The organism is Aliirhizobium smilacinae, assembly GCF_006335145.1.
Classification (GTDB): Bacteria; Pseudomonadota; Alphaproteobacteria; order Rhizobiales; family Rhizobiaceae; genus Neorhizobium; species Neorhizobium smilacinae.
Window position 1 is genome coordinate 397696 of record NZ_VDMN01000001.1, and the last position, 56512, is coordinate 454207.

Consider the following 56512-nt stretch of genomic DNA (forward strand, 5'->3'; position numbering starts at 1 on the left):
GAGGCTGCGATCTCGCAAGTCTCGAAAAAAAGCAGCTAGGGAGCTAGTCAATGGCTACCCTGAGTTTATCGCTAAGCCAGAGTTTGTTTTCTGCCGCCTCAGAACAGGTATTCCCGATGGACGAGAGGGGGAATTCGACGAGTATGATTCTCCTCCCGACCGTTTTTTGGGCTCTGGCCGTTTAGATGAAGAGAACTTCCCGGTCTTATACGGCTCTCAAAATCTTGAAATTTGTTTCCATGAGTGCAGGATCACATTGCCTGAAGAGTGTTTTGTAGCGCATCTACAACCCGTTCGAACATTACGCTTGCTGGATATGCGTGCGGAAATCCAGAACGACGGCCCAACAGAATTCGAAAGCATGAATCTCGCAATCCATTATTTATTTAGTGCTGACCGAATTTCTTACGAGATCACTCGATCTATTGCGCAAGCTGCCGCTGATAAAGGATATGAGGGAATCATCTATCCATCATATTTCAGCAGTTGGAAACCTGAAAAAATCTACAATGTAGCTGTCTTCGGGCGACCAATAAAAGATGGTCGACTTGCAGTTAAAAGTGTCAACCGAGCATCTCTGCGCCAAGTTTCATATGAGTATAATTTAGGTCCAATATTCAACTAGATAGTCGCTATATGCTGCGTTGAACGACATGAATAGTACGATGACAACGGAGAAGGAGAGCAGAACCGACTGGTCCAGCCTCGACGCGATGACCGACGAGGAAGCGGAAGCCAATGCGCTTTCCGATCCCGACAATCCGCCGATGACGGCCGAGCAGTTTCGCACCGCTCCGCGTATGCCGCAGGTGAAGGTCATCCGCCGGGCGCTGCGTCTTACCCAGGAAGAATTCTCCACCCTCTACAGAATTCCGCTTGGCACTTTGCGCGACTGGGAACAGGGGCGCTCCGAGCCGGACCAGCCAGCTCGCGCCTATCTCAAGGTCATCGCTGCCGATCCACAGAGGACCGCGGCGGCGCTTGGGAAAGGTGCGGCCTGAAGGGCTGCAACGCTTGCCCGCAAGGTCAGCCTCATCGCATCAGGCTTTCGCAGCCCGGCCCTACTTCCCGCCGCGAACCATCTTCCATACCGGCGCCCCGACCGAGCCCATCAGCACGACAACGATGCCACCCACGACAATGGCCAGCACGGCCTGCAGCGCCGACGTCACCAGCCAGCAGATCAGGGCCGGGGCGATGGTGATGGTGATGGTGGAGACGACGGTTTCGGTTGCGTTGTGGATGATATGTTCGGGTGCGGCATAACCAAGCTCTGCCAGACCGTGGACGAGGATGCTGCCGCCGACCCAGAGCATGGCGGCGGTGCCGACCGTCGAGAGGATTTTCAAAAAGACCGGCATGCCGACGACGAGGCCGCGGCCGATGACCTTAAGCGCCGGTGACGAGGTTTTCGCCATCGCAACGCCGGCATCGTCGGCTTTGACGATCAGTGCCACAACGCCATAAACGGCAAAGGTGATCAGGATGCCGACGGCGGCGAGTACGAAACCCTGTGTCGAGATGCTGCTTTTCGACACGTCGGCGAGCGTCAGCGCCATGATTTCCGCAGACAGGATAAGGTCGGTGCGCACCGCGCCGCTGACCTTCTGGTTTTCCAGCGCCTTCGGATCGGTCTTTTCGCCCGGCACGTCCTTCTCATCGCCGTAGCCGGCATGGGGAAAGAAGACCTCGTAAAGTTTTTCAGCACCTTCGTAGCAGAGATAGATGCCGCCGAGCATCAGCAGCGGGGTGATCACCCAGGGGGCGAAATAACCAAGTAGAAGCGCTGCCGGCAGAAGAATGATCAGCTTGTTCTTCAGCGAGCCGAGTGCGATGCGGCCGATGATCGGCAATTCGCGGGACGGATCGAGGCCAACGACATATTTCGGCGTGACAGCCGCATCGTCAATCACCACGCCGGCGGCCTTGGTGGTTGCCTTGGCGGTCTGCGTCGCGAGATCGTCGAGCGAGGCTGCCGCCAGTTTGGCGATCGCCGCCACGTCGTCGAGAAGTGCAATGAGGCCAGTTGCCATGGAAGAATAAAGCCTTTCGGATGATCAAAACGGCGTCCGCCGACGGACAGAAGTGTAATCCGGATCAAGGCTCGCAAAGGCGAATATTGCAGCGCAACATAAAAGGTCAATGCCGCCCAGGGCCGTGATTGCGTAATAACGCATTTACAGCGCTGATCGGGCGGCATTTTGTTGCCGTCGCGGACGGCAACGGACGGTTCAGCCGCGCACCTCGTCCGGCACGCGGCATTGTCATCGGGTGATCAGACGACCCTTGCCAGCGCATCCACGGCAAAGATGGCATCGGCCACTTCTTCGGCAGTGAAATCCGTGCGCAGGTTTTTCAGCGTGTCCTGATCGCTGTTGGCGAGTTCGCCGACCTTGATCAGGTCCTCGCGGGAGACGCCTTCCAGATGCAGTTCCTTCAGCGTCACCGGCATCTTGATCGAGCGGTAGAACTCGATATAGCCGGCGATCTCGTCGTCGGGGCGCTGTTCGAGGATCATGTGGGCAAGCGTGCCGTAGGCCACCTTCTCACCATGGGTCAGGTGGTGGATATCGCCATGCAGCGCGGTAAAGCCGTTATGGATGGCGTGTGCGCCGGCCAGACCGCCGTTTTCGAAACCGAGGCCGGAGAGAAGCGTGGCCGCCTCGACGACCGCTTCGACGGCCGGCGTCACCAGTTTCTGTTCGACCGCCTGATAGGCGCTGAGTCCGTAGGTGAGCAGCGTCTTCTCGCAGGCTTCGGCAATCGCCATGCCGGCGATGGTGGCGGCACCGCCGACCATGGTTTTCGAATTGGATCGCTGAACGGCGAGCGCCTCGACGTAAGTTGCGAGGCCATCGGCGATACCCGAGGCAAACAGGCGGACCGGCGCCTGGGCGCAGACCCAGGTATCGACCAGAACCAGATCCGGGTTCTTGGCGTAGAAGCGGTATTTCTCGAAGACGCCATCATCGGAATAGATGACCGAAAGCGCGCTGCAGGGGGCATCGGTCGAGGCGATGGTCGGAACGATGATGACCGGCTGCTTCAGCTCGTCTGCCACTGCCTTGACCGTATCGAGCGTCTTGCCGCCACCGATGCCGACGACGAGGTTGGTGCCGGCCTTCTTCGCAACATCGACAAGGCGGTTGATTTCGTTGACGGATGCCTCGCCGCTGAATTTTTCGCGGGCGAATTCGACCTTGCCGGAGAGTGCCTTCTCGACTTTCGAGCCGATCAGGCCCCAGACGATATCGTCGGACACAGCCAAGGCATTCGTGCCCATTTCAGAAAGAAAATCGCCCAGTTCGGCAATGACGCCGCTTCCCTGAACATAGCGGCCCGGGGATGCAAAAATTCGCTTGGTCATGTCTGTCACTTCCAGTTCAACAATGGAAAAACTACGGGGCGGATATCGGCCTGTTGACGATGCAAGGCAAGGGTTGGAGACGCCGTCAACGGAACCGTTACCGGTTAACATGAAGATTTTAGCAGATACTTCATTGAGGCAGATCATTGCGGGGCTTAAAGCTAAACCGAGCAAAAACAATGAACTGCGGCTTTGCTCTGCCTTGAGCATAACACCCGCGATCAACAAAACAGTGACATGGTGGACGCTGTGTTTCCAATCGGAAGCACATTGCGCGGCGCGTTCCGACGTCTGAAAAACTCAGTAGGCGATCGACCGGAAATGTTGTTTGAGGCGGATGACGTCGTCAGGCGACACGGCCGGGTCCGTCAGCGGGATCCACGCGTCGATATAATGCTCGGGGGCGTAAACGTGGCCATGGCCGATCGGCGAGCTTGTGGCGATCGCCATGTCGACGGCGAGCTGCAGGCCCGTCACGACCGGGATCCAGGTGAAGCTCGCAGAGACATCCGGTCCGCGGGGGCTTTTAAGCCACGCAGGCTCGCGGAAAAACGAGGACGGCTCGAAAAAGACGACGGGGTCGCTTGCATATTGCAGATAGATCATGCGGATCGGACCCCAAGGCGCAAAGCCGTCAGCGGCCGTCTGCTTCTGGTTGGCAAAGCGCACGATCGATCCGTCCCGGAATTTCGGCAGCCAGGCTGGAGAACCCGGCGCGCGCATCGCGGTGATCGCATTCCACCGGGCGCTGCGGAATGGCGGTCCGCTCCAGAGAGCCCCCTGGAAAGGATCGGCCACCACATCGTAAATGTCGGTGGAGAGCTGCGAATTCAACGCACCGAGGCTGAGGCCATGCAGATAGAGCCGCGGGCGTGTGTCCTTCGGCAATGTCTTCCAGTGATCGTAGATGGCCTGAAACAGTGCTCTCGCCGCATCCTGTCCGTTTTCCGGTTCAACGAGAAGGGAAAGCCAGCTCGACAGATAGGAATATTGCAGGGCGACGCTCGCGACATCGCCGTCATGCAGGTATTCGAGCGTGTCCATGGCGGCCGGATCGACCCAGCCGGTGCCGGTCGGCACGATGACAACCAGCAGCGAACGCTCGAAACCGCCCTGCCGCTCAAGCTCCCTGAGAGCCAGCGCGGCACGCTGCTCCACGGTTTCGGCGCTGTTCAGCCCGACATAGACGCGCAGCGGGTCAAGCGCCGGCTTGCGATGAAACTCACCGATGGCCGCAGCTTTCGGGCCGGTCGATACGAAGGCCCTGCCCTGCCGCCCGAGCGTATCCCAGCCGACCAACGATCCCGGCCCGCCAGTCATGTTGGGGTTGGCAGGCGGCGTTTCGTCCGTTTCGATAAGCGAATCGGCCTTCTGGAATGAGGCATCGGTCGCATCAAGCGCCCATCTCACCAAAAATCCCTGCCCGATCGTCCAAAACAGGATGATTGCCAGCGCCAGCCCGACCACATTGGAAACCCGGCGCGGCATGACCGCGTCGAGCCAGTGGGAAAACCGGCTCGCGGCCAGCTGGAATAGCCAGCCGAGTGCCAGCAGCACGGCAAAGGTGATGGCGGCAATGGCTGCGAGACGAAAGGGATCGCTGCTTTCCTGCGGCGGCATCTGCCAGAGCGTGCGGATCGAATTCTGCCATCCGACCGCGTGCCAGAGAAAAACACCGGAAACGACGATGGCAAACAGCAAGGTGGTTGCCCGCAAGGGTGCCGCGTGTTTCGAGAACCACGGAAGTTCAAGATATCGCCACAGCCAGCCGATGAAGACACCGATGGCATAACCTGCCGCAGCACAGGCGCCGGAAAGCACGCCCTGAATAAGCCAGGACCGCGGCATGAGGCTCGGCGTCAGCGACGCGGCAAAAAACAGCAGCGCGAGCAGAACGCCGGTTGCGCAGAGTGTCCCCAGAAATCGTAAAATCAATCCGAACCCTCACCGTCTAAATGCCTGGGATACCCTGCTAGCCGTCCGATCGCGCAGATAGCGCGCGGAGCGACCTGTTCCAGCGCGCTGCAGCATATCACGGGCGAACGTGCACGACTTCAGCGGGAAAATCCATGAAACCGTATCAGCTTTTCAGCCGCGATACCGCTGCGGGAACAGCTCGTATAAAATCAAGGGATACCGGCCAAAGCTTCACGAAAGCGTGTCAAATCGGCACGCTCATCTTTCGTCAATCTTCTATTAGCATTTCATTGACCATAATCGCGGCTTGGTTGCCGGGTTTGTTTCGTTCGTCCCGGCTTTGGTGATCTTGGCGTAAAGCGAGTTCTGTCGTGTTCCAGCCCCTGACGAATGTTCCTGTGCCGGGCGCCATGCGCACCCTTATAGGCTTCGCCGCAGATGCGGCATGTACCATGGCCAAGGCTTCCTGTGCCGTCGTGCTGGCACTTTCCGCGCTCGCAGGATCCGCCGCGATGGCTTTTGCCGAAGACCGGACGCTGAAGCTGCATTTTACCCATACCGGCGAGCGGGCCGCCATCACCTACAAGCGTGACGGCAGGTTCGACCAGAAGGGGCTGGCCCAGGTGAACCGCCTACTGCGCGACTGGCGCAAGAACCAGTCGACGCGCATGGACCCGCGCCTGCTCGATCTCGTCTGGGAAGTTTACCAGCGCAGCGGCGCCAATGACTATATCCACGTCGTTTCCGCCTATCGCTCGCCCGCCACCAACAGCATGCTGCGCGGCCGCTCGCGCTCCTCGGGCGTAGCGCAGAAAAGCCAGCACACGCTTGGCAAGGCGATGGATTTCTACATTCCGGGCGTAAAAATCTCGACGCTGCGGCAGCTTGCCATGCAGATGCAGGTCGGCGGCGTCGGTTTCTATCCGACTTCCGGTTCGCCCTTCGTGCATCTCGATGTCGGTAACGTGCGCGCATGGCCGCGCATGTCGCGCAAGGAACTGGCCCGCATCTTCCCCAATGGCAAGACGATGCATCTTCCCGCTGACGGCCGGGCACTCCCCGGTTACGATCAGGCTGTCGCTGATTACAAGCGCCGCGTGGGCTCACAATCGATCCAGATCGCCAGCACCGCGGCCGATGACGAAGATGATAGCGGCAGCGCGAAACGCGGCGGCAGCGGCTTGTTGACCGCCATGCTGCCGACGCCGAAGAGCCGCGCGGCGGAAGCGCTTGCCGAACAGACGAGCCCCAAGGTCATAACGAGCGCGGCCGGCCGCAAGATCGATCCCGAATTCGCCGACCTTGCCGCTCTTTCCGCACCACTGCCGATCCTGCGGCCTGCCAAGGCGGTCGACGTTGATCCCGTGCAGACGGCATCGCTGGCGCCGACGCAAATCCTTGCGCCCGTGCTCGCGGCAAGACCGATGCCGGCTGCCGCGCCAGCGGGTACGCGTGCCTTCAGCGCCCTCGCCTCACTCTCCGCTCCGGATGGCATGAAACTGCTGCGAACGCCGGAAGGCTCAATCGCTACCTTGCCGATCACCGGGCCGGATCTCGACGTCGAAGACGAGTTCGACGGCGAGGATACACTCCTTTCATGGGCACTGGCTGCACCCGGCAGCGATGTCGGCATGGCTGCACCCGTCATCGTCGGGCGAACGCTGACGGATTTGACTGCCGAGGCCTCGCGTGCCACGCCGCTGCCGCTCTCGATCGCCGAAGAATTCGATCACGATCGCTTCTGGTCGGGCGGCTGAGTTTTGGCAGCGGTCAAGAACGGCACAACCATGCCTTCGAAACTTCACAACCATTGACTGCACCCACTTCGTGGAGCGGCTTTGCAGAATCGCCTAGCGTCTTCCTCGCAACAAACCGGAGGACAAGATGCCAAGTTGCAAGAAACGCAATGGGGATAGCTGGGAAATCTATCAGAGCAGCAGTCAATGACGCTGGCGCCGCACGGCGTCGAATGGCGACATCGTGGGTGCTTCGACAGAATCCGATGTAAACAAAAGCGACTGCATCGCCAACGCCCGGCGTAATGGGATGACGTGCAATCCGGTTTAAGACAGCCGAGCCGTTAAACTGCCACGGGCCTTCCGTCGAAAAAGACGGAAGGCCCGTGAAGAGTGTTGGAACCCTTCAGGGTTCAAGTCGCTACGCGCTTAGAATTCAGTCCATTCCGCATTTTTTACTGCAGCAGATGCCGAAACGCCGCCGAATGCAGAAACCAGCTTGCGGCCCAGCGCACGTGCGGGAGACGAACGTGGACGCTCATTCTGTTCGGCGACATGGACCGGAGCCGTGGGACGAGACACATACCGGTCGATAGGCCGCACAGAACTAGAACCTTCGCCGCCGACCCGGAACTGGCCAAGCAGGGACATCAGCGCCTCGGCATCCTTTGCAAGACTATGGCTGGCGGCTGTGGATTGCTCCACCATTGCCGCATTCTGCTGTGTGCCCTGATCGATCGTATTGACGGCGGTGCTGATTTCCTGAAGGCCAAGCGACTGTTCGCGCGAGGATTCCGCAATCGCCTGAACGTGCCGGTTTATCTCACGCACTTCGGATACGATCGCATCCAGCGCCTTTCCGGTTTCGCCGACCAGATTGACGCCCTGTTCGACATGACTGCCGGAGGTGGTGATAAGCGCCTTGATCTCCTTGGCGGCAGCGGCTGAGCGCTGGGCCAGTTCGCGCACTTCCTGTGCCACGACGGCAAAGCCCTTGCCCGCGTCACCGGCTCGCGCCGCCTCGACGCCGGCATTCAGAGCGAGAAGATTGGTCTGGAAGGCGATATCGTCGATGACACCGATGATATTGCCGATTTCCGAGGACGACCGCTCGATCTGGTGCATCGCATCCACGGTATTGCGAACGATCTCGCCGGATTTCTCTGCACCCGCACGGGTGCGGGCGACCAGTTGACTTGCCTCTTCGGCACGGCTTGCCGCATCTTTGACGGTGGTGGTGATTTCCTCGAGCGCTGCGGCCGTCTCTTCGACCGAAGCGGCCTGCTGCTCCGTGCGGCTGGACATATCGTCGGCCGATGCGAGGAGTTCATTGGCACTCGCAGTGATAGCGCGAGCGTTGAGGCCAACGGATTGCATCGCTTCGCGGACCTTGTCCAGCGAGTCGTTGAAATCCTCGCGGACCGAGTCGAGATCGGCAACGAAGGGTGTATCGATCGTCGTCAACAGGTCGCCGGCTGCCAGACGCTTCAGGCCATTGCCAAGCGACTGGAGTGCAAACTGCACATTCCGGGCTTCGGACGCCTTTTCGATTTCCTGGCGCTCCCTTTCGCTCTCGACAAGATTTCTGCTGGCTTGCGTCTGCTCTTCCAGATGGGTGCGCTCAATGGCATTTTCCCTGAACACAGCGACCGTGGCCGCCATATCGCCAATCTCGTCGCGCCGATCGATGCCAACGATATCACCCGATGTATCTCCCTGCGCCAAAAGCTGCATGCGTTCGCGCAGACGATGCATCGGGGTGGTGATCCCCTTCTGAACGAAATAGGCGGCAAGCAAGAGAGCGGCGACGATGCCGACCACCATGGCGACCATGTTGGTGACGACCGTCTCATGCACCAGCGTGGCCAATCGATCCGTACCTGCGGTCTGTACTGCCTGCAAAGCGCTGTTGCTGTCATTGAACTGCTTGGAGATCCGCGTCGTGAACCCTTCGAGCGCAGCCATCCGTGTAACCGCGGCCTGGTCCTGCCCGCTCTTTCGCAGCTTCACGATGTCATCAAGCAGCGTCCGAACGCCGTTGATATCGACCATGAGGTTATCCATCGCCTGTTTGGTGCTCGGGACAAGCGTCGAGAGCTCCTGCATGCGGCCAACGGCGATACCAAGAAGGGAATCGAATTCCTTCTGTGCCGTTTCGAATTGCGGTGCGTCAGCCGGAAAGACAAGGAGACGCCCCAGACGAACCGCTGCCCCGTTGACACCGGAACTTGCCCTTGCAGACAACAGCGCCGCCTTCGCTTCCCTGTTGAGGAACTCGTTATAGGCGACACTCGCCTCATCGAACTTGTACGTGAGATATGACGCTCCACAGAGAGAAATAAGCGCCAATATACCAATAGACAGAAGGATCTTGGTTCTGATGCGTAAATGCTTCAACATCGTATTATTACCTATGAAATCGACCGGATCGAAAATGCCATAACCACAGCTCGACTTACGTCGGCTTCCGAGAGATGACGAAGGATAGGGTGCGGCTCGCATCATGCGACGGATCAAGTGCAGGTTCACCTGCAACGCCACCACAAAACCCCGCATGGATTAATGCATCTACAATGAACCGATGCGAATACTTGCGCATGGCTATCAACCGTCAATTACAGAGCCAAATCATCAACAAAAAATCGGTGAAATGATAAAATAAAAGTCGCGCCCACATGAATCAATGATTCTATACTTAAATTCGATTTCTATAATCAGAAAAGCTGATTACTGCAAATGCTCTGATTATCGATGCCACCAGCACCATATCATCAACTCATCGCGCTTATCCCGCAGCCAGAAACCTTCATCGAGACAAACGAAAATGGCGCCGCACACCCGAAGGTATGCAACGCCATCATCATCTCATTCGCGAGCCCTGAGGCCCGGCGATTTTAAAACTTGTAGTTCACGCCGGCCTTGATCGTGTGATCGCCGATATCCCGCTCGGAGGTCGTGCCTGCGCGGAAGCTGCGGACATCGTTGGTCTGGGTGTAGTTATACTCAACGCGACCCGAGAGATTGCCGGTGATCTTCTGCTCGACACCTGCACCGACCAGCCAGCCGGGCTTCCAGCCGTCCGGACCTTCGGTAGCGCCGTTATCCCGCAGGCTTGTCATGGCCACACCGGCCGTACCGTAAACCAGCGTATTGCCGAGCGGCGCGCCGACCTTGCCCTTGGCTGCGACGCGATAACGTTCCTTCAGCTTGCCGCCGCGAACACCCACTTCGGCATCACCAAGATGAGAAAGCTCGGCTTCGCCGCCAACAACAACGCCGTTGATTTCAGTGTTGTAGCCGCCATGGATGCCACCGGTGAATTCGGAGCCGCCCGAGAACGGGTTCAGCTTGTCGGAAGCGGTACCGGCGTTCAGACCGACGTAAGGTCCGCTCCAATCGGAGGACGGGCCAGCAGGCTCATTGTAAGCCGGGGGCTCATAAGAACTTGTGAGGTCAGCAGCGGATACAGAAAAAGCGGAACCGGAAACGAAAACGGCGGCGAGCGCTAGCGCGAAGGGCTTCTTGGTCATGATACAATTACTCCATACACAGCCTGCGTTTGGCGGATGGGCAGGCGATACATCCCGGCTCTTAAGCCTCGAGTCGTTCACGCGGATTTGCCCTACCCCTGGCCGCATGTACGATCCCGCACCGATTACCTTCTACTTTCATGAATTTATAAACACTCCATTAACTGCGACCGACCCGCAGCAAAAAGACGTGCGCCAGATAGTCACGACATCGCGAGGAGTGCGCAGACATCCGAGAACGCTCCCACATATTGCCTCAGGGCCTGACGAATTCCGTCGCCGGGAACAGCGTTCGATCTGGCCGAGATGGCGATCGGTGCTATCTTCCCGGTGAATATACTCAGTCCGTAAACACCCAGCCCGAGGCATCATGGAAATTGCGAAAATTCCGACCAGAGACCGCTTCGTGCTACTCGACGGGCTCAGAGGCATTGCGGCAATCTTCATTATTCAGCGCCACGCAGAGGATCTGCTGGGTAAGGCCCTGCACTCCAGCTATCTCGGGGTCGATCTGTTTTTCGCGTTGAGCGGCTTTGTGCTTGCGCACGCCTATGGTGCTTCGCTTTCGGATGGTCGCATCTCGTCGTTTCAATTCATGAAGGCGCGACTGCTGAGGCTTTACCCGCTCTATGCGATCGCGCTCTTGCTGGTCACAGCCTATTACATCCGAATGTATTTCGCGGGCCTTCCCGTCATGGCAGACGAATATGTCATCCCGAACGAATTGCTGCTTGCCTTCTTCACCGGCCTTCTCTTTCTACCCTCGCCGATCACCATCTCGTTCAACGCGGCACTTTTTCTCGTGCATCCGGCCTGGTCGCTGTTCAACGAACTCGTGGCGAACCTCGCCTATGCATTGCGAGGAGCGCGGGCGACACCACGCCAGATCGGGATATTGATTGCAGTCAGCGCAGTGCTGCTGGTGATTGCCGCCCTGCAGTTCGATCGCCTGCATGCGGGCTTTCGCCGGCATGAAATGTATGCTGGCATGGCACGTGTCTTCTTTTCGTTTTCAATGGGGATGCTGATCTATCGCTACCGACGCAAGACACCTGTGATCCGCCCGGGGCAGGCTCTGATCTGCCTTGCTCTACTGATTGCCGTCCTTGCTTTTCCGACGCCGCGCGACTGGCGTTGGATCTTCGACCTCTTTGTCGTCTTCCTGGTCTGGCCGGTGCTGCTCTACTGGGCGAGCGCGATCATACCCGGTCGGAGAACGGCATCCGTCGCGATTTTCCTCGGAACGGCCTCCTACGCCGTCTATGTCCTGCACGCACCGCTGCTGGACTGGGCACATGTCATTGCTCCCGGCATCACCGGGCCGCAATTTGCGCCGTTTGCAGGCATCATGCTTGTCGCACTTGTCGTCATCATTTCATGGAGCTTGACCGTCTGGCTTGATCAACCGCTGCAGAAGCGTTTCAAAAGGCGAATTTTTCTTCGCGATCCGCTCGTACAAAAATAAAATGTGGTTTCGAGGGAACTTTTTCGTCTCTCAGGAAATTGAAAAAGGATTCGCGCCAAAAATAAAGAGGAGAGCTGCATCCATGTCGAACGACGCACGTCAACCCGTTGCCTCGCCCAAAGACCATGTTCTCACCGTGCAGGAGGCTCTGGAACCGCTCTTTCTGGCCCTCGAGCAGGAGGCCGAACTGAAAATGCTTTCAGCTGCACTCAATGCAGGCTGGCCGCTCGATGAAGCAGTGGCCGCAATCGACGAATTGCGGCGCAACGAACTGCTGCCGATCACCCGACCGCACTAATCCGCGCCGCCTGCTGCCAAGCGATCGAACCACTACAAGAATCGTTTGCTTGGCATTTCCCCGGCAACCGGATGCCGAGAACCGGCGTTGCATCACATCATAAAAAGAACCTCGCCGAGGGGACGCGGCGAGGTTCAAATTGGAGATCACATTTATTGTTGTCGGGCGACACAGGGGACGGGCACCGCCGGCTTTATTCCTGTGACATCAGCGTCGATTGCTCTCGGCTTTGTCATTCGCCAATATAACCCGTCAGAAAGGGTAAGGTTCCACCAATCCTTAACCCGATAACGATTAAGGTTGCGCAACTCTGGACGGGGTATCAAAGAGACTGACATGACGGGGCCGAATTTCCGTTTCACCTATTACGATCTCAAATCACAGCGCGCGGGAACCGCGATCGAAGTGACGTTGAGCGCTGTCAACAATATCCGCCTGATGAACGCTGTGAATTATCAGCGATTCACAGAACGACTCGATTTCAAGTATGTCGGTGGGGTGGCGCGTAAATCACCGGTTCGGCTGGTCATGCCCGAAAGCGGGCACTGGCACCTGATCGTCGATATGGAGGGCCACCACGGACTGGCCGAATCTTCGGTCAAACTGATTCCCGCTCCGGCCATGCAGAGCCCGCAAAAGCAGGATTCCTGATCAATTTCATGCAGACGCCAAGACGTGCAGGCGCATCATGCGTCAAGATGCTTGGCCTCATCATCTTGATCGTGCTGCGTTCTGTGAACACCATGTGCGTCTCTTCACCAGGACGTGATGAGGATGCTGCGGGGAGGACACAGCTTTGGCGTATGTACAATATCGTGAGACCAGCGTGGAGGGAGACGTCATTCCCCTTTCGGATGGTGTTCCCAACCAGCTAAGCGGTTCATGGCCGGATCGGAGCTATGAGACCGTCCGGCGGCTGGAACTGCATGCCTATCGTGTCGCAGAGCCGAAAGCACAGGCACTGATCTATCCCGGCGGTGGCTACCTGAAGCTGATGCACGACAAGGAAGGCGTCGAAGTTGCACTTTGGCTGAACTCGCTGTCGATCGATGCCTATGTCGTGACCCATCGTTTGCCAGGCTCATCAGCCGCGGATGGCGTTCATCCCAAAGATATCGCGCTGACCGACTCGCTCGCCTGCCTCGATTATCTGCATCGCAGCTGTTCGCACCTGCCGCTTTTCCATGTCGGTTTGTCTTCTGGGGGGCATCTGGCGGGCGTGATGGCTTGTCAGGATCATCCACTGGCCGCAAAGGGTGCAGTCATCGCCTATGCACCGCTGAATGCCAATCACAGGGATTACAAGGCGCCTGCGGGAAAACCCGACTATCCGCCAGCCGAGAAACAGGCTTTTTACAACGACTGGCCAATCGGCATTGCGGCACTTCCTCACGGGATGCCAAAAATCCCGTTATTCCTGGCCTATGCGCTGCATGACCAGTCCGTGCCGGTGGATCATGTGCTTAACCTGATCAGATCGGCCCAGCAGCCCGAACGCGAGGTCGATGCCCATATATTCGGGACGGCTCCTCATGGCTTTGCCCTCAGAGATAAATCCGGCACGCATGCGGTTTGGACAAAACTCGCAGAAGAGTGGATGGCGCAACATCTCTAACCGCGCGCGTCAAGGTTCGCCGCGCTCCCGGCGCAGCTTGGACCACCAGTCCAGCCGTTTCTTGATGTCCCGCTCGAAACCACGCTCGACAGGTTCGTAAAATGTCTGGCGCCCCATTTTTTCGGGAAAGTAGTTCTGGCCGGAAAAGGCGTCCGGCTCGTCATGGTCGTAGCGGTAACCCTCGTTATAGCCCTCCTGCTTCATCAGCTTGGTCGGGGCATTGAGGATGTGCTTGGGCGGCAGAAGCGAGCCGTTTTCCTTGGCAGCTCGCATGGCGGACTTGAAGGCGGTGTAGACGGCGTTGGATTTCGGCGCGGTGGCGAGATAGACGCAGGCATTGGCAAGCGCGAGCTCGCCTTCCGGTGAGCCGAGATAATCGTAGGCATCCTTGGCGGCATTGCAGACGACAAGCGCCTGCGGGTCGGCAAGGCCGATATCCTCGATTGCCATACGCACCAGCCGCCGGCCGAGATAAAGCGGGTCCTCGCCGGCATCGAACATGCGGGCGAGATAATACAGCGCCGCATCGGGATCCGATCCCCTGACCGACTTATGCAGGGCAGAGATGAGATTGTAGTGACCGTCCTGGCCCTTGTCATAGACTGGCGCGCGGCGCTGGACGATCTCGGTCAGGCCGGCGGTATCGAAGACTTCCCCTGCCCGTGCGGCACGCCACACCTCTTCCGCCAGCGTCAGCACCGCACGGCCGTCACCGTCGGCCATGCGAAGAAGCGTTGCCCTTGCATCCTCGTCAAGCGGCAGCGGCTTTGCTTCTGCCTGTTCGGCGCGGTTCAGAAGTTCGCCGAGGCTTTCTTCGTCATGCGAACGGAAGGTCAGCACGCGGGCGCGAGAGAGAAGAGCGGCGTTGAGTTCGAAGCTTGGATTTTCCGTCGTCGCACCAACGAGGATGACGGTGCCGTCCTCCATGACGGGCAGGAAACTATCCTGCTGGGCACGGTTGAAACGATGGATCTCATCGACGAAAAGCAGTGTCTGTCGCCCGTCCATGCGACGCAGGCGGGCCGTCTCGAAAACCTTTTTCAGATCGGCGACGCCGGAAAAAATCGCGGAAATCTGCTCGAAGGCAAGGCCCGTCTCACCGGAGAGGAGACGGGCGACGGTGGTTTTGCCCGTGCCTGGAGGTCCCCAGAAGATCATCGAACCGAGCGTGCCGGAGGCGATCATCCGGCGCAGTGCGCCATCCTCCCCCGTCAGATGTGACTGGCCGGTGACCTCGCCAAGCGAAGTCGGGCGCAACCGGTCGGCCAAAGGTCTCCGCTTGGCGACATCATCCGGAATACGGGGGGAGAAAAGATCGCTGCTCATCTGAAAAATTGCCGAATGCGCTGGCCGCCCCGTTCGATTTCCACACGCCAGAAGCTCGGGTCTTCGCCCAGCATGGTTTCGAGCGTCTTGGTGGTGTTGACCGTGCTGCCGTTGATCGACACAATGATATCGTTCGGCTGGAAGCCGAGGCGTGCCGAAGGCGAGCCACGAGTCACATCAGTAACGACGACGCCGGTCTTGTCGGTGGCCAAATGCAGTTCCGTTGCGAGCTTGGGCGACAGGTTCGCGACATGCAGGCCGGCAAACGGGCTACGTCCTTCCATCAGGCGTTCGTCACGCGGTGTCGTTTCCGGTGCCGTGTTAAGCAGGAGCTTCATCTGTCGCTGGCCGTCGCTGGTCTGGACGGTGAGATCCGCCTGCTTGCCGAGACCGGCCGTGGTCAACCGGTAGCCGAGGGCATCGGGATGCTCCACCGCCACGCCGTTGACGGCGGTGATCACTTCACCGGGCTTCAGGCCCGCCTTGTCAGCCGGACCACCTTCGACGGTTCGCACGACCAATGCGCCGCGCGCCGCCTTGAGACCAAGAGCTTCTGCGACGTCGGAGGTCACGGCATCGAAGGTCGCACCGACATAGGGTCGCTCGAACGTCGTCTTGCCTTCTTCGGCAGCCACCAGGAAGGCCTTCACGAGATTGGCGGGAATGGCGAACCCAACGCCGTTGGAGCCGCCGCCGCGGGAAAAGATCGCCGTGTTGATGCCGATCAGTTCGCCGTTCATATTCGTCAGCGCGCCGCCTGAATTGCCAGGATTGATGGAGGCGTCGGTCTGGATGAAGAAGCCGAAATCTCCGCTCGATACCTGATTGCGGGCCAGTGCAGACACGATACCGCTGGTGACGGTCTGGCCTACACCGAAGGGATTGCCGATCGCCAGAACCAGATCACCGACTTCGGTGCGATCGGAATCACCAATGGCAAGAACCGGAAAATTCTCCTTGCTCTTGATGCGCAGCACCGCGAGATCGACGCTCTCGTCCTTCAACACCAGTTCGCAGGGAAACTCGCGGCCATCGGCAAGCGCGATCTTGATGTCGTCCGCGCCCTGGATGACGTGGTTGTTGGTCACGACCAGACCATTATGCGACAGGATCACGCCGGAACCGAGCGAGGACTGCTTTTCCGAACGATTGGGCATGCGCTGGCCGAAAAACTGATCGAAAAAGGGGTCGCCCGTCAACGTGCTCGGCCGCTGAACGAGCCGCTCGGCATAAACATTGACCACGGCACCGGCCGTCTGCTTGACGAGCGGAGCGAAGGACAGCTGCATTTCCTGGCGGCTCTGGGGAAGCGTCTTGCCATCCTGCGCATAAGAGACAGCGGGACAAATCACGGCCAGAGCGAAAAGACCGACCGATATATGCTTGAGCAGGCTTGGCATTTGATTCCTCTTTGCGAATTTCAAGATCGAGTTTTAGCGCCGGGGGCTGGAAAAGAAAGGTGGCTGAACCCTGACAAAATGAACATCATCTCGTCTATATGGGGCGCGGCCACATATCCGAGATAAGAAGATGCTGAAAAAGGCAAAAGCATGGGCAAAGGCCCTCAAGCGCGACATCATCGCGTTGTGGCTTGCCGCCCGCGATTCGCGCGTGCCGTTGACCGCCAAGCTGGTGGCCGGCGCCGTGGCGGCCTATGCGCTTTCTCCGGTCGATCTCATTCCCGATTTCATTCCTGTTCTCGGTTATCTTGACGACCTGATCCTCGTGCCGCTCGGCATCCTTCTCGCCATCCGGCTGGTACCGCCCGAGTTGATGTCCGAATTCCGGCTGATGGCAGAGCAACGCTCGGGACGACCCGTCAGCCGGATGGGCTTCGCGGTCATCCTTGCAATATGGCTCGCCTGCATCATCTTCGTCCTCTGGAGCCTCAAGGATCGCTTCTGAGCGGCATCCAGTGAAAGATCAGGAGTATGGACTATGAAATCGCGACTGGCCGTTTTGGGCGTCATCGGCGTCATTCTCGCCCCCACCCTTCCCCTGCCCGCGGCAGCAGCGAGTTTCGACTGCGAAAGGACCGACCTTGCAGCTGATGAAAAGGTGATCTGCGAGACGCGTGCGCTCAACGATGCCGATGTGAAGATGGTCACGACCTTCGACATTCTCACCAGCCTGCTCGCCATGGGCAATCGCGACGTGCTTCGCGAAGAACAGAGCGCATGGCTGAAGAAGCGCCAGGCCTGCGGTGGCGATGCGGCGTGCCTGACGACCGCTTATGCCGAACGCATGAAACAGCTCAATGAAGCTTACGAGGGGCTCAGCCGTCCGCTGTAATTCGGCGCAATGATCTGACGCAAACGATTAGGACCAAAACATGCGGCTTTCCGCCGCATATTCGATCTTGATCCGTGCAGCTTTACCGACAATCGGTTAGATTTACTGCGTCGTCCTGTCGCGGACGAGATTCCCAAAGGAGCTGACGGGAGCGCGGGTATCTCAAAGCGGCTGATGACCGGGTCCGGCCGCGTCCGGAAACACCCCTCTCGTCATCGACAAGTCAAGTTGGCCAATTCGGCATTTCCATTATGATCATTCGTGAACGCCCCACTCTCGGGCAGCTTTTTTTTATTCTGCGCGGTTCCGTCCTGCCGCGCATTTTCCCGCAAATCCTCGTGGTGATGGCGATGTCCGCCCTCATCGTGTGGGGACATCGCGAAGCACCGCAATTCGTCCCTTCCGTCGCCGGCGCGCCTTTCGCATTGATCGGCATTGCGCTTTCGATCTTCCTCAGCTTCCGCAACAGTGCCTGCTACGAACGCTGGTGGGAGGCACGCAAGCTGTGGGGCGAATTGCTCGCCGTCAGCCGCCACCTCGCCCGCCAGAGCGAATTGTTCGAGCAGCGCAGCGAATCAGCCGGAGCCGCCCGGCGCACGATCTTGTTGCTGACCGCCGCACTCGCCGACGAGACGGTGAAATTCCTGCGAGGCGGCGAATGTCCGAACAACAGCACGGCACGGCTGCTGGCACCCGATGTGGCCGCCGCAGTGCGTGCCGCGCGCAATCCTCCCTCCGAGATCATCAACCGGATGAGCCGTGAACTGATCGCGCTCGTGAACGGCAAGATCATCAGCGATATTGAGTTCACGCTCCTCGAGCGGACCGTGACGCGGCTATCCGATGCCATTGCCGCCTGCGAGCGCCTGAGAAATACACCGGTCCCGTTCGGATATACACTTCTCATCCATCGCACCGCACACTTGTTTTGCTTCATGGTGCCGTTCGGCTTTGCCGATGTGCTGGGACTGGTCACGCCGCTGGCAGCAGGCCTCGTCGCCTATACATTCTTCGGCCTCGACGCGCTGGGCGACGAATTGGAGGAGCCGTTCGGATCAATGCCGAATGACCTCCCGATCGCCGCAATCGCCACCGTCATAGAGATCGAAACGCGCAGCATGCTGGGCGATACCGACCTGCCTGCCATGCCGGAACCAGTGGACTACATCCTGATGTGACGGGCAGCCAAAGGCCCAGACGCAAACAAGGCCGACGCATGCGCCGGCCTTTCAAGTTTTGAACTCCCGATAGTGGCTATTCCGGCAGGATCCGGACGGCGCCCTTGTCGGCGGAGGCGGCGAAGGCGGCATAGGCCTTCAGCGCCGTCGTGACATTGCGCTTGCGGGGTGCGGCCGGCTTCCAGCCGAGCGTATCCTGCTCATGGCGGCGGGCCGACAGTTCGGCATCCGAAACCTTGAGGTTGATCGTCCGGTTGGGGATATCGATCTCGATCAGATCACCCGGCTGGACGAGGCCGATGGCACCGCCCTGGGCTGCTTCCGGCGAGGCATGGCCGATGGACAGGCCCGACGTGCCGCCGGAGAAACGGCCATCGGTGATCAGCGCGCAGGCTTTACCGAGGCCCTTCGACTTCAGATAGCTGGTCGGATAAAGCATTTCCTGCATGCCCGGACCGCCCTTCGGGCCTTCGTAACGGATGACGACAACGTCGCCGGCCTTCACGTCATTGCTGAGAATGCCCTTCACGGCGGCGTCCTGGCTTTCGAAAACGACGGCTGGGCCGGTGAACTTCAGGATCGATTCGTCGACGCCGGCGGTCTTCACGATGCAGCCATCGAGGGCGATGTTGCCGTAGAGGACGGCCAGACCGCCGTCCTTGGAGAACGGATGTTCGACAGACCGGATGACGCCCTTTTCGCCGTCGGCATCAAGATCATCCCAACGCGAAGACTGCGAGAAGGCGACCTGGGTCGGCACGCCACCGGGAGCCGCCTTGAAGAATTCTCGGACGGTCTCGGAATTGGTGCGGGTGATATCCCAACGATCGATGGCATCGCCGAGCGTCGCCTCGTGAACGGTATAGCAATCGCGGTTGATCAGGCCACCGCGATCGAGTTCACCCAAAATACGCATGATGCCGCCGGCGCGGTGGACGTCTTCCATATGGACGTCCTGCTTGGCGGGCGCGACCTTGGACAGGCACGGCACCTTGCGCGACAGCTTGTCGATGTCTTCCATGCCGAAATCGATGCCGCCTTCATAGGCTGCGGCCAGAATATGGAGAACGGTGTTGGTCGAACCGCCCATGGCGATATCGAGCGACATGGCGTTTTCGAAGGCCTGTTTGGTGGCGACATTGCGCGGCAAGACGGTTTCGTCGTCCTGTTCGTAATAACGGCGGGTAATATCGACGATCAGGTGACCGGCCTCGACGAACAGGCGCTTGCGATCCGAATGGGTGGCGAGCGTCGAGCCGTTGCCCGGCAGAGACAGGCCGAGCGCTTCGGTCAGGCAGTTCATCGAATTGGCCGTAAACATGCCGGAGCACGAGCCGCAGGTGGGACAGGCCGAACGTTCGATGACGGCGACGTCCTCGTCGGAAATCTTGTCGTCAGCGGCTGCGACCATGGCATCGACGAGGTCGAGGGCAACGGTCTTGCCGTGCATGACGACCTTGCCGGCTTCCATCGGGCCTCCGGAGACGAAGACCGCCGGGATATTGAGGCGCATTGCTGCGTTGAGCATGCCGGGAGTGATCTTGTCGCAGTTGGAAATGCATACCATGGCATCGGCGCAATGGGCATTGACCATATATTCGACCGAGTCGGCGATGATTTCGCGCGACGGCAGCGAATACAGCATGCCGTCATGGCCCATGGCGATGCCGTCATCGACCGCGATCGTGTTGAACTCCTTGGCGACACCGCCGGCGGCCTCGATCTCGCGGGCAACCAGCTGGCCAAGGTCCTTCAGATGCACATGGCCGGGGACGAACTGCGTGAAAGAGTTGACGACGGCAATGATCGGCTTGCCGAAATCGCCATCCTTCATGCCGGTGGCGCGCCATAGGCCGCGCGCGCCAGCCATGTTGCGGCCGTGGGTGGTGGTTCTGGAACGATAAACTGGCATGGATCTTTCCTCACTCGATCGGACTTCTCAGTCTATCCGCTCCTCGGCGGAGACACAAAAGGCCTCATTTTTGAAAACGTCCTAACCCAACTGTCGATCGCTGTCACTGCCGGTTACCGGCAAATCAGTACGGTACGGTACGGTTCTCTTTACGCTGTATTCTGCATCCCACCTTGCCTGAAGGCGACCGAATTAGCGTTGCAAGTCTTCGCGCCGCATACCGAAGTGATCGAGAATGAGGTCGAAGTTGCGACGGTGGGACTTGAAAAACAGGTCGAACAGATCGCCGGCCACCGGCACACTGCCCACGACAGCGTCCATTCCGAGATTGCCGAGCATCTGGACCAATTTATTCGTCGGCACGCCCATGCGGCGCGCTTCATTGACGATGTAAAGGCCCACCAAAGCTCCACCCGCATCGCCGATCACGGGGACGAGACCAAAGACGGAATCGGCTCCGAACCGGATACCGGTGCCCGGAATGCGGATCGCCGTATCCATAAGCCGCGCGATGCCGTGAAGCCGACGCAGACGCTTCAGCTTTTCGATGTGATCCAGATCGTCTTTGACAAACCGCTCGCTGGCGGCATCCCAGGTCTTCGTCGCCATGCGTAACACTCCATCTCAATTTCCTTATACAAATGAGAATGTCTCATGTCGGTTCCAAGATGGCCGAGCTGCGAAGATGTGGTTTTTCTCACGTAAACGTGGTTTCCGAGAGAATTCCGGCGTCTGTGAAACCGAACGCTTTGGGATTACGTATAAGGGCAAGAACGGCATAGCGTCCGAGGAGATATCCCATGCCCGCCTATCATCCGCCGCATATCCCGTCTTCGGACATCACGCCGAAGCATATCTATCTTTCCCGCCGCAACTTCATCGGTGCCGCCGCAGCTGCCGGCTTCGGCTTCGCTACGGCTGGCGACGCCCTTGCGGCTCCTTTGAACGCAGTCCCTGGCCCTTACAAGCTCAATGAAAAGCTGACGCCGAAAGAGGCGGTGACAACCTATAACAACTTCTACGAATTCGGCGTCAACAAGGAAGACCCGGCGCAGAATTCCGGGGCCTTCAAGCCAACGCCGTGGTCGGTGAAGGTCGAGGGCATGGTCGGCAAGCCGAAGGAATTCGGCCTTGACGAGATCCTGAAGATGAAGCTCGAGGACCGGACCTACCGGATGCGCTGCGTCGAGGGCTGGTCGATGGTGATCCCCTGGATCGGTTTTCCGCTGTCAGCCTTGCTCGATCAGGTCGATCCGCTCGGCAGCGCGAAATATGTGGCCTTCGAGACCGTCGTGAGGCCGGAGGAAATGCCGGGACAAAGCGGCCTCTTCCAAGCTCTGACCTGGCCTTATGTCGAAGGCCTCAGGATGGATGAGGCGCGCCATCCGCTGACCATTCTGGCGGTCGGGCTTTATGGAGAGACATTGCCGAACCAGAACGGCGCGCCGATCCGGCTGGTCGTGCCGTGGAAATATGGGTTCAAGGGCATCAAGTCGATCGTCAAGATCAAGCTTGTCGAAGAACAGCCGCAGACGACGTGGAAAAATTCCAACGCGCGGGAATACGGCTTCTATTCCAACGTAAATCCGGCGGTCGATCATCCGCGCTGGAGCCAGGCGACGGAACAGCGGATCGGCGAAGGCGGATTTTTCGGCACAAAACGGGTCGATACGCTGCCGTTCAATGGTTATGCGGACCAGGTTGCAAGTCTTTACACAGGCATGGACCTGAGGGCGAACTACTGAGTATGGCTCCCCTGTCTGCCGCAATCCCTGCCCTGCCCAGGCGTTATCACGCTCTCAGCATCTGGGTGCTTTATATCGTCGGCCTCTGTCCGGCCGCCTGGTATTTCTATCAGGCGGCAACGGGCGGGCTTGGCTTCAATCCGGTCAAGACGTTCGAGCATCTTCTTGGCATCTGGGCCTTACGCCTGATCATCGCGACGCTTGCCATCACACCTCTACGTGATCTCTTCGGCATCAACTGGATGCGTTACCGAAGGGCGCTCGGCCTGCTCGCTTTCTATTATGTGCTGATGCATTTTTCGGTCTATCTACTGCTCGACCTGCAACTCAATTTCGCAGCGGTTGGCGGAGATATCGCGAAACGGCCCTACATCACAATCGGGTTCGCAGCCCTGCTATTTCTTATTCCCTTGGCGGTGACATCGAACAACTGGTCGATCCGGAAGATGGGACAAGGCTGGATCCGGCTACACAAGCTGATCTACCTGATCGCCCTCGGCGGCGCGATCCACTATGTGCTTGCGGTCAAATCGGTCACAGCGGGGCCATTCGTCCATATCGCGCTGATCGGACTTCTGCTCTTCTACCGCGCCATCCGGCGGCCTCTGCTTAACTGGAAGCGTGGTCGACGTCAGCCGGCACGGGCAGCGCGCTGACGTCACCACTCACAGACATAGTCACACCGAGCGCGTCAGTCCGCCATCGACCTTGAGATTCTGGCCGGTGATATAACCCGCACCGTCGGAAGCCAGGAAGGCGACGGTCGCGGCGATCTCTTCGCTGGTGCCGTAACGTTTCATCGGCACGCCGTCGCGCCGCTCCTCAGTTGCCGGCAGACTGTCGATCCAGCCCGGCAGAACGTTGTTGATCCGCACATTATCGGCGGCGTAGGTGTCGGCGAAGATCTTTGTGTAGGACGCAAGGCCAGCACGGAAAACGGCCGATGTCGGGAACATGGCCGAGGGTTCGAATGCCCAGGCGGTAGAGATGTTGACGATGCTGCCGGATTTCTGGGCCTGCATGATCGGCGCAACGAGACGCACCGGCCGGATGACATTCATCAGGTAAACGTCGAGACCCGTATGCCACTGCTCGTCCGTAATCTCGGTGATCTGTGCGCGCGGACCGTGGCCGGCGCTGTTGACCAGGACATCGATGCGGCCCCAGGCGTCCATGACAGTATCGACCAACCGCCGGATGTCATCATTCGACTGGTTGGAACCGGTGAGCCCGATGCCGCCAAGTTCGGCGGCCAATGCCTCACCCTTCCCGGAAGACGAAAGGATCGCGACCCTGAACCCATCCGCCGCAAGCTTCTTTGCGGAGGCCGCACCCATGCCGCTGCCACCTGCCGTCACGATCGCCACTTTTGCTTCCGACATATCTCAAGCCTCCCGATGTTATTGGATCGACAATGGGTAACGCGGCGATGCTCAGAATGCCAGCGTAACAGATACATGATCGGGAGCGATTTTTCGGTTTCAGTTTCGTCCTATTCAGCGCTGCTGCTTTCTGGATAAGTCCGGTGCTGCCAATAAAAAATGGCCGGCGCTCGCGGCCGGCCATTTTTACTCTGATGAAAATTGGAAACCGACTGCTCAGAACTGCTTCTTGAACAGGAGCCTGTCCAGCGACAGGTAGCCGCCACCAAAGGCAGCGAAGAGGAATGCCCCACCCGTCCAGAACAGCGAATCCTGCTCGGCCTTTTCCTGAACCTGATGCAGGAACTTGACACCGCCATCGGCCAGACGCGCCACGCCATTCGGAGTGAAATATTCGCTGCCAGCCTTCAGAGCATCAATGCCCACCTGTGCAAGCATCGCATCCCCGTAAGGGTGGGCGAAATGATACCAGAGAGTGATGGCGAGCATGACGCCACCGGCCAGTGCAGCCGGACGCGTGAATAGCCCAACCGCGATCAGGATGCCGCCGACAACCTGAATAAGCGCGAGTACCGGTGACCAGAGCCAGCCAGGATAAAAGCCGAGATTTTCGACGAAACCGACCTGGGCCAAGGGGGCCATCAACTTTGGCCAACCTTCCAAAACCAGCATGCCGCCGACCGCCAGTCGAAAGACACTCCAGGCCAGCGGCTGTGCGATCTTCTCGTAAAAGCCGCCGAGAGCGGGAATGATCATGTCTTTACGTTCATTTTCAAATATGGGTGTGTATGCCATTGTCGTCCCTCACAACCCCACTGGTTGATATGTGCCGACACTACTTCACCCTTGTATTCCGTCATTGACTCCGATCAAGAACGCGCAGCCGTGCCTTTATGGCCATGCCCATTCCGATGCCCACGGCATAGGCTAGGATATTCCACAGAGAAAAGACCCGACCAAGCAAAAGCCGTCCTGCAAGTGTCAGGCGAAACTCATCGAGTACCGGGGTTTGGTAAAGCCGGGAGAACTCGACCGCGGCCGCGATCATCAATGCAATCGTGGCTGAGACGATCATACGGCGGGAGCCCATGGCTACTGCGACCAGCAGAAACACCATGGCGCCCCAGAGAATCGAACCGCCATATTTTACAACCGTGAACGGCAAACCCAGTTCATATCCGAACCCACGCAGCGCGAGCCCGGCGGCAATGACGGCTATGGCAGCCAGCATGTTTCGCCAGCGCATGGTTGATTTCCGTTCTTCGATCGCCATGGCTTCATCCTTTCAAAAGAAAAAGCCGGGCGTTTCCACCCGGCTTTTTCAAACTGAACGATCAAGGATCGAAATTAAGCGGCTTCAGCAGCTTCTGCTTCAGCAGCAACGCGTGCCTTGTCGGCTGCGCCCTTGGCAGTGACGTCGCGTTCAACGAACTCGATGACGGCCATAGGAGCGTTGTCGCCCTGACGGTAGCCAGCCTTCATGATACGCAGGTAGCCGCCGTTGCGGGTTGCGTAACGCGAAGCGATGACGTCGAACAGCTTGCGAACGGCGTCCTGGTCCTGAACCTGCGAGACTGCCTGACGACGAGCGTGCAGATCGCCGCGCTTGCCGAGGGTGACGAGCTTTTCGACGATCGGGCGAATTTCCTTCGCCTTCGGCAGGGTGGTCATGATCTGCTCATGGGTGATGAGCGATGCGGCCATGTTGGTGAACATAGCCTTACGGTGGCTTGCGGTGCGGTTAAGCTTGCGGCCGGATTTTCCGTGGCGCATGTCTGGTCTCCTTCACTTGCAGGCATCCGCCTGCAGTCTGATTTGTTAGTATTGGTCTTCGTAACGCTTAGCGAGATCTTCGATGTTTTCCGGCGGCCAGGCAGGAACTTCCATACCAAGATGGAGGCCCATGGATGCCAGAACTTCCTTGATCTCGTTCAGCGACTTACGACCAAAGTTCGGAGTACGGAGCATTTCCGCCTCGGTCTTCTGGATGAGGTCGCCGATATAAACGATGTTGTCGTTCTTCAGGCAGTTGGCAGAACGAACGGAAAGTTCCAGTTCGTCGACCTTCTTGAGGAGTGCCGGGTTGAACGCGAGTTCAGTGACGGACTCTTCTTCCTGTTCCTTCTGCGGCTCGTCGAAGTTGACGAAGACCGACAGCTGGTCCTGAAGAATGCGGGCGGCGAAGGCTACGGCGTCTTCACCCGTGACCGAGCCATCGGTTTCGATGGTCATGGTCAGCTTGTCGTAGTCGAGAACCTGGCCTTCGCGGGTGTTTTCCACCTTGTAGGACACTTTCTTGACCGGCGAGTAGAGGCTGTCGACCGGGATCAAGCCGATCGGGGCATCCTCTGCACGGTTGCGCTCGGCCGGGACGTAACCCTTGCCGTTGTTGACCGTGAATTCCATACGGATCTCTGCGCCTTCGTCCAGCGTGCAGATCACGTGGTCGGGGTTCAGGATCTCAATGTCGCCAACGGTCTGGATGTCTCCGGCGGTGACAGAGCCTGGACCCTGCTTGCGCACGACCATGCGCTTCGGATCATCGCCGTCCATCTTGATGGCGATTTCCTTGATGTTGAGCACGATGTCCGTCACATCTTCCCGGACGCCCGGGATGGAGGAGAACTCGTGCAGGACGCCGTCGATCTGCACTGCTGTGACAGCAGCACCACGAAGCGACGACAGAAGTACGCGGCGAAGCGCGTTACCGAGCGTCAGGCCGAAGCCGCGCTCAAGAGGTTCGGCAATAAGAGTTGCCTTAGTACGACCGGACGAGGCGAATTCCACCTTGTTCGGCTTAATCAGTTCCTGCCAGTTCTTCTGGATCATGACCTACTACCTTCCGTTCGTTACCACCATCCAATCGTGGTAACCGAGCACGAGGACACCAGAAAAGTTACCCTTCCGGCGATACGGTGAAAGCCGCCTCGACTCTTTCAGGAGGCGAAGCGGCTATTCCCGAGTTCAGATGAGGATCGCTTGAAAAAAGCGAACCTCAATACGTCCATTAGACGCGGCGCTTCTTGCGCGGACGGCAGCCGTTGTGCGGGATCGGCGTGACGTCGCGGATCGATGTGATCATGAAGCCAGCAGCCTGCAGAGCGCGAAGTGCGGATTCGCGGCCGGAACCTGGACCGCAAACTTCGACTTCAAGCGACTTCATGCCGTGCTCCTGAGCCTTCTTGGCGCAGTCTTCAGCAGCGATCTGGGCGGCAAACGGTGTCGACTTACGCGAACCCTTGAAGCCCTTTGCACCGGCAGACGACCAAGCAATAGCATTGCCCTGCGCGTCCGTAATGGTGATCATGGTGTTGTTGAATGTAGAATTCACGTGAGCTACGCCCGACGTGATGTTCTTGCGTTCGCGACGACGAACGCGGGTGGCTTCCTTGGCCATAGTATCCCTTTCGTTGATCTCTGCACCGCCGTAATGCCAGCGGCTCCACCTTGGAACGAAACGTCACAGAAAAGCGGCCAGACCCTGCCCGCTCACGACGTTCATCCAAAATTATTTCTTCTTACCGGCGATCGCCTTAGCCGGACCCTTGCGGGTACGAGCATTGGTATGCGTGCGCTGACCGCGGACCGGAAGGCCACGACGATGACGCAGACCACGGTAGCAACCGAGATCCATAAGACGCTTGATGTTCATCGATGTTTCACGACGAAGATCGCCTTCGACCTGATAGTCACGGTCGATGGTTTCGCGGATCTGAAGAACTTCAGAGTCCGTCAACTGATGGACGCGCTTTTCAGCCGGAAGACCGACCTTGTCCATAATTTCTTGCGCAAACTTCGGGCCGATCCCGTGAATATAGGTCAGCGCGATTACAACGCGCTTCGCAGTCGGGATGTTGACGCCAGCGATACGTGCCACGCCTATTCTCCTTCGTTCCGGTTGCCATCCGGCAAGCGGTACTTCTTCCATGATAGCGATCCCGAAGGATCACCAGTTCAACAACACCATACGAGACAACTCAAAAAGATCAGCCCCGGATGTCCTGCTCGGAAATCCGCGCCAATCGCTTAAGTCTGTCGCGAGTTGGCGCGGTGTTTAACGGAATCAGCGCTGGAATGCAACCGCCGCCCCCGAGATTCTTTAACAGGCCTATGACAGCTCAGAGAGCCGATAAGGTCTTTTCGATTTCGGCAGTCACAGCTTTAACGTCAGCCATGCCGTCAATCGTCTTCAATTGCCCGGTCGATTCGTAATGAGCCGAGAGCGGAGCAGTCTTTTCGCGGTATTCGACCAGACGCTTCTTGAAAGCTTCCGGCATATCGTCAGCACGAACCTTGCCACCTGCGGCGATGGTTTCGGCCACGCGGTTTTCGATTCGGCCCATCAGAGCCCCCTCGTCCACCTTCAGCTCGATGACTGCATCCAGAGGGCAGCCCTTGTCCTGCAGCATCTTTTCCAAGGCGATTGCCTGGGGCACGGTGCGCGGATAGCCGTCCAGAATGAAACCATTCGAACAGTCGTCCAGATCTATACGCTCAGCGACGATAGCATTGACGATATCGTCCGAAACCAGCTGGCCCGCGTCCATCACGGCCTTCGCCTTGAGGCCGATCTCGGTTCCTGCTTCCTTGGCAGCACGCAACATGTCACCGGTGGAAAGCTGCGGAATACCGTATTTTTCAGTCAGCAGCTTAGCCTGCGTCCCCTTGCCGGCGCCTGGTGGTCCCAAGAATATAAGTCTCATCGTCCCCTCTTTCCTCCGCGCAGTTTCGACTTTTTGATCAGACCCTCATACTGCTGCGCAATGAGATGTCCTTGAATCTGCGCAACCGTATCGAGGGTTACACTGACAACAATCAAAAGCGAAGTACCACCAAGGGCTAATGGCACGCCTGTGCGGGCGATCAGAAACTCTGGCAGGATGCAGACGAAGACGAGGTAGATCGCACCGATAACCGTGATGCGGGTCAATACGTAGTCAATATACTCGGCGGTACGCTCGCCCGGACGGATGCCCGGAATGAAACCACCGTGTTTCTTCAGGTTGTCGGCCGTGTCTTTCGGATTGAAGACGATGGCCGTGTAGAAGAAGGCGAAGAAAGCGATTAGCAGGCCGTAGAGCAGCATGAAGAGCGGCTGCCCATGGCCAAGCGAGGCAATAGCGGCCGTCGCCCAGGCTGGAAGATCCGAGTTTCCAGCAAAACCGGCGGCAGTTGCCGGCAGCAGCAGCAGCGACGAAGCAAAGATCGCCGGGATGACACCCGAAGTATTCAGCTTCAGCGGTAGATGCGAGGTATCGCCCTGGAACATGCGGTTACCGACCTGGCGCTTCGGATATTGGATCAGAAGCCGGCGCTGGGCGCGTTCAACGAATACGATCAGGGCGATGACGCCGATAGCGACGAGAATCACCAGAAGAATCAGTCCGGTCGACAGGGCGCCGGTGCGGCCGAGTTCGAGCGTGCCGGCAAGAGCGGTCGGCAGGCCTGCAGCAATACCGGCGAAAATGATCAGCGAGATGCCATTGCCGATGCCACGCGAGGTGATCTGCTCACCAAGCCACATCAGGAACATAGTGCCGCCGAGCAGCGTCACGACGGTCGAAACGCGGAAGAACCAGCCCGGATCGTTGACGATACCCTGGCCGCTCTCAAGACCGGCAGCAATGCCGTAGGCCTGGAGCGCACCGAGAATCACCGTACCGTAACGGGTGTACTGGTTGATGATCTTGCGGCCAGCCTCGCCTTCCTTCTTGAGATTCTCAAGCGAAGGGACGACCGAGGTCATCAGCTGCACGATGATCGACGCGGAAATATATGGCATGATGCCGAGCGCGAAGATCGCCATACGCTCGACAGCGCCGCCGGAAAACATGTTGAAAAGACCGAGAATACCGCCTGCCTGGCCACGGAAGGCCTGCGCATAGGCCTCAGGATTGAGGCCCGGAAGCGGAATATGGGTACCCAGGCGGTAAACGAGGAGAGCAGCGAGGGTGAACCACAGCCGCTTCTTGAGATCCTCTGCCTTGGAGAAGGTCGAAAAATTGAGATTAGAGGCAAGTTGTTCCGCTGCAGACGCCATGCGTTTCTCCGCCCGATCACTTTCCGACGGCTGAAATTGCCTGATCAGGAAAGCGGTCGCAAATTCTGGTTCAAAAAACCGGGCGCGGAGATTGCCGGAGCAATCGGGTGCCTCACCCTGTTTTCATGTGATCGGCGCCCATCGGGGCCGCCAAATCGTGAGGCTCACATATGGACATAAAATCGCCCGGTGTGAAGCACACGCCGGGCGATTTTAAACGTTTTACTCTGCGGCAGTTTCTGCAACTACGAGCAGCTTGATCGAACCGCCGGACTTTTCGATCTTTTCGACGGCAGCCTTGGAGGCGCCGGCGACTTCGATCGAAACCTTGGTGGTCAGTTCACCGCCGGACAGGACGCGAACGCCGTCCTTGAGGCGACGGATAACGCCGGCAGCCTTGAGGGCAGCGGCATCAACGGTAGCCTTGGGGTCGAGCTTCTTGGCGTCGATCGCAGTCTGGATACGGCCGAGCGAAACGGTAACGTATTCAGAAGCGAAGATGTTGTTGAAGCCGCGCTTCGGCAGGCGACGGTAGATTGGCATCTGACCGCCTTCAAAGCCGTTGACTGCAACGCCGGAACGGGCCTTCTGACCCTTGACGCCGCGACCACCGGTCTTACCCTTGCCCGAACCGATACCACGACCTACGCGGATACGGTCCTTGGACGAACCTTCGTTGTCCTTGATCTCATTCAGTTTCATGATCAAACCCTCACTTCTCGTCGACGACGCGGACGAGATGCTGGACGGCCCGGATCATGCCGCGAACGGAAGGCGTATCTTCCAGCGTGCTTACCCGGTGCATCTTGTTGAGGCCCAGACCGATCAGCGTTGCGCGCTGAACGGCAGGACGGCGAATAGGCGATCCGATCTGTTCGACCGTGACCGTCTTTGCTTCAGTCTTCTTCGTAGCCTTAGCCATGTGTCAGACTCCTCTTATTCTTCAGCAGCATTGCCGGAGGCAGCGCGGCGAGCCTGCAGAGTGGCATACTTAAGGCCACGCTGAGCTGCCACATCCTTCGGATGCACCTGGTGCTTGAGGGCATCAAACGTCGCACGGATCATGTTGTACGGGTTCGACGAACCGGTCGACTTTGCAACGACGTCGTGCATGCCGAGGGTTTCGAATACTGCACGCATCGGGCCACCGGCGATGATGCCGGTACCAGCCTTGGCGGAGCGCAGCAGAACCTTGCCGGCGCCGTGACGGCCGTTGACGTCATGATGCAGCGTACGACCGTCGCGCAGCGGTACGAAAATCAATTCGCGCTTTGCAGCTTCGGTTGCCTTGCGGATTGCTTCCGGCACTTCGCGTGCCTTGCCATGACCGAAGCCAACGCGGCCCTTCTGGTCGCCGACGACGACGAGAGCAGCGAAACCGAAGCGACGGCCGCCCTTGACGACCTTGGCAACGCGGTTGATCGCGACCAACTTATCGACGAATTCGCTATCGCGCTCTTCGCGGTTCTGGCGGTCGTTGCCCGAACCTCTTCTTTCCTGTGCCATTGTCCTTGTCCTTTTTCTTTTACGGGTGGAACGGCAGGTTCACATTATTTCCGGCAAGCCAGTTCAACTGACCGGAGGGGATGCGGCAGAACCGCAATTCGCCCGGCCTCCCCTTTTGAGGAAGACCGGGCGAAATTTCTTAGAAGCTCAGGCCGCCTTCGCGGGCAGCTTCAGCAAGTGCCTTGATACGGCCGTGGTAGATGAAGGCGCCGCGGTCGAACACGACTTCCGTCACGCCAGCCTTGGAGGCCCGCTCTGCAACCAGCTTGCCGACGGCAGCAGCTGCTGCAACGTCCGCACCGGTCTTCAGCGACTTGCGCAGGTCGACGTCGAGCGTGGAAGCGGCTGCAAGCGTGCGGCCGGCCACATCGTCGATGACCTGTACGTAGATATTCTTCGAGGAGCGGTGAACCGACAGACGCGGACGGCCATTTGCGACCTTCTTGATCTGACGGCGAACACGGCTCGCACGCTTTGTGAGTGCTTCTTTTCTGGTAGCCATGATCGCGCGTCCTTACTTCTTCTTGCCTTCCTTGCGGACGATCCGTTCCCCAGCGTACTTGACGCCTTTGCCCTTGTAGGGCTCGGGACCACGGTATTCGCGGATTTCCGCGGCAACCTGACCGACCTGCTGCTTGTTGATGCCGGTGACGACGATTTCCGTCGGCTTCGGCACGGCAATGGTGATGCCCTCAGGGGCTTCATAGACTACGTCGTGGGAGAAACCGAGCTGGAGCTGCAGGTTCTTGCCCTGCAGCGCTGCGCGGTAACCAACGCCGTTGATTTCAAGCTTGCGCTCGAAACCGTCCTTAACGCCCTTGAAGATGTTCTCGACCATCGTGCGGGACATGCCCCACTTGGAACGAGCATCTTTGGAATCGTTGACCGGGGTCACCGAAACGGCATTGTCATTCAGCTCAACCTTGACTTCGTCGTTAGCAACGAAGTGAAGTTCGCCCTTCGGGCCCTTCGCGGTGATCTTCTGGCCGTCGACCGAAGCCGTTACGCCTGCAGGAACCGGAACGGGCTTTTTACCGATACGAGACATTTTGTTATCCTGTCTGTCCGTTATGGAGATCTCTGCTCAGCCTTAGAAGACCGAGCAAAGAACCTCGCCGCCTACGTTCTGGTCACGAGCCTGGTGATCGGCCATCACGCCCTTCGGGGTCGAAAGGATGGTGATGCCGAGGCCGTTCGCGACCTGCGGAATGGACTTGACCGAGACATAAACTCGGCGGCCCGGCTTGGAAACGCGGCCGATCTTGCGGATCACGGATGCGCCTTCATAATACTTCAGTTCGATTTCGATCTCGGACTTGCCGTTACCGTAATCGGTCTGTGAGTAACCGCGAATGTAGCCTTCAGCCTGAAGAACATCCAGAACACGAGCGCGAAGGCGCGAAGCCGGCGTCGTAACAGAGTTCTTGCGGCGGGAAGCGCCGTTGCGGATACGTGTGAGCATATCGCCCAAGGGATCAGTCATGGTCATCGAACGATCTCCTTACCAGCTCGACTTAACAATACCCGGCACCTTGCCGAGGTTGCCGAGCTCACGAAGCGCGATACGCGACATCTTGAGCTTGCGATAGAAAGCGCGCGGGCGACCGGTGACTTCACAACGGTTGCGGATACGCGTCTTCGAGCCATCGCGCGGCAGGGAAGCGAGCTTGATAGTTGCCTTGAACCGTTCTTCGATCGGAAGTTCCTGGTTCATGATGGTTGCCTTCAACACTGCACGCTTGGCGGCATGGTCGGCAACTGTCTTGCGGCGGCGCTTGTTCTTTTCAACTGCGCTGGTCTTCGCCATATCGTAGTTCCTTTTTAACGCTCGTCGTTACGGTTACGCACGGAACGGGAAGTTGAACTCTTTCAGAAGAGCCCGAGCTTCGTCGTCGTTCGTCGCCGTCGTGCAAACGATGATGTCCATGCCCCACATCTGATCAACCTTGTCGTAGTTGATTTCCGGGAACACAATGTGCTCCTTGAGGCCCATGGCGAAGTTGCCACGACCATCGAAGGACTTCGGATTCAGGCCGCGAAAGTCGCGAACGCGCGGAAGCGCGATGTTGACCAGGCGATCCATGAATTCATACATGCGGGCGCCGCGGAGAGTGACCTTCGCGCCGATCGGCATATCTTCGCGAACCTTGAAGCCAGCGATCGAGTTGCGAGCGCGCGTGATGACCGGCTTCTGGCCGGCAATCGCTGCGAGGTCGGCTGCGGCAACCGTGGGCTTCTTGGAATCGGCAGTTGCCTCGCCCACGCCCATGTTGATGACGATCTTGTCCATCTTGGGGATCATCATCTCGTTGGCGAACGAGAACTGCTCCTGCAGAGCTGCGCGAATGCGGGTGACGTATTCCGTCTTGAGCCGCGGCTCATACTTTGCCTCAGCCATCGATGACATCTCCCGTACGCTTGGCTACACGCACCTTCTTACCGTCGATGACAGAGAAACCAACGCGGGTCGGCTTACCGTCTTTCGCAGCAACTGCGAGGTTCGACAGATGGATGGATGCTTCCTTGTTGATGATGCCAGCTTCCTGCGTCTGTGTCTGACGCTGATGGCGCTTCACCATGTTGATGCCACGGACGACCGCACGGTCTTCCTTCGGCATGACCTGGAGAACTTCACCGGTACGGCCCTTGTCCTTGCCGGCGAGGATGACGACGTTGTCGCCCTTCTTGATCTTCTGCATGGGTCCCGCTCCTTACAGTACTTCTGGAGCCAGCGAGATGATCTTCATGTGGTTCTTGGCGCGAAGTTCGCGCGGAACCGGTCCGAAGATACGGGTGCCGATCGGCTCTTTCTTGTTGTCGATGAGAACCGCTGCGTTGTTGTCGAAGCGGATGACGCTGCCGTCGGCGCGACGGATGTCTTTAGCGGTACGCACAACAACCGCCTTCATCACGTCGCCCTTCTTCACGCGGCCGCGCGGAATAGCTTCCTTGATCGAAACGACGATAATGTCGCCGACCGAAGCGTACTTGCGCTTGGAGCCGCCCAGCACCTTGATGCACATGACACGACGTGCGCCGGAATTATCCGCCACGTCGAGGTTTGTTTGCATCTGAATCATGTCAGGTCGCCTTTTTCTAATGACCGGAGCACCAAGCACAGAAGCGCGAGGTGTCGGCTATGAACATATTTTCAGTGTGCGCGGGATGGGTCTTGCCAAGGTGGTTTCCCTGAAAGGGACCTTCCGTGCGCTCAAAGCAAAAGAACGCTCGTTTCCGAGCGTTCTACGCCAGTGGCGTGCTTCATACAGGATTCTCCGCCAGACGCAAGGGCCAAGCCCAGCATCGGGCGGAAATTCCTGGTCGTTCAAGCCTGGGCAGCGATTACTGTCCAGGTCTTGTCCTTGGAGATCGGTGCGCATTCCTCGATGGAAACGATATCACCTACCTTGTACTGGTTGTTTTCGTCATGCGCCTTGTACTTCTTGGACCGGCGAACGGTCTTCTGAAGCAGCGGGTGAGCGAAACGGCGCTCGACGCGGACAACAACGGTCTTTTCGTTCTTGTCGGAAACGACAACGCCCTGCAGAATGCGTTTTGGCATATTATTGTTCCTTAGGCCTTGGCTTCTGCCGCCTTCTGGCGGGCAATGGTTTTCACGCGAGCGATGTCCTTGCGAACTTCGGTGATGCGCGAGGACTTCTCGAGCTGGCCGGTAGCCTTCTGAAAGCGCAGGTTGAACTGCTCCTTCTTAAGATCCGCAAGCTTGTCCTTGAGCTGATCGGCGCTGAGGCCGCGTACGTCTTCGGCTTTCATCGTGCCTTCTCCTTACTCTGCGATGCGCTGAACGAAGCGCGTCGTGACCGAGAGCTTGGCAGAACCGAGGCGAAGTGCCTCGCGCGCGATTTCTTCCGAAACGCCGTCGATCTCGAACATGATACGACCAGGCTTGACCTTGCAAGCCCAGTATTCAACCGATCCCTTACCCTTACCCATACGAACTTCGGTGGGCTTTGCAGTAACCGGGACGTCAGGGAAGACGCGGATCCATACACGGCCCGCGCGCTTCATATAACGGGTGATCGCGCGGCGAGCCGCTTCGATCTCGCGAGCGTTCACGCGGTTCGGTTCCTGAGCCTTCAGGCCGAACTCGCCGAATGCCAGGTCAAAGCCGCCTTTTGCGACGCCCTTGATGCGGCCCTTGAACTGCTTGCGATACTTGGTACGCTTTGGCTGCAACATTTTCTTACTTCTCCGAGCTTATCTTTCGCCAGCGATAATCAAGCGTTTTCGCGTTCGCGGCGACGATCGCCACGGTCGCCACGTTCGCGGCTTGCCGGACCCTGCGCATCGCCTTCCAGCGCGCGACGTTCGGAAGCCATCGGATCGTGCTCAAGGATTTCGCCCTTGAAGATCCAGACCTTGATGCCGCAAATACCGAATGCGGTTTCGGCTTCAGCCGTACCGTAATCGATGTCTGCACGCAGCGTGTGCAACGGAACGCGGCCTTCGCGGTACCATTCGGTACGAGCGATTTCCGCGCCGCCAAGACGGCCGGCGCAAGTGATCTTGATGCCTTCGGCGCCAAGACGCATGGCCGACTGAACAGCACGCTTCATCGCACGGCGGAAAGCCACGCGGCGCTCGAGCTGCTGAGCGATCGACTGGGCAACCAGCGTCGCGTCGACTTCCGGCTTGCGCACTTCAACGATGTTGAGGTGCGTTTCGGAGTTGGTCATCGTAGCAATCTTCTTGCGAAGCTTCTCGATGTCCGCACCCTTCTTGCCGATGATCAGGCCCGGGCGAGCCGAGTGGATCGTGACGCGGCACTTCTTGTGCGGACGTTCGATGACCACTTTGGCGATACCGGCCTGCTTCAGTTCCTGCATGAGATATGCACGGATCTTCAGGTCTTCGTGGAGCAGCTGACCGTATTCGGCGTTGTCGGCGAACCAGCGGCTGTCCCAAGTGCGGTTAATGCCGAGGCGGAAACCGATAGGATTAATTTTCTGGCCCATTATGCGGCCTCCCCTTTTTCCTCGACTTCGCGGACAACGATCGTCAGGTGAGCGAACGGCTTTTCGATGCGCGATGCACGGCCGCGGCCGCGAGCGTGGAAACGCTTCATCGTGATCGACTTACCAACGTACGCTTCCGCAACGATCAGGCTGTCAACGTCGAGGTCATGGTTATTTTCAGCGTTGGCGATAGCAGACTCGAGGGTCTTCTTCACCGTGCCGGAGATGCGCTTGCGAGAGAACTCGAGTTCTGCGAGCGCACGTTCAACCTTCTTGCCGCGGATCATGGCGGCAACCAGGTTCAGCTTCTGCGGGCTGACGCGAAGCGTACGGGCGATTGCCTGTGCTTCGTTGTCCTTCAGCCGGCGTTCGGTCTTTGCCTTGGCCATGATTACTTCCTCTTCGCTTTCTTGTCCGCGCCGTGACCGTAATAGGTCCGGGTGGGAGCGAATTCACCGAACTTGTGACCGACCATGTCTTCGTTGACATTAACCGGGATGTGCTTCGAGCCATTGTAGACGCCGAAGGTCAGACCGACGAACTGCGGCAGGATGGTGGAGCGACGGCTCCACATCTTGATCACTTCGCTACGACCGCCTTCACGTACCTTCTCAGCCTTCGCGAGAAGATAGCCGTCAACAAACGGACCTTTCCATACTGAACGAGCCATTGAACGACTTCCTCTCTTACTTCTTCACGTGGCGCGAGCGCATGATGAACTTGTCCGTGGACTTGTTCGAACGTGTGCGCTTGCCCTTGGTGGGCTTGCCCCAAGGCGAAACCGGGTGACGGCCACCTGAGGTACGGCCTTCACCACCGCCGTGCGGGTGGTCGACCGGGTTCATGACAACGCCGCGGTTATGCGGACGCTTGCCACGCCATACGGTACGACCAGCCTTACCGTCGTTTGTGTTGCCGTGGTCCGGGTTGGATACGGCGCCAATCGACGCAAGGCAGGAACCCGGGACGAGACGCTGCTCGCCAGAGTTCAGACGAAGGATCGCCATGCCGGCGTCACGACCGACGAGCTGTACGTAGGTGCCAGCCGAACGAGCGATCTGGCCACCCTTGCCCGGCTTCATCTCGACGTTATGAACGATCGAGCCAACCGGAATGTACTGCAGAGGCATGGTGTTGCCCGGCTTTACGTCGACAGCCTTCGAGGAAGCGATGACCTTGTCGCCGGCAGCGAGACGCTGCGGAGCGATGATGTAGGCCTGTTCGCCGTCCGTGTAGGTTACGAGCGCGATGAATGCCGAACGGTTCGGGTCGTATTCCAGACGCTCGACCGTGCCTTCAACGTCGAACTTGCGACGCTTGAAGTCGACCAGGCGGTAGGTACGCTTGTGACCGCCGCCGATGAAGCGGGCGGTGATGCGGCCGTTGTTGTTACGGCCGCCGCTCTTGGAGAGACCCTCGGTGAGCGCCTTGACCGGCTTGCCCTTCCACAGGCCCGAGCGGTCGACGATGACCAGCTGACGCTGGCTCGGGGTCGTCGGATTATAGCTTTTCAATGCCATTTTTCTTTACCTCAGAGACCGGTGGAGATGTCGATCGTCTGACCTTCGGCCAGGGTGACAACAGCCTTCTTGACGTCCTTCTGCTTACCGATGAAGCCCTTGAAGCGCTTCGTCTTGCCCAAACGGACCAGCGTATTGACGGCAGTGACCTTCACACCGAAGAGAGCTTCTACGGCCGCCTTGATTTCAGGCTTCGAAGCAGTCTTGGCAACGTTGAAGACGACCTGGTTCTGCTCGGACAGCAGGGTCGACTTTTCGGTGATCGAGGGAGATACGATCACATCATAGTGGCGAATGTCGGTCACTTGAAACGCTCCTCGAGGGCTTCAACCGCAGCCTTGGAAAGCACGAGCTTGCCGCGACGCAGGATGTCGTAAACGTTGATGCCCTGAACCGGCAGAACATCGATGTTCGGGATGTTCTGGGCTGCGAGCTTGAAGTTGCTGTCGAGCTCGGCACCACCGATAACCAGAGCATTGGTCAGGCCGAGCGACGCGAACGTGCCGACGAGAGCCTTGGTCTTTGCTTCGGTCGCAACCAGATCGTCGATAACGATAAGATCTTCAGACTTCAGCTTGGCAGAAAGAGCGTGACGCAGAGCGAGAGCGCGAACCTTCTTCGGCAGATCGAAGGCATGGCTACGGGAAACCGGGCCGTGAGCCTTACCACCACCGCGGAACTGCGGAGCGCGAGCCGAATGGTGACGAGCGCGGCCCGTACCCTTCTGCTTGAACATCTTGGCGCCGGTGCGCGAAACTTCTGCGCGCGTCAGCGTCTGGTGCGAACCCTGCTGCTTCTTGGCAAGCTGGTAACGAACCATACGGGCGAGGATATCCTCGCGCGGGTCGAGGCCGAAAATCGCGTCGGACAGGGAAACCTTGCCGGCGTCTTTTCCCTCGAGGGTCTTGACGTTGAATTCCATGATACTTGGCTCCCTTACTTCGCAGCCGACTTGACGGCGTCGCGAACAACGATCCAAGCGCCCTTGGAGCCGGGGACGGCACCCTTGACGAGGATCAGGCCGCGGCCTTCATCGGTGGACACGACTTCGAGGTTCTGGGTGGTGATACGCGTGCTGCCCATGTGACCAGCCATACGCTTGCCCTTCCAGACCTTGCCCGGATCCTGGTTGTTACCAGTCGAACCGTGCGAACGGTGCGACACGGAAACACCGTGGGTCGCACGCAGGCCGCCGAAGTTGTGGCGCTTCATGGCGCCGGCAAAGCCCTTACCGATCGAAGTACCAGTCACGTCGACCAGCTGACCGGCCGTAAAGTGATCTGCCTTCAGCTCGGTGCCGACTTCGATCAAGTTTTCTTCAGAAACGCGAAACTCAACGAGCTTCGACTTCGGCTCGACATTTGCGATGGCAAAGTTGCCGCGCATTGCCTTGGAGGTGTTCTTCACCTTGGCAACGCCTGCACCGAGCTGAAGAGCGACATAGCCGTTCTTCTCTTCTGTGCGGTGAGCAACGACCTGGCAGCTGTCGAGACGCAATACGGTTACCGGGATATGCTCGCCGGCGTCGTTGTAGACGCGGGTCATCCCAATCTTTTGTGCAATTACACCTGAACGCATCGGTTCAATCCTTCCAACTCAGCTCTGATTGCTCAGAGCTTGATCTCAACATCGACGCCAGCGGCGAGGTCGAGCTTCATCAGCGCGTCCACCGTCTGTGGTGTCGGGTCAACGATATCGAGGAGGCGCTTATGCGTGCGCATCTCGAACTGCTCGCGGCTCTTCTTGTCGATGTGGGGGGACCGGTTAACCGTAAACTTCTCGATGCGGGTCGGAAGCGGAACGGGGCCCCGGACACTTGCTCCGGTGCGCTTCGCCGTCGACACGATCTCGCGCGTAGAAGCGTCGAGAATACGGTGATCGAATGCCTTAAGGCGAATGCGGATATTTTGGCCGTTCATTCGACGTTATCCTTGTTGTCTGTTCTCCACGTGCCAAACGTAATGACACGGGTTGTTCTTCTACCTAAGGCGGATCACCGGTTTCAAAGATCGAAGAGAACACCGCTTCCAGCAGATGCCCTATTCCAGTCTTCAGGCCCGAAGGCCCACCTTAAATTCTTATGCAACTTGCTGCGTCGCCATAGCGAAGCAGGCGCAAATCACGCTTGCGCGCCATTTGCTATGTTTTTGTGTCATAAGCAAGCCGCAATCAGGCCACTTGCTTAAAAAAAATTAAAGCGGGCGGCATCCGAGGATACCGCCCTGCCCTTATTTATTACTCGACGATCGAGGCGACGATGCCGGCGCCGACGGTACGGCCGCCTTCGCGGATAGCGAAGCGCAGCTTTTCTTCCATCGCGATCGGAACGATCAGCTCGACTTCAACCGTGACGTTATCGCCAGGCATAACCATTTCCGTGCCTTCCGGCAGCGAAACGATGCCCGTCACGTCCGTCGTGCGGAAGTAGAACTGCGGACGGTAGTTGGTGAAGAACGGCGTATGACGGCCGCCTTCTTCCTTCGTCAGGATGTAGGCTTCAGCCATGAACTTCTTGTGCGGCTTGACCGAACCCGGCTTGCACAGGATCTGACCACGCTCGACGCCGTCGCGCTGAACGCCACGAACCAGTGCACCGATGTTGTCGCCGGCCTGGCCCTGATCGAGCAGCTTGCGGAACATTTCAACGCCGGTAACCGTCGTCTTCGAAGTGGCCTTGATGCCGACGATTTCGACTTCTTCGCCAACCTTGACGATGCCGCGCTCGACGCGACCGGTCACAACCGTACCGCGACCCGAGATCGAGAACACGTCTTCGATCGGCATCAGGAACGGCTGGTCGATCGGACGCTCAGGCGTCGGGATGTAGGCATCGACCTGAGCCATAAGCTCGCGGATCGCGTCCTCACCGATCGTCTTGTCGCTGTCGTTGAGAGCGGCCAGAGCCGAACCCTTGACGACAGGAACATCGTCGCCCGGGAAGTCGTAGGACGACAGAAGTTCGCGAACTTCCATTTCGACGAGCTCGAGAAGCTCTTCGTCGTCAACCTGGTCGACCTTGTTGAGGAACACGACCAGTGCCGGAACGCCAACCTGACGGGCGAGCAGGATGTGCTCGCGGGTCTGCGGCATCGGGCCGTCGGCAGCCGAGCAAACCAGGATCGCGCCGTCCATCTGGGCAGCACCGGTGATCATGTTCTTGACGTAGTCGGCGTGGCCGGGGCAGTCAACGTGCGCGTAGTGACGGGCAGGCGTTTCGTATTCGACGTGAGCCGTCGAAATCGTGATGCCGCGGGCCTTTTCTTCCGGCGCTGCGTCGATCTGGTCATACGCCTTGAATTCACCGAAGTACTTCGTGATCGCTGCCGTCAACGACGTCTTGCCGTGGTCAACGTGACCGATCGTGCCAATGTTGACGTGAGGCTTGTTGCGCTCAAACTTGCTCTTTGCCATTGCAGGCTCTCCATCTTGTGTAAGCCTTTAAAGGCTCAAATTCTTGTTGTCGCCCCGGTGCGAGACCGGGGCGTATTCTTGGTTTCGTATTCCGATTACTTCTGACCGGAATACTTAGCCTGGATTTCGGTCGCGACGTTCGACGGAACCGGCGCGTAGTGATCGAAGGTCATCGAGTACTGCGCGCGGCCCTGGGACATGGAGCGCAGGTTGTCGACGTACTTGAACATGTTCGCCAGCGGAACGTGAGCGTTGATAACGATCGCGATGCCGCGCTGTTCCTGGCCCTGGATCTGGCCACGACGCGAATTCAGGTCGCCGATCACGTCACCGACGTAATCTTCCGGCGTTACGACTTCGACCTTCATCATCGGCTCGAGCAGCTGAGCGCCGGCCTTCTTGGCTGCTTCACGGAAGCAGGCACGCGATGCGATTTCGAAGGCGAGGACCGAGGAGTCGACGTCATGGAAGGCACCATCGATGAGGGTGGCCTTGACGCCGAGCATCGGGAAGCCAGCGAGCGGACCGGAAGACAGAACGCTTTCGATACCCTTCTGAACGCCCGGGATGTATTCCTTCGGAACAGAACCACCGACGATCTTGGATTCGAACTTGAAGTCTTCGCCTTCAGGATTCGGTTCGAAGATGATCTTGACGCGCGCGAACTGACCGGTGCCACCGGACTGCTTCTTGTGCGTGTAGTCTTCTTCGTGCGTCTTGGTGATGGTTTCGCGGTAGGCAACCTGCGGAGCACCGACGTTGGCTTCAACCTTAAACTCGCGACGCATACGGTCAACGAGAATGTCGAGGTGAAGTTCGCCCATGCCGGCAATGATCGTCTGACCGGATTCCTGGTCAGTCTTGACGCGGAACGACGGATCTTCAGCAGCCAGGCGGTTGAGCGCGAGGCCCATCTTTTCCTGGTCGCCCTTGGACTTCGGCTCGATCGCGATCTGGATGACCGGCTCGGGGAATTCCATGCGCTCGAGGATAACCGGCTTCAGCGGATCGCAGAGCGTATCGCCAGTGGTGGTTTCCTTGAGGCCAGCCAGAGCAACGATGTCGCCGGAGAAGGCTTCTTCGATGTCTTCGCGGCTGTTCGAGTGCATCTGCAACATACGGCCGACACGCTCGCGCTTGTCCTTGACCGTGTTCAGAACCGACGTGCCCTTTTCGAGCTTGCCCGAATAGATACGTGCGAAGGTGAGCGAACCGACGAAGGGGTCGTTCATGATCTTGAACGCCAGCATCGAAAGCGGCTCGGCATCGTCAGCGTGACGCTCGATTTCGGCTTCGGTCTTGAAGTCGATACCCTTGATCGCCGGAATATCCAGCGGCGAAGGCAGGTAATCGCAAACGGCGTCGAGAAGCGGCTGGACACCCTTGTTCTTGAAGGCAGTGCCGCAGAACATCGGGTGGAACTTGACATCGATGGTGCCGCGGCGAACCAGGGCACGGATCTTGTCGTTGTCCGGCATCTCGCCGTTCAGATAGGCTTCAAGCGCTTCTTCGTCGACCTCGACAACCGTCTCGATCAGCTTTTCGCGATACTCGACAGCCTTTTCCTTCAGGTCTTCCGGGATTTCAACGACATCCCAAGCAGCACCGAGGGATTCGTCGCGCCATACGAGAGCATTCATCTCGATCAGGTCGACAACACCCTTGAATTCGGTTTCTGCACCGATCGGGAGCTGCATGACAACAGCGGTGGCGCCAAGACGGGTCTTGATCATCTCAACCGAGCGGTAGAAGTCCGCGCCGGTCTTGTCCATCTTGTTGCAGAAGATCATCCGCGGGACGTTGTACTTCTCGGCCTGACGCCAGACGGTTTCCGTCTGCGGCTCTACGCCGGCGTTGGCATCGAGAAGAGCGATCGCACCGTCAAGCACGCGCAGCGAACGTTCGACTTCGATGGTGAAGTCAACGTGGCCGGGGGTGTCGATGATGTTGAACCGACGCTTCGTACCGTCACGGCCGGTCCAGTAGGTCGTGGTTGCAGCGGAAGTGATCGTGATGCCACGCTCCTGCTCCTGCTCCATCCAGTCCATGGTGGCAGCGCCGTCATGAACTTCGCCGATCTTGTGCGACTTGCCGGTGTAATAAAGAATACGCTCGGTGGTCGTGGTCTTGCCGGCGTCGATATGCGCCATGATACCGAAGTTGCGGTAGTCTTCGATTTTATATTCGCGAGCCATAATGACTGCCTTTCGAAATTCGATCGGTTAAGATTACCAGCGGTAGTGCGAGAATGCGCGGTTCGCGTCAGCCATCTTATGCGTGTCTTCACGCTTCTTGACGGCCGAACCACGGTTGTTTGCGGCATCCATGAGCTCGCCGGACAGGCGATCGATCATGGTGGTCTCGTTGCGCTTGCGGGCAGCGGTGATCAGCCAACGAATGGCGAGCGCCTGGCGGCGTTCCGGACGCACGTCAACCGGAACCTGATAGGTCGCACCACCAACACGACGCGAGCGAACTTCAACATGCGGCGCGACATTGTCGAGCGCCGAATGGAAGATACCCAGCGGGTCGGCCTTGGCCTTGCCCTGCACGGAATCGAACGCACCGTAAACGATGCTTTCAGCAACGGACTTTTTGCCATGAAGCATGATGGCATTCATGAACTTGGTGACGATCAGATCGCCGAACTTCGGGTCCGGGTTGATCTCACGCTTCTCTGCACGATGGCGTCTGGACATACTAATCTCGTCTCTAAACGTTACGGGCGCTTTATCACGCGGAGAACCTCGCGCAGCGCCGGATTGATTAATTCAAAGTCCGAAGGATTACTTCGGACGCTTTGCACCGTACTTCGAACGGCGCTGCTTACGGTTCTTGACACCCTGGGTATCGAGAACGCCGCGGATGATGTGGTAACGAACGCCCGGCAAGTCCTTTACGCGGCCGCCACGGATCATGACGACAGAGTGTTCCTGCAGGTTGTGACCTTCACCCGGAATGTAGCCGATGACTTCGAAGCCATTGGTGAGGCGAATCTTGGCGACCTTACGCAGAGCCGAGTTCGGCTTCTTCGGGGTCGTGGTGTAGACGCGTGTGCAAACGCCGCGCTTCTGCGGGTTTTCCTGCAGAGCAGGAACCTTATTGCGCTTTACGTTGGCCTGACGCGGCTTACGGATCAGCTGGTTTACGGTAGGCATATACCCATCCCTTGCAAAATCTTATTCAAAGCCCCTTGCGGGACCATCGATGTGCCGTTTCCGGCGGCGACACGCACATTCCTCATGCGCAAAACGTGGCCCAATCCCATTCCGGATGGACCACGGAAGACAGAGGACGCATTATTCATGCGTCGTGCGTGCAGCATTCATATAGTCTACGTGCGTTTTAGGAGCCTGTTTGAGACTAGTCCCGGAATAGATTCATTCCGGACGCACGTGTCTCACATGGCTTCCGATGCCGGGCGTTTACTGTCTTAACCCTTCTGCGTCAAGGGTCGGCCCCAAAATAATGGCCCAAGTGCCGGTTTGGCGGGCTTTTCGCTAGCCAAGCGACGACCACTTGGTCGATCATTATGACGATTAACGATTGTGTTTGGGAATCACAGTCGAGACGTCTAATGAAACCGGGAACTTTTCAGACCGGACGATCTTCCGTTATGAAGGACCCATTCAGGAGAATATCATGATTTCACCCGCCGACAATGACAACACCGACGAGCCGATGATCTTCATCATCATCGGCAAGGCCTACGAGACGAAGGGGGGCGAAGGTATCGAACTTCACATCATGCTGCGCGCACCCGACGACGATACTGCTGTAAGGGATGCGCTGAACGCGCTCTCCGAAGAGGGCTTTCTGGAAGCGGATCTCGACCAGATCGGCATGCTTCAGGAAGAGCCGCCGGAAGAGCCGCATGCATCGGCCTACCAGGGCGCACTGGAAGGCGAAGTCGCCATCATCCGTTTCGACTGAAAGGTGACGCGATTCTTCGGATCGGTTCACCACGCCTCAGGTCTCTGTTTTGTTGCATGTCTTAGCCACGAAGCGCGATTTATGCTTTCAGGATGGGCCGCGTCTATTCCGACGCGGCCTTGCGCTTAACAGCTTCCAGTCTCTTCCGGCTATTTGACCGGAATTATCTGGCTTACCGGTTGCGGGGTGTTTCCGGTTTCGGCAGGGAGCACCGGATAGGTGACTTCGGGAGCCTTGCCCGTCAGAGAGCTCAGGAAGGCGACGATCAGATCGACGTCTTCATTGTTCAGCGTCTCTCCCAACTGCGCCGTGCCCATGATGGCGACCGCCTGCTTCAGATCCCATACCTTGCCCGAGTGAAAGTAAGGTGCCGTGAGCGCTATATTGCGCAGCGGCGCTGCCCGGAACACGTAGGAATCATCTGCAGTATTGGTCACGGCAAACCGGCCCTTATCCTTTTCCGGCAAAACGTCCGCACCCGGCTTTTCGATCAGGCCGAAAGGATAATACCCCTCCCCGCCAACATTGATCCCGCTATGGCAGGAAGAGCAACCCTTGTCGATGAAGAGCTGAAGTCCCTGTCTCGCCTCCGCTGTCAGCGCTTCATCGTCACCGTTGAGGAAGGCATCGAAGGGCGCCGGTGTGACCAACGTGGCTTCGAAAGCCTCGATCGCCATGGCAAAATTGTCGAAAGTGACGGGATCAGCTTCGCTCGGGAAGGCCGCCTTGAACCATTCCACATATCGCGGCATCGATTTCAGTGTGGCGACAACCTGCCCCGGCGTATTGGCCATTTCGACACCGGCCTGAACCGGTCCCTTGGCCTGCGCCTTCAGGTCCTCGGCGCGACCATCCCAGAACTGCGCGATGTTGAAGACGGCATTGAAGACCGTCGGTGAATTGCGCGGTCCCTTCTGCCAGCCGTGGCCGATCGACGTTTCGAGGTTGTCATCACCGCCGGTTGCCAGGTTGTGACAGGAATTGCAGGAAAACACGCCGGAAGCGGACATCCGCGGATCGAAGAAGAGCGCCTTGCCGAGAGCAATCTTTTCCGCGGTAATCTTGTTGCCCTTCACCGCCGGAACCGTCGAAGGCAGCGGTTTGAAAATTTCCTGTGCCTGCTGTCTCAGGTCGGCGGGATTCGGGTCTGCGGCATAGGCCGCCGTTGCGAGCAAAAGACAGGCAGCAACGGACGAGAGTAAGCGTTTCATTCGAGCCTCCATTCATCATCGAATGCCGGAAGCTTAGAACTGCTCCAATATAACGCCTTGTCCTCGGTCAACACTTTAGAATTAGTCAAAATAAAAAAAGCGCCCGGATTACTCCGGGCGCCTTTGATCATGTTTTCGGAAACGAAGGGAACTTCCCTCGCCTGCCTTATTCGGCAGGCGTATTTTCCGGGTTCATGTTCTGCAACATCGGGGTCGCGGTATCGGAACCGGTGCCCTTCTTGCGTTCGTCCAGGATCAGATCGTCGCGCGTCGTAGCGATGCGGCGGATCTGCGTCATGGTGCCGCCGGTACCGGCCGGGATAAGGCGGCCGACGATGACGTTTTCCTTCAGCCCCTGCAGCGTGTCGATCTTGCCGGCAATTGCAGCTTCCGTGAGAACCTTGGTGGTTTCCTGGAAGGATGCGGCCGAGATGAAAGACGGCGTCTGCAGCGATGCCTTGGTGATGCCGAGCAGAACCGGGTCGCCGAAAGCAGGCTTCTTGCCTTCTTCGATCAAGAGATCGTTGGCATCGTCCAGCTCGATCCGGTCGACATTGTCACCGACGATATACTGGCTGTCGCCGGCATCGGTGATCTCGACCTTCTGGAGCATCTGGCGAACGATGACTTCGATGTGCTTGTCGTTGATGACAACGCCCTGCAGACGATAGACTTCCTGGATTTCGTTCACGAGGTAGGACGCGAGTGCTTCCACGCCCTTGATCGCCAGAATGTCGTGCGGCGCAGGATTGCCGTCGAGGATGTAGTCGCCCTTTTCGATGTAGTCGCCATCCTGAAGATGGAAGGGCTTGCCCTTCGGGATCAGGTATTCGACCGGTTCGACACCGTCTTCAGCCGGCTCGATCATGACGCGACGCTTGTTCTTGTAGTCGCGGCCGAGGCGGATCGTACCATCGATCTCAGCGATGATGGCGTGGTCCTTCGGACGACGTGCTTCGAACAGTTCTGCGACGCGCGGCAGACCACCGGTGATGTCCTTGGTCTTGGCGCTTTCCATCGGGATACGTGCAAGCACGTCGCCCTGAGCAATCTTCTGGCCCGGTTCGACGGAGAGGATTGCTTCAACCGACAGGTTGAAACGTGCCTCGCTACCACGTGCAAGCTTCAAGATCTGACCGGAAGCGTCCTTGATGACGATTGCCGGCTTCAGATCCGCACCACGCGGGGTCGAACGCCAGTCGATGACCTGACGCTTGGTGATGCCGGTGGATTCGTCGGTCGATTCCAGAACCGAGATGCCGTCGACGACATCTTCGAACTGAACCGTACCGGCGACTTCCGTCAGCATCGGGCGTGTGTAGGGGTCCCATTCTGCCAGACGCTGACCACGACGAACCTTGTCGCCATCATCGACATGGATTTTCGAACCGTAAGCTACGCGCTGCGAAGACCGCTCGACGCCACGTTCGTCGAGAATGGTGATCGCCATGTTGCGGCCCATTGCAACGAGAACGTTCTCCGAGTTGCGCAGCATGTTGCGGTTCTTGATCTGGATCGTGCCTTCGTAAGACGCTTCCAGGAACGACGAGTCGACCACGTTTGCGGTACCGCCCAAGTGGAAGGTACGCATGGTGAGCTGGGTGCCCGGCTCACCGATCGACTGAGCAGCGATAACGCCGACTGCTTCGCCCATGTTGACCGGCGTACCACGAGCAAGGTCGCGGCCGTAGCAGACCGAGCATACGCCCGTCTGAACTTCGCAGGTCAGTGCGGAGCGAATGCGGATCGACTGGATACCAGCCTTCTCGATCTCGATGACATCCGGCTCAAGGATCATCCTGCCGGCATCGACGATGCGCTCACCCGTGACCGGATGATCGATATCGTCGAGAGCCGTACGTCCGAGAACGCGGACGCCGATGGAAGCCACAACCTGACCGGCATCGACGATCGCCGTCATGGTGAGGCCGGATTCGGTACCGCAATCGACGAGGTTGACGATGCAGTCCTGCGCCACGTCGACGAGACGACGGGTCAGGTAACCGGAGTTCGCCGTCTTCAAGGCGGTGTCTGCGAGACCCTTACGAGCACCGTGGGTCGAGTTGAAGTACTCGTTAACGGTCAGGCCTTCCTTGAAGTTCGAGATGATCGGGGTCTCGATGATTTCACCCGACGGCTTGGCCATCAGGCCGCGCATGCCGCCCAGCTGGCGCATCTGGTTCGGAGAACCACGGGCACCCGAGTGGGACATCATGTAGATCGCGTTCATCGGCTTCTGGCGACCGGTCTCGGCGTCGAATTCGACGGCCTTAATACGGGCCATCATGTCTTCGGCGACCTTCTCGGTAGCCTTGCCCCAGGCGTCGACGACCTTGTTGTACTTCTCGCCCTGAGTGATCAGGCCGTCATTGTACTGCTGCTCGTATTCCTTCACGAGAGCTTCCGTATCACCGACGATCTTGACCTTGGAATCCGGGATGATCATGTCGTCCTTGCCGAACGAAATACCGGCCTTGCAGGCATGGGTAAAGCCGAGCTGCATGATCCGGTCGCAGAAGATCACCGTGTCCTTCTGACCGCAATGACGGTAGACCGTGTCGATCATCTTGGAGATGTTCTTCTTGGTCATTTCCTGGTTGCAGGTTTCGTAAGGCACGTTGACGTTCTTCGGCAGAAGTTCGCCGATGATCAGACGACCAGGCGTCGTGTCATAGATCTTGGAAACCAACTTGCCGTCGGCATCCATGGTCTTGAAACGACCCTTGATCTTGGAATGCAGGGTGACGACCTTGTTTTCCAGAGCGTGGTGCAGTTCGCCCATGTCGGAGAAGGCCATGCCTTCGCCGGGCTCGTTCTGGTTCATGATCGACAGGTAGTAGAGACCAAGAACCATGTCCTGCGACGGAACGATGATCGGTGCACCGTTTGCCGGGTGCAGGATGTTGTTCGTCGACATCATCAGGACGCGGGCTTCGAGCTGAGCTTCCAGCGACAGCGGCACGTGAACAGCCATCTGGTCGCCGTCGAAGTCGGCGTTGAAGGCCGTGCAGACGAGCGGATGCAGCTGGATAGCCTTGCCTTCGACCAGAATCGGTTCGAAGGCCTGGATGCCCAGACGGTGCAGCGTCGGTGCGCGGTTCAACAGGACCGGATGCTCGCGGATGACCTCGTCGAGGATATCCCAGACTTCCGGCTTTTCCTTTTCAACCAGCTTCTTGGCCTGCTTGACGGTGGACGAGAAGCCCTTGGCGTCAAGACGGGCGTAGATGAACGGCTTGAACAGTTCGAGCGCCATCTTCTTGGGCAGGCCGCACTGGTGCAGCTTCAGTTCCGGACCGGTCACGATGACCGAACGACCGGAATAGTCGACGCGCTTGCCGAGAAGGTTCTGGCGGAAGCGGCCCTGCTTGCCCTTCAGCATATCGGACAGCGACTTCAACGGGCGCTTGTTGGCACCGGTGATGACGCGGCCACGACGGCCGTTGTCGAACAGCGCGTCCACAGATTCCTGCAGCATGCGCTTTTCGTTGCGGATGATGATACCAGGAGCGCGCAGTTCGATCAGACGCTTCAGACGGTTGTTACGGTTGATGACGCGACGATAGAGATCGTTCAGGTCGGACGTCGCGAAACGGCCGCCATCGAGCGGAACCAGCGGACGCAGGTCCGGCGGGATAACCGGAACGACCTTCATGATCATCCATTCCGGGCGGTTGCCGGATTCGATGAAGTTCTCGACGATCTTCAGACGCTTCATGAACTTCTTTTGCTTAAGTTCAGAAGTGGTCTCGGCAAGTTCGGCGCGCAGGTCGCCGGCGATCTTCTCGAGATTCATCGACGCGAGCATCTCGTAGATGGCTTCCGCACCGATCATCGCCGTGAACTGATCTTCACCATATTCCTCGATGGCGAGCATGTACTCTTCTTCGGAGAGAAGCTGGTTCTCCTTGAGAGCAGTCAGGCCCGGCTCGGTGACGATGTAGTTCTCGAAATAGAGAACGCGTTCGACATCCTTCAGCGTCATGTCGAGCAGTGTCGAGATACGCGAAGGAAGCGACTTCAGGAACCAGATATGGGCAACCGGAGCGGCAAGCTCGATATGGCCCATACGCTCACGACGAACGCGCGACAGCGTGACTTCAACGCCGCACTTTTCGCAGATGATGCCCTTGTACTTCATGCGCTTGTACTTCCCGCACAGGCACTCATAGTCCTTGATCGGTCCGAAGATGCGCGCGCAGAAGAGACCGTCACGTTCCGGCTTGAACGTACGATAGTTGATGGTTTCCGGCTTCTTGATCTCGCCGTAGGACCACGACAGGATCTTTTCCGGGCTCGCAATCGAGATCCGGATCGAATCGAAGTGCTGTGCCGGCACTGTCGGGTTGAAAAGGTTCATGACCTCTTGGTTCATGCCTGTCTCCTTGATGGGGCGCGAAGGCCCTCAAATGGGTCACGGTCTCGACAAATTCCCGGGCTGTCGAACCGAACCCTTAAATGACAATAGGCGCCAAATGCGGCGAAACTCCCCTTCCCCGACCGACGGGTCCGTTCAGGGAGGGAACGGCGTGCGTGATCGCTCACGCACGCCCTTGTCAAAATATTACTCGGCAGCGTCAGGCAGCTGGCCATCGGCAGGCGCATCGAGCTTGGAGTTCTCCAACTCGACCGACAGACCGAGAGAGCGCATTTCCTTCACGAGAACGTTGAAGCTCTCCGGAATGCCCGCCTCGAACGTGTCGTCGCCGCGCACGATCGCTTCGTAGACCTTGGTACGGCCTGCCACGTCGTCCGACTTCACGGTCAGCATTTCCTGCAGGGTGTAGGCGGCGCCGTAGGCTTCCAGAGCCCAGACTTCCATTTCCCCGAAGCGCTGGCCGCCGAACTGCGCCTTACCACCAAGCGGCTGCTGGGTGACGAGCGAGTACGGACCAATCGAACGTGCGTGGATCTTGTCGTCCACAAGGTGGTTCAGCTTGATCATGTACATGTAGCCGACGGTGACCTTGCGGTCGAAAGCTTCACCGGTACGACCATCGTACAGAACCGACTGACCCGACGAATGCAGACCGGCCTTGGTCAGCATTTCAGCAACGTCCGGTTCATGCGCACCGTCGAAGACCGGCGTTGCGATGGAGACGCCCCTGCGGGACTGTTCGGCCAGTTTGACGAGAGAGTCGTCGTCGAAGTGTGCAACTTCGTCCTTGGCTTCACTGGAATACACGTCCGTCAGAACCGTCTTGAGGTTCGTGATGTCCATGGTCTTGCGATACTCGTCGAGCATCTCGCCGATCTTCTTACCCATGCCAGCGCAAGCCCAGGCAAGGTGAGTTTCGAGGATCTGTCCGACATTCATACGCGAAGGCACGCCGAGCGGGTTCAAGCAGATGTCGACATGGGTACCGTCTTCGAGGAACGGCATGTCTTCGACAGGCACGATACGCGAGACGACGCCCTTGTTACCGTGACGGCCGGCCATCTTGTCGCCCGGCTGGATCTTGCGCTTCACAGCAACAAAGACCTTGACCATCTTCATGACGCCCGGAGGCATTTCGTCGCCGCGCTGGACCTTTTCGACCTTGTCCATGAAGCGATGCTCAAGCAGCGACTTGGACTCGTCGTACTGACCACGAAGCGCTTCGATCTCGCCCTGGACCTTCTCGTCCTCGACGGCGAACATCCACCACTGCGAGCGGGGATATTCGGAGACGACGGCGTTGGAGAGTTCGATGCCCTTCTTGAAGCCCTTCGGACCGGCAACCGACATCTGACCACGCAGCATGTCGACCAGACGGCCGTAGACGTTACGATCGAGGATCGCCTGTTCGTCGTCGCGGTCCTTGGCGAGGCGTTCGATTTCCTCACGCTCGATCGCCATCGCACGTTCGTCCTTTTCGACGCCGTGACGGTTGAAAACGCGAACTTCGACGACAGTACCGAACGTGCCCGGAGGCATGCGCATGGACGTGTCGCGAACGTCGGAAGCCTTTTCACCGAAGATGGCGCGGAGAAGCTTTTCTTCCGGCGTCATCGGGCTTTCGCCCTTCGGTGTGATCTTGCCGACGAGGATGTCGCCCGGCTGGACTTCGGCGCCGATGTAAACGATGCCCGCTTCGTCGAGGTTCTTCAGCGCTTCTTCCGAAACGTTCGGAATGTCGCGGGTGATTTCCTCAGGACCAAGCTTGGTGTCACGGGCAGCCACTTCGAATTCCTCGATGTGGATGGACGTGAAGACGTCGTCCGACACGATGCGCTCAGACATGAGGATCGAGTCTTCGTAGTTGTAACCGTTCCAAGGCATGAACGCGACGAGCGCGTTGCGGCCGAGTGCCAAGTCACCGAGATCGGTCGACGGACCGTCAGCGATGATGTCGCCCTTGTTCAGAATGTCGCCGACGGCGACCAGCGGACGCTGGTTGACGCAGGTGTTCTGGTTCGAACGCTGGAACTTCTGCAGGCGGTAGATATCAACACCGGACTTGCCGGCATCGAGATCTTCCGTGGCGCGGATAACGATACGGGTCGCATCGACCTGGTCGACAACACCGCTACGACGGGCAGCGATCGCAGCACCGGAGTCACGGGCAACGACCGGTTCCATGCCGGTACCGACGAACGGAGCTTCGGCGCGAACCAGAGGCACGGCCTGACGCTGCATGTTCGAGCCCATCAGAGCGCGGTTGGCGTCGTCGTTTTCGAGGAACGGGATCAGAGCCGCGGCGACGGAGACAAGCTGCTTCGGCGAAACGTCCATCAGGTTGATGGTGTCGCGCGGGGACAGCATGACTTCGCCGGCGTGACGGCAAACCACGAATTCTTCAACGAACGCGCCTTCAGCCGTCAGCTCGGAATTGGCCTGAGCCACGTAATACTTGGCCTCTTCCATAGCGGAGAGGTAGATCACGTCCTTGGTGACGACGCCGTCAACGATCTTGCGGTACGGGCTTTCGATGAAGCCGTACTTGTTGACGCGGGCAAAAGTGGCCAGCGAGTTGATCAGACCGATGTTCGGGCCTTCCGGCGTTTCGATCGGGCAAATACGGCCGTAGTGGGTCGGATGAACGTCGCGGACTTCGAAGCCCGCGCGCTCGCGCGTCAGACCACCCGGGCCAAGTGCCGAAAGACGACGCTTGTGGGTGATTTCCGAAAGCGGGTTCACCTGGTCCATGAACTGCGACAGCTGCGAGGAGCCGAAGAATTCGCGAACGGCGGCAGCAGCCGGCTTGGCGTTGATCAGGTCCTGCGGCATGACGGTGTCGATCTCGATCGACGACATGCGTTCCTTGATCGCGCGCTCCATGCGGAGCAGGCCGAGACGGTACTGGTTTTCCATCAGCTCGCCGACAGAACGAACACGGCGGTTGCCGAGGTTGTCGATGTCGTCGATTTCACCCTTGCCGTCGCGCAGTTCGACCAGCATCTTGACCACGGCCAGGATGTCGTCCTTGCGCAGAACGCGAACTGTATCTTCGACCTGCAGGTCGAGACGCATGTTCATCTTGACGCGACCGACGGCCGACAGGTCGTAACGCTCGGCGTCGAAGAACAGCGAGTTGAACATGGCTTCCGCAGAATCCATGGTCGGCGGTTCACCCGGACGCATGACGCGATAGATGTCGAACAGGGCGTCCTGACGGTTTTCGTTCTTGTCCGCATGAAGGGTGTTGCGGATGTAGGCGCCGATGTTGATGTGATCGATGCCGAGAACCGGGATTTCGTCGAAGCCTGCTTCGAGAATGATCGGCAGGGTCTTTTCGTCGATCTCGTCGCCGGCTTCGAGATAGATCTCGCCGGTCGAGTAGTTGACGATGTCTTCGGCGAGGAAGTTGCCGTAGAGGTCTTCGTCGGTTGCCTTAAGAGCCTTGAGGCCCTTGTCGGTCAGCTGGCGGAGCAGACGCGGGGTCAGCTTCTTGCCGGATTCGACAACGACTTCGCCGGTATCGGCGTCGACCATTTCGGACAGAGCCTTGGCACCCTTCAGCGTTTCCGCATTGAAAGGAATGCGCCAGCCGGTGCCGGAACGCTCATAGTTCGACTTCGTGTAGAAGGTCGACAGGATTTCTTCGCCGTCCATGCCGAGGGCCATCAGCAGCGACGAGACCGGAATCTTGCGACGACGGTCGATGCGGGCAAAAACGATGTCCTTGGCGTCGAATTCGATATCGAGCCAGGAACCACGGTAAGGGATGACGCGGGCGGCAAAAAGCAACTTGCCGGAAGAATGGCTCTTGCCCTTGTCGTGGTCGAAGAAAACGCCCGGCGAACGGTGCATCTGGGACACGATAACGCGTTCGGTACCGTTCACGATGAACGTGCCGTTATCCGTCATGAGCGGCATGTCGCCCATGTAGACGGACTGTTCCTTGATGTCCTTGATGGACTTCGCGCCCGTATCCTCGTCGATATCAAACACGATGAGGCGCAGCGTCACCTTGAGGGGAGCTGCGTAGGTCAGGTCGCGCTGACGGCATTCTTCGACGTCGAATTTCGGCGGGTCGAATTCGTAGGACACGAATTCGAGCATAGAAGCACCAGAAAAGTCGGTGATCGGGAACACGGACCTGAAGACCGCATTCAAGCCCTCGTCCGGGCGACCGCCCTTGGGCTCTTCGACCATCAGAAACTGGTCATAAGATGCCTTCTGAACCTCGATGAGGTTCGGCATTTCCGTTACTTCTGGAATTTTACCAAAAAACTTGCGTACGCGCCTGCGACCATTAAAGGAAAGGGTCTGCTGAGCCATCGTCGCTCCTTCAAAATTGCATCCGGGCCTGCAACGGACGGGTATCGGAGGCCAATCGATCTCCCGTCGACATGAGTCTCAATCTCGTCCCGCTTGCCGAAACCCTAAGCCGGATTGCCTAGCGCTACGGTGGGGACCATCCTCTTGAGAACCCATTACCCAGAAGCCGTTTTCATACGGATCCTGGGTAATAAGTTCGAAGAAATCGACGGGAGAGATAAATCCCCCCCGTCGTATTCCAGTATTACTTAACGTCGACCTTGGCGCCGGCGTCTTCAAGCTTCTTCTTGAGGTCAGCGGCTTCAGCCTTGGAAACAGCTTCCTTGACAGCCTTCGGAGCGCCTTCGACGAGGTCCTTGGCTTCCTTGAGGCCGAGACCGGTGATGGCGCGGACTTCCTTGATGACGTTGATCTTGTTGGCGCCGGCATCCGTGAGGATGACGTCGAACTCGGTCTTTTCTTCTTCAACGACAGCAGCAGCAGCGCCGCCAGCAGCAGCAACAGCTACCGGAGCAGCCGCGGAAACGCCCCACTTTTCTTCGAGAAGCTTGGAAAGCTCGGCAGCTTCCAGAACGGTCAGAGCCGAGAGGTCGTCTACGATCTTTGCGAGATCAGCCATTTTCATAGTTCCTTATATTGGTTCGAACTTGGTTTTGAACAGCGAAAAACCGCCTTAAGCGGCTTCGTCCTTCTTTGCATAGGCTGCGAACACGCGGGCAAGCTGGCTTGCCGGTGCTGCAACAACCGATGCGATACGGGTAGCCGGCGTCTGGATCATGCCCAGAAGCTTTGCACGAAGCTCGTCGAGCGAAGGCAGGGTCGCAAGCGACTTGACTGCATCTGCCGTGAGCGTCGTGGAACCCATGGCGCCGCCCAAAACAACGACCTTGTCGTTGGTCTTGGCGAATTCCATGACGACCTTCGGTGCCGTGATCGGGTCGACGCTATATGCGATAAGCGTCTGACCCTTGAAGAGATCTACGATCCCTTCCGACTCCGTACCCTGAAGAGCGATCTTGGCCAGGCGGTTCTTCGCGACTTTGACGGTGCCGCCAGCAGCACGCATTTTCGAACGAAAATCGTTCATCTGCGCAACTGTGACACCAGCATAGTGGGCCACGACAACCGAACCGGAAGCCTTGAAGACTTCGTTCAGCTCCGTGACGAATTCGCGTTTTTCCGCTCTTTCCACTGTCTGTCTCCAGTTGACGGGACCGCAATCCTGCAGGCCCCATCGGTTTGCCTTTGCCACAAAGGGCCTCTTTCAAGACCCCAAGCGACGCTTGAGGATCCTGCCCCCCTGCTCTGCAGCATTCGCTACAAGCACAAGGCACACCAGGCTCGAACCAACTTTCACAAAACGCATGACGCATCTTCAAAACTTGGGTCTTACCCGTCTCATGCAGGTTTGAATTATTAAGGCCTTGATCCCGAAAGATTTAAGCCAC

61 protein-coding genes (1 of these 61 cut by a window edge) are annotated in these 56512 nt (G+C 58.3%); 13 read left to right on the forward strand and 48 right to left on the reverse strand.

The genetic code is table 11. From position 1 onward, the window contains the following. Nucleotides 1–625 carry the 3' portion of an RES domain-containing protein gene (locus FHP24_RS01920; RefSeq protein WP_210237801.1) on the forward strand. The gene continues 374 nt to the left of window position 1, outside the view, so the window shows 625 of its 999 coding nt (coding positions 375–999); the start codon falls outside the window, past its left edge; it ends in the stop codon at nt 623–625. 88 nt (nt 626–713) lie between these two features. Further along, the gene (locus tag FHP24_RS01925) at nt 714–1001 is read left to right on the forward strand and encodes a helix-turn-helix domain-containing protein (RefSeq protein WP_139676075.1); all 288 of its coding nucleotides are present in this window, start codon (nt 714–716) and stop codon (nt 999–1001) included. Between the two features lie 60 nt (nt 1002–1061). On the opposite strand, the gene FHP24_RS01930 is transcribed toward FHP24_RS01925, so the two are convergent. The 3 genes from FHP24_RS01930 to FHP24_RS01940 form a co-directional block, all read right to left on the reverse strand. Next, nucleotides 1062–2033: a DUF808 domain-containing protein gene (locus tag FHP24_RS01930; RefSeq protein WP_139672113.1), complete on the reverse strand. Its 972-nt coding sequence runs from the start codon at nt 2031–2033 to the stop codon at nt 1062–1064. Between the two features lie 242 nt (nt 2034–2275). Beyond that, a complete protein-coding gene (locus tag FHP24_RS01935; RefSeq protein WP_139672116.1) occupies nt 2276–3367 on the reverse strand; it encodes a glycerol dehydrogenase in 1092 nt (363 codons plus the stop codon). 300 nt (nt 3368–3667) lie between these two features. Next, nucleotides 3668–5302, reverse strand: coding sequence for an alpha/beta hydrolase (locus tag FHP24_RS01940; RefSeq protein WP_246091567.1), 1635 nt, complete (start codon nt 5300–5302; stop codon nt 3668–3670). 392 nt (nt 5303–5694) lie between these two features. Here FHP24_RS01940 and FHP24_RS01945 point away from each other — a divergent pair, with 392 nt between their 5' ends. Then, nucleotides 5695–7041, forward strand: coding sequence for a DUF882 domain-containing protein (locus FHP24_RS01945; protein ID WP_139676077.1), 1347 nt, complete (start codon nt 5695–5697; stop codon nt 7039–7041). Nucleotides 7042–7449: 408 nt separating this feature from the next. Here the strand turns inward: FHP24_RS01945 and FHP24_RS01955 are convergent, their stop codons facing one another. Both FHP24_RS01955 and FHP24_RS01960 read right to left on the reverse strand, forming a co-directional pair. After that, nucleotides 7450–9420, reverse strand: a complete 1971-nt coding sequence (locus tag FHP24_RS01955; RefSeq protein WP_139672119.1) for a methyl-accepting chemotaxis protein — start codon at nt 9418–9420, stop codon at nt 7450–7452. A gap of 494 nt (nt 9421–9914) precedes the next feature. Then, nucleotides 9915–10550: an outer membrane protein gene (locus FHP24_RS01960; RefSeq protein WP_139672122.1), complete on the reverse strand. Its 636-nt coding sequence runs from the start codon at nt 10548–10550 to the stop codon at nt 9915–9917. A 370-nt stretch (nt 10551–10920) separates the two neighbouring features. Here FHP24_RS01960 and FHP24_RS01965 point away from each other — a divergent pair, with 370 nt between their 5' ends. The 4 genes from FHP24_RS01965 to FHP24_RS01980 all read left to right on the forward strand — a co-directional run bounded on the left by FHP24_RS01965 (nt 10921) and on the right by FHP24_RS01980 (nt 13928). Further along, a complete protein-coding gene (locus FHP24_RS01965; protein ID WP_139672125.1) occupies nt 10921–12015 on the forward strand; it encodes an acyltransferase family protein in 1095 nt (364 codons plus the stop codon). 82 nt (nt 12016–12097) lie between these two features. After that, nucleotides 12098–12313 carry a hypothetical protein gene (locus tag FHP24_RS01970; protein WP_139672128.1) on the forward strand — a complete coding sequence of 72 codons (216 nt, stop codon included), beginning with the start codon at nt 12098–12100 and terminating at the stop codon, nt 12311–12313. Nucleotides 12314–12649: 336 nt separating this feature from the next. After that, nucleotides 12650–12964: a DUF1883 domain-containing protein gene (locus FHP24_RS01975; protein ID WP_139672131.1), complete on the forward strand. Its 315-nt coding sequence runs from the start codon at nt 12650–12652 to the stop codon at nt 12962–12964. A 145-nt stretch (nt 12965–13109) separates the two neighbouring features. Next, a complete protein-coding gene (locus tag FHP24_RS01980) occupies nt 13110–13928 on the forward strand; it encodes a prolyl oligopeptidase family serine peptidase (RefSeq protein ID WP_210237802.1) in 819 nt (272 codons plus the stop codon). Between the two features lie 9 nt (nt 13929–13937). On the opposite strand, the gene FHP24_RS01985 is transcribed toward FHP24_RS01980, so the two are convergent. Together FHP24_RS01985 and FHP24_RS01990 are read right to left on the reverse strand one after the other, a co-directional pair. Beyond that, a complete protein-coding gene (locus FHP24_RS01985; protein WP_139672134.1) occupies nt 13938–15254 on the reverse strand; it encodes a replication-associated recombination protein A in 1317 nt (438 codons plus the stop codon). Further along, the gene (locus FHP24_RS01990; RefSeq protein WP_139672137.1) at nt 15251–16654 is read right to left on the reverse strand and encodes a DegQ family serine endoprotease; all 1404 of its coding nucleotides are present in this window, start codon (nt 16652–16654) and stop codon (nt 15251–15253) included. Before FHP24_RS01990 ends, FHP24_RS01985 begins: the two co-directional genes overlap by 4 nt. Nucleotides 16655–16784: 130 nt before the next feature. Here FHP24_RS01990 and FHP24_RS01995 point away from each other — a divergent pair, with 130 nt between their 5' ends. The 3 genes from FHP24_RS01995 to FHP24_RS02005 all read left to right on the forward strand — a co-directional run bounded on the left by FHP24_RS01995 (nt 16785) and on the right by FHP24_RS02005 (nt 18724). Further along, nucleotides 16785–17159, forward strand: a complete 375-nt coding sequence (locus FHP24_RS01995; RefSeq protein WP_139672140.1) for a YkvA family protein — start codon at nt 16785–16787, stop codon at nt 17157–17159. A 33-nt stretch (nt 17160–17192) separates the two neighbouring features. Further along, nucleotides 17193–17546 carry a lysozyme inhibitor LprI family protein gene (locus tag FHP24_RS02000; RefSeq protein WP_139672143.1) on the forward strand — a complete coding sequence of 118 codons (354 nt, stop codon included), beginning with the start codon at nt 17193–17195 and terminating at the stop codon, nt 17544–17546. A gap of 251 nt (nt 17547–17797) precedes the next feature. Further along, nucleotides 17798–18724, forward strand: coding sequence for a bestrophin family protein (locus tag FHP24_RS02005; RefSeq protein ID WP_139672146.1), 927 nt, complete (start codon nt 17798–17800; stop codon nt 18722–18724). Between the two features lie 76 nt (nt 18725–18800). On the opposite strand, the gene ilvD is transcribed toward FHP24_RS02005, so the two are convergent. Further along, the gene (gene ilvD, locus FHP24_RS02010; protein WP_139672150.1) at nt 18801–20636 is read right to left on the reverse strand and encodes a dihydroxy-acid dehydratase; all 1836 of its coding nucleotides are present in this window, start codon (nt 20634–20636) and stop codon (nt 18801–18803) included. Nucleotides 20637–20828: 192 nt separating this feature from the next. Further along, complete coding sequence (locus tag FHP24_RS02015) at nt 20829–21245, reverse strand: DUF4112 domain-containing protein (protein ID WP_139672152.1); 417 nt, start codon at nt 21243–21245, stop codon at nt 20829–20831. Nucleotides 21246–21436: 191 nt separating this feature from the next. Here FHP24_RS02015 and msrP point away from each other — a divergent pair, with 191 nt between their 5' ends. Together msrP and msrQ are read left to right on the forward strand one after the other, a co-directional pair. Next, nucleotides 21437–22381: a protein-methionine-sulfoxide reductase catalytic subunit MsrP gene (gene msrP / locus FHP24_RS02020; RefSeq protein WP_139672155.1), complete on the forward strand. Its 945-nt coding sequence runs from the start codon at nt 21437–21439 to the stop codon at nt 22379–22381. A gap of 2 nt (nt 22382–22383) precedes the next feature. Then, nucleotides 22384–23037 (forward strand): protein-methionine-sulfoxide reductase heme-binding subunit MsrQ, encoded by a 654-nt coding sequence (gene msrQ / locus FHP24_RS02025; RefSeq protein ID WP_139672158.1) that lies wholly within the window; start codon nt 22384–22386, stop codon nt 23035–23037. 21 nt (nt 23038–23058) lie between these two features. Here the strand turns inward: msrQ and FHP24_RS02030 are convergent, their stop codons facing one another. The 34 genes from FHP24_RS02030 to rpsL all read right to left on the reverse strand — a co-directional run bounded on the left by FHP24_RS02030 (nt 23059) and on the right by rpsL (nt 44374). Continuing rightward, nucleotides 23059–23763 carry an SDR family oxidoreductase gene (locus FHP24_RS02030; RefSeq protein ID WP_139672161.1) on the reverse strand — a complete coding sequence of 235 codons (705 nt, stop codon included), beginning with the start codon at nt 23761–23763 and terminating at the stop codon, nt 23059–23061. Between the two features lie 216 nt (nt 23764–23979). Next, entirely contained in the window at nt 23980–24519 is a 540-nt protein-coding gene (locus FHP24_RS02035; protein WP_246091568.1) for a DoxX family protein, read from the reverse strand. 100 nt (nt 24520–24619) lie between these two features. Beyond that, nucleotides 24620–25036 carry a ribosomal maturation YjgA family protein gene (locus tag FHP24_RS02040; protein ID WP_246091569.1) on the reverse strand — a complete coding sequence of 139 codons (417 nt, stop codon included), beginning with the start codon at nt 25034–25036 and terminating at the stop codon, nt 24620–24622. A gap of 74 nt (nt 25037–25110) precedes the next feature. After that, nucleotides 25111–25536, reverse strand: a complete 426-nt coding sequence (gene rplQ / locus FHP24_RS02045; protein ID WP_139672167.1) for a 50S ribosomal protein L17 — start codon at nt 25534–25536, stop codon at nt 25111–25113. Between the two features lie 45 nt (nt 25537–25581). Then, entirely contained in the window at nt 25582–26592 is a 1011-nt protein-coding gene (locus FHP24_RS02050) for a DNA-directed RNA polymerase subunit alpha (protein ID WP_139672170.1), read from the reverse strand. A gap of 178 nt (nt 26593–26770) precedes the next feature. Next, the gene (rpsK, locus tag FHP24_RS02055) at nt 26771–27160 is read right to left on the reverse strand and encodes a 30S ribosomal protein S11 (protein WP_007766864.1); all 390 of its coding nucleotides are present in this window, start codon (nt 27158–27160) and stop codon (nt 26771–26773) included. Between the two features lie 111 nt (nt 27161–27271). After that, entirely contained in the window at nt 27272–27640 is a 369-nt protein-coding gene (gene rpsM / locus FHP24_RS02060) for a 30S ribosomal protein S13 (RefSeq protein ID WP_139672173.1), read from the reverse strand. 241 nt (nt 27641–27881) lie between these two features. Next, nucleotides 27882–28466 (reverse strand): adenylate kinase, encoded by a 585-nt coding sequence (locus tag FHP24_RS02065; RefSeq protein ID WP_139672176.1) that lies wholly within the window; start codon nt 28464–28466, stop codon nt 27882–27884. Continuing rightward, nucleotides 28463–29803 (reverse strand): preprotein translocase subunit SecY, encoded by a 1341-nt coding sequence (gene secY, locus FHP24_RS02070; protein ID WP_139672179.1) that lies wholly within the window; start codon nt 29801–29803, stop codon nt 28463–28465. Before secY ends, FHP24_RS02065 begins: the two co-directional genes overlap by 4 nt. 222 nt (nt 29804–30025) lie before the next feature. Next, the gene (gene rplO / locus FHP24_RS02075) at nt 30026–30505 is read right to left on the reverse strand and encodes a 50S ribosomal protein L15 (RefSeq protein WP_139672182.1); all 480 of its coding nucleotides are present in this window, start codon (nt 30503–30505) and stop codon (nt 30026–30028) included. 10 nt (nt 30506–30515) lie between these two features. Next, nucleotides 30516–30725 (reverse strand): 50S ribosomal protein L30, encoded by a 210-nt coding sequence (rpmD, locus tag FHP24_RS02080; RefSeq protein WP_139672185.1) that lies wholly within the window; start codon nt 30723–30725, stop codon nt 30516–30518. Nucleotides 30726–30739: 14 nt separating this feature from the next. Next, nucleotides 30740–31309, reverse strand: coding sequence for a 30S ribosomal protein S5 (gene rpsE, locus FHP24_RS02085; RefSeq protein WP_139672188.1), 570 nt, complete (start codon nt 31307–31309; stop codon nt 30740–30742). A 139-nt stretch (nt 31310–31448) separates the two neighbouring features. Continuing rightward, nucleotides 31449–31811, reverse strand: coding sequence for a 50S ribosomal protein L18 (rplR, locus tag FHP24_RS02090; RefSeq protein WP_132273303.1), 363 nt, complete (start codon nt 31809–31811; stop codon nt 31449–31451). Between the two features lie 12 nt (nt 31812–31823). Beyond that, nucleotides 31824–32357 carry a 50S ribosomal protein L6 gene (gene rplF, locus FHP24_RS02095; protein ID WP_139672191.1) on the reverse strand — a complete coding sequence of 178 codons (534 nt, stop codon included), beginning with the start codon at nt 32355–32357 and terminating at the stop codon, nt 31824–31826. A gap of 42 nt (nt 32358–32399) precedes the next feature. After that, nucleotides 32400–32798 (reverse strand): 30S ribosomal protein S8, encoded by a 399-nt coding sequence (gene rpsH / locus FHP24_RS02100; RefSeq protein WP_139672194.1) that lies wholly within the window; start codon nt 32796–32798, stop codon nt 32400–32402. A 12-nt stretch (nt 32799–32810) separates the two neighbouring features. Continuing rightward, the gene (gene rpsN, locus FHP24_RS02105) at nt 32811–33116 is read right to left on the reverse strand and encodes a 30S ribosomal protein S14 (RefSeq protein ID WP_139672198.1); all 306 of its coding nucleotides are present in this window, start codon (nt 33114–33116) and stop codon (nt 32811–32813) included. Nucleotides 33117–33149: 33 nt separating this feature from the next. Then, a complete protein-coding gene (rplE, locus tag FHP24_RS02110; RefSeq protein ID WP_139672201.1) occupies nt 33150–33707 on the reverse strand; it encodes a 50S ribosomal protein L5 in 558 nt (185 codons plus the stop codon). Next, a complete protein-coding gene (gene rplX, locus FHP24_RS02115) occupies nt 33700–34008 on the reverse strand; it encodes a 50S ribosomal protein L24 (protein ID WP_139672204.1) in 309 nt (102 codons plus the stop codon). Before rplX ends, rplE begins: the two co-directional genes overlap by 8 nt. A 12-nt stretch (nt 34009–34020) precedes the next feature. Then, on the reverse strand, nt 34021–34389 hold the full coding sequence (gene rplN, locus FHP24_RS02120) for a 50S ribosomal protein L14 (protein ID WP_003495199.1): 369 nt from the start codon (nt 34387–34389) through the stop codon (nt 34021–34023). A 245-nt stretch (nt 34390–34634) separates the two neighbouring features. Beyond that, a complete protein-coding gene (gene rpsQ / locus FHP24_RS02125; RefSeq protein WP_112454900.1) occupies nt 34635–34871 on the reverse strand; it encodes a 30S ribosomal protein S17 in 237 nt (78 codons plus the stop codon). Between the two features lie 11 nt (nt 34872–34882). After that, nucleotides 34883–35083: a 50S ribosomal protein L29 gene (gene rpmC, locus FHP24_RS02130; RefSeq protein ID WP_093000490.1), complete on the reverse strand. Its 201-nt coding sequence runs from the start codon at nt 35081–35083 to the stop codon at nt 34883–34885. A 12-nt stretch (nt 35084–35095) separates the two neighbouring features. Next, nucleotides 35096–35509, reverse strand: coding sequence for a 50S ribosomal protein L16 (gene rplP / locus FHP24_RS02135; protein ID WP_093000489.1), 414 nt, complete (start codon nt 35507–35509; stop codon nt 35096–35098). Nucleotides 35510–35547: 38 nt separating this feature from the next. Continuing rightward, nucleotides 35548–36285 carry a 30S ribosomal protein S3 gene (rpsC, locus tag FHP24_RS02140; protein ID WP_139672207.1) on the reverse strand — a complete coding sequence of 246 codons (738 nt, stop codon included), beginning with the start codon at nt 36283–36285 and terminating at the stop codon, nt 35548–35550. Beyond that, nucleotides 36285–36674 carry a 50S ribosomal protein L22 gene (gene rplV / locus FHP24_RS02145; protein WP_112454902.1) on the reverse strand — a complete coding sequence of 130 codons (390 nt, stop codon included), beginning with the start codon at nt 36672–36674 and terminating at the stop codon, nt 36285–36287. Before rplV ends, rpsC begins: the two co-directional genes overlap by 1 nt. 2 nt (nt 36675–36676) lie before the next feature. Next, nucleotides 36677–36955 (reverse strand): 30S ribosomal protein S19, encoded by a 279-nt coding sequence (gene rpsS, locus FHP24_RS02150; RefSeq protein ID WP_139672210.1) that lies wholly within the window; start codon nt 36953–36955, stop codon nt 36677–36679. A 16-nt stretch (nt 36956–36971) separates the two neighbouring features. Continuing rightward, entirely contained in the window at nt 36972–37805 is an 834-nt protein-coding gene (gene rplB / locus FHP24_RS02155) for a 50S ribosomal protein L2 (protein WP_139672213.1), read from the reverse strand. Between the two features lie 11 nt (nt 37806–37816). After that, on the reverse strand, nt 37817–38110 hold the full coding sequence (locus FHP24_RS02160) for a 50S ribosomal protein L23 (protein WP_119939778.1): 294 nt from the start codon (nt 38108–38110) through the stop codon (nt 37817–37819). Then, the gene (gene rplD / locus FHP24_RS02165; protein WP_139672216.1) at nt 38107–38727 is read right to left on the reverse strand and encodes a 50S ribosomal protein L4; all 621 of its coding nucleotides are present in this window, start codon (nt 38725–38727) and stop codon (nt 38107–38109) included. Before rplD ends, FHP24_RS02160 begins: the two co-directional genes overlap by 4 nt. Before the next feature lie 14 nt (nt 38728–38741). Further along, a complete protein-coding gene (gene rplC, locus FHP24_RS02170; RefSeq protein WP_139672219.1) occupies nt 38742–39383 on the reverse strand; it encodes a 50S ribosomal protein L3 in 642 nt (213 codons plus the stop codon). Between the two features lie 32 nt (nt 39384–39415). After that, the gene (gene rpsJ, locus FHP24_RS02175; RefSeq protein ID WP_003547547.1) at nt 39416–39724 is read right to left on the reverse strand and encodes a 30S ribosomal protein S10; all 309 of its coding nucleotides are present in this window, start codon (nt 39722–39724) and stop codon (nt 39416–39418) included. A gap of 316 nt (nt 39725–40040) precedes the next feature. Then, a complete protein-coding gene (gene tuf, locus FHP24_RS02180; protein ID WP_139672222.1) occupies nt 40041–41216 on the reverse strand; it encodes an elongation factor Tu in 1176 nt (391 codons plus the stop codon). Between the two features lie 95 nt (nt 41217–41311). Continuing rightward, the gene (fusA, locus tag FHP24_RS02185; RefSeq protein ID WP_139672225.1) at nt 41312–43411 is read right to left on the reverse strand and encodes an elongation factor G; all 2100 of its coding nucleotides are present in this window, start codon (nt 43409–43411) and stop codon (nt 41312–41314) included. Nucleotides 43412–43444: 33 nt separating this feature from the next. Continuing rightward, a complete protein-coding gene (gene rpsG, locus FHP24_RS02190; protein WP_139672228.1) occupies nt 43445–43915 on the reverse strand; it encodes a 30S ribosomal protein S7 in 471 nt (156 codons plus the stop codon). Between the two features lie 87 nt (nt 43916–44002). Then, nucleotides 44003–44374 (reverse strand): 30S ribosomal protein S12, encoded by a 372-nt coding sequence (gene rpsL, locus FHP24_RS02195; protein WP_003547537.1) that lies wholly within the window; start codon nt 44372–44374, stop codon nt 44003–44005. A 484-nt stretch (nt 44375–44858) separates the two neighbouring features. Here rpsL and FHP24_RS02200 point away from each other — a divergent pair, with 484 nt between their 5' ends. Further along, nucleotides 44859–45149 (forward strand): transcriptional regulator, encoded by a 291-nt coding sequence (locus tag FHP24_RS02200; protein WP_139672231.1) that lies wholly within the window; start codon nt 44859–44861, stop codon nt 45147–45149. A gap of 149 nt (nt 45150–45298) precedes the next feature. On the opposite strand, the gene FHP24_RS02205 is transcribed toward FHP24_RS02200, so the two are convergent. The 5 genes from FHP24_RS02205 to rplJ all read right to left on the reverse strand — a co-directional run bounded on the left by FHP24_RS02205 (nt 45299) and on the right by rplJ (nt 56316). Then, entirely contained in the window at nt 45299–46360 is a 1062-nt protein-coding gene (locus FHP24_RS02205; protein WP_139672234.1) for a cytochrome-c peroxidase, read from the reverse strand. 166 nt (nt 46361–46526) lie between these two features. Continuing rightward, the gene (rpoC, locus tag FHP24_RS02210) at nt 46527–50735 is read right to left on the reverse strand and encodes a DNA-directed RNA polymerase subunit beta' (protein ID WP_139672237.1); all 4209 of its coding nucleotides are present in this window, start codon (nt 50733–50735) and stop codon (nt 46527–46529) included. A gap of 189 nt (nt 50736–50924) precedes the next feature. After that, on the reverse strand, nt 50925–55064 hold the full coding sequence (gene rpoB, locus FHP24_RS02215) for a DNA-directed RNA polymerase subunit beta (RefSeq protein WP_139672239.1): 4140 nt from the start codon (nt 55062–55064) through the stop codon (nt 50925–50927). Between the two features lie 244 nt (nt 55065–55308). After that, nucleotides 55309–55683, reverse strand: coding sequence for a 50S ribosomal protein L7/L12 (rplL, locus tag FHP24_RS02220; protein ID WP_139672242.1), 375 nt, complete (start codon nt 55681–55683; stop codon nt 55309–55311). 54 nt (nt 55684–55737) lie between these two features. After that, nucleotides 55738–56316, reverse strand: coding sequence for a 50S ribosomal protein L10 (gene rplJ, locus FHP24_RS02225; protein ID WP_394344585.1), 579 nt, complete (start codon nt 56314–56316; stop codon nt 55738–55740). Nucleotides 56317–56512: the final 196 nt, after the last annotated feature.

Coding starts and splice junctions, on each gene's coding strand:
- FHP24_RS01925 (WP_139676075.1), top strand. CDS start 714: ATGACCGACGAGGAAGCGGAAGCCAATGCGCTTTCCGATCCCGACAAT.
- FHP24_RS01930 (WP_139672113.1), bottom strand. CDS start 2,033: ATGGCAACTGGCCTCATTGCACTTCTCGACGACGTGGCGGCGATCGCC.
- FHP24_RS01935 (WP_139672116.1), bottom strand. CDS start 3,367: ATGACCAAGCGAATTTTTGCATCCCCGGGCCGCTATGTTCAGGGAAGC.
- FHP24_RS01945 (WP_139676077.1), top strand. CDS start 5,695: ATGCGCACCCTTATAGGCTTCGCCGCAGATGCGGCATGTACCATGGCC.
- FHP24_RS01955 (WP_139672119.1), bottom strand. CDS start 9,420: ATGTTGAAGCATTTACGCATCAGAACCAAGATCCTTCTGTCTATTGGT.
- FHP24_RS01960 (WP_139672122.1), bottom strand. CDS start 10,550: ATGACCAAGAAGCCCTTCGCGCTAGCGCTCGCCGCCGTTTTCGTTTCC.
- FHP24_RS01965 (WP_139672125.1), top strand. CDS start 10,921: ATGGAAATTGCGAAAATTCCGACCAGAGACCGCTTCGTGCTACTCGAC.
- FHP24_RS01970 (WP_139672128.1), top strand. CDS start 12,098: ATGTCGAACGACGCACGTCAACCCGTTGCCTCGCCCAAAGACCATGTT.
- FHP24_RS01975 (WP_139672131.1), top strand. CDS start 12,650: ATGACGGGGCCGAATTTCCGTTTCACCTATTACGATCTCAAATCACAG.
- FHP24_RS01985 (WP_139672134.1), bottom strand. CDS start 15,254: ATGAGCAGCGATCTTTTCTCCCCCCGTATTCCGGATGATGTCGCCAAG.
- FHP24_RS01990 (WP_139672137.1), bottom strand. CDS start 16,654: ATGCCAAGCCTGCTCAAGCATATATCGGTCGGTCTTTTCGCTCTGGCC.
- FHP24_RS01995 (WP_139672140.1), top strand. CDS start 16,785: ATGCTGAAAAAGGCAAAAGCATGGGCAAAGGCCCTCAAGCGCGACATC.
- FHP24_RS02000 (WP_139672143.1), top strand. CDS start 17,193: ATGAAATCGCGACTGGCCGTTTTGGGCGTCATCGGCGTCATTCTCGCC.
- FHP24_RS02005 (WP_139672146.1), top strand. CDS start 17,798: ATGATCATTCGTGAACGCCCCACTCTCGGGCAGCTTTTTTTTATTCTG.
- ilvD (WP_139672150.1), bottom strand. CDS start 20,636: ATGCCAGTTTATCGTTCCAGAACCACCACCCACGGCCGCAACATGGCT.
- FHP24_RS02015 (WP_139672152.1), bottom strand. CDS start 21,245: ATGGCGACGAAGACCTGGGATGCCGCCAGCGAGCGGTTTGTCAAAGAC.
- msrP (WP_139672155.1), top strand. CDS start 21,437: ATGCCCGCCTATCATCCGCCGCATATCCCGTCTTCGGACATCACGCCG.
- msrQ (WP_139672158.1), top strand. CDS start 22,384: ATGGCTCCCCTGTCTGCCGCAATCCCTGCCCTGCCCAGGCGTTATCAC.
- FHP24_RS02030 (WP_139672161.1), bottom strand. CDS start 23,763: ATGTCGGAAGCAAAAGTGGCGATCGTGACGGCAGGTGGCAGCGGCATG.
- FHP24_RS02035 (WP_246091568.1), bottom strand. CDS start 24,519: ATGATCATTCCCGCTCTCGGCGGCTTTTACGAGAAGATCGCACAGCCG.
- FHP24_RS02040 (WP_246091569.1), bottom strand. CDS start 25,036: ATGGCGATCGAAGAACGGAAATCAACCATGCGCTGGCGAAACATGCTG.
- rplQ (WP_139672167.1), bottom strand. CDS start 25,536: ATGCGCCACGGAAAATCCGGCCGCAAGCTTAACCGCACCGCAAGCCAC.
- FHP24_RS02050 (WP_139672170.1), bottom strand. CDS start 26,592: ATGATCCAGAAGAACTGGCAGGAACTGATTAAGCCGAACAAGGTGGAA.
- rpsK (WP_007766864.1), bottom strand. CDS start 27,160: ATGGCCAAGGAAGCCACCCGCGTTCGTCGTCGCGAACGCAAGAACATC.
- FHP24_RS02065 (WP_139672176.1), bottom strand. CDS start 28,466: ATGAGACTTATATTCTTGGGACCACCAGGCGCCGGCAAGGGGACGCAG.
- secY (WP_139672179.1), bottom strand. CDS start 29,803: ATGGCGTCTGCAGCGGAACAACTTGCCTCTAATCTCAATTTTTCGACC.
- rplO (WP_139672182.1), bottom strand. CDS start 30,505: ATGAAACTGAATGAGATCAAGGACAACGAAGGTTCGTCCAAGGACCGT.
- rpmD (WP_139672185.1), bottom strand. CDS start 30,725: ATGGCTAAGGCTACGAAGAAGACTGAAGCAAAGACGGTCACGGTCGAA.
- rpsE (WP_139672188.1), bottom strand. CDS start 31,309: ATGGCACAGGAAAGAAGAGGTTCGGGCAACGACCGCCAGAACCGCGAA.
- rplR (WP_132273303.1), bottom strand. CDS start 31,811: ATGGCTACCAGAAAAGAAGCACTCACAAAGCGTGCGAGCCGTGTTCGC.
- rplF (WP_139672191.1), bottom strand. CDS start 32,357: ATGTCTCGTATCGGTAAAAAGCCCGTTCCGGTTCCTGCAGGCGTAACG.
- rpsH (WP_139672194.1), bottom strand. CDS start 32,798: ATGACCATGACTGATCCCTTGGGCGATATGCTCACACGTATCCGCAAC.
- rpsN (WP_139672198.1), bottom strand. CDS start 33,116: ATGGCGAAGACCAGCGCAGTTGAAAAGAACAAGCGCCGCCGCAAGACA.
- rplE (WP_139672201.1), bottom strand. CDS start 33,707: ATGGCTGAGGCAAAGTATGAGCCGCGGCTCAAGACGGAATACGTCACC.
- rplX (WP_139672204.1), bottom strand. CDS start 34,008: ATGCAGAAGATCAAGAAGGGCGACAACGTCGTCATCCTCGCCGGCAAG.
- rplN (WP_003495199.1), bottom strand. CDS start 34,389: ATGATTCAGATGCAAACAAACCTCGACGTGGCGGATAATTCCGGCGCA.
- rpsQ (WP_112454900.1), bottom strand. CDS start 34,871: ATGCCAAAACGCATTCTGCAGGGCGTTGTCGTTTCCGACAAGAACGAA.
- rpmC (WP_093000490.1), bottom strand. CDS start 35,083: ATGAAAGCCGAAGACGTACGCGGCCTCAGCGCCGATCAGCTCAAGGAC.
- rplP (WP_093000489.1), bottom strand. CDS start 35,509: ATGTTGCAGCCAAAGCGTACCAAGTATCGCAAGCAGTTCAAGGGCCGC.
- rpsC (WP_139672207.1), bottom strand. CDS start 36,285: ATGGGCCAGAAAATTAATCCTATCGGTTTCCGCCTCGGCATTAACCGC.
- rplV (WP_112454902.1), bottom strand. CDS start 36,674: ATGGCCAAGGCAAAGACCGAACGCCGGCTGAAGGACAACGAAGCACAG.
- rpsS (WP_139672210.1), bottom strand. CDS start 36,955: ATGGCTCGTTCAGTATGGAAAGGTCCGTTTGTTGACGGCTATCTTCTC.
- rplB (WP_139672213.1), bottom strand. CDS start 37,805: ATGGCATTGAAAAGCTATAATCCGACGACCCCGAGCCAGCGTCAGCTG.
- rplD (WP_139672216.1), bottom strand. CDS start 38,727: ATGGAATTCAACGTCAAGACCCTCGAGGGAAAAGACGCCGGCAAGGTT.
- rplC (WP_139672219.1), bottom strand. CDS start 39,383: ATGCGTTCAGGTGTAATTGCACAAAAGATTGGGATGACCCGCGTCTAC.
- rpsJ (WP_003547547.1), bottom strand. CDS start 39,724: ATGAACGGCCAAAATATCCGCATTCGCCTTAAGGCATTCGATCACCGT.
- tuf (WP_139672222.1), bottom strand. CDS start 41,216: ATGGCAAAGAGCAAGTTTGAGCGCAACAAGCCTCACGTCAACATTGGC.
- fusA (WP_139672225.1), bottom strand. CDS start 43,411: ATGGCTCGCGAATATAAAATCGAAGACTACCGCAACTTCGGTATCATG.
- rpsG (WP_139672228.1), bottom strand. CDS start 43,915: ATGTCCAGACGCCATCGTGCAGAGAAGCGTGAGATCAACCCGGACCCG.
- rpsL (WP_003547537.1), bottom strand. CDS start 44,374: ATGCCTACCGTAAACCAGCTGATCCGTAAGCCGCGTCAGGCCAACGTA.
- FHP24_RS02200 (WP_139672231.1), top strand. CDS start 44,859: ATGATTTCACCCGCCGACAATGACAACACCGACGAGCCGATGATCTTC.
- FHP24_RS02205 (WP_139672234.1), bottom strand. CDS start 46,360: ATGAAACGCTTACTCTCGTCCGTTGCTGCCTGTCTTTTGCTCGCAACG.
- rpoC (WP_139672237.1), bottom strand. CDS start 50,735: ATGAACCAAGAGGTCATGAACCTTTTCAACCCGACAGTGCCGGCACAG.
- rpoB (WP_139672239.1), bottom strand. CDS start 55,064: ATGGCTCAGCAGACCCTTTCCTTTAATGGTCGCAGGCGCGTACGCAAG.
- rplL (WP_139672242.1), bottom strand. CDS start 55,683: ATGGCTGATCTCGCAAAGATCGTAGACGACCTCTCGGCTCTGACCGTT.